The organism is Actinomadura sp. K4S16 (genome assembly GCF_008327685.1).
GTDB lineage: Bacteria > Actinomycetota > Actinomycetes > Streptosporangiales > Streptosporangiaceae > Spirillospora.
The window spans coordinates 286621-343844 of sequence record NZ_BDDE01000016.1; the positions used below are offsets into that span (position 1 = coordinate 286621).

The 57224-nt window shown below is 72.8% G+C and carries 49 protein-coding genes (2 of these 49 only partly in view); 19 read left to right on the forward strand and 30 right to left on the reverse strand.

Annotated elements, in window-relative coordinates; translation table 11 throughout:
- On the reverse strand, positions 1-24 hold the 5' portion of the coding sequence (locus tag K4S16_RS25200; RefSeq protein ID WP_149261494.1) for an MDR family MFS transporter. It extends 1557 nt beyond the left edge of the window; the window shows 24 of its 1581 coding nt (coding positions 1-24); it begins with the start codon at positions 22-24; its stop codon lies beyond the left edge, outside the window.
- A 107-nt stretch (positions 25-131) separates the two neighbouring features.
- On the opposite strand from K4S16_RS25200, the gene K4S16_RS25205 reads away from it, so the two are divergent.
- Positions 132-707, forward strand: a complete 576-nt coding sequence (locus tag K4S16_RS25205; RefSeq protein ID WP_149261495.1) for a TetR/AcrR family transcriptional regulator — start codon at positions 132-134, stop codon at positions 705-707.
- Positions 708-750: 43 nt separating this feature from the next.
- Here K4S16_RS25205 and K4S16_RS25210 read toward each other — a convergent pair whose 3' ends face one another.
- Positions 751-2148, reverse strand: a complete 1398-nt coding sequence (locus K4S16_RS25210) for a PP2C family protein-serine/threonine phosphatase (RefSeq protein WP_149261496.1) — start codon at positions 2146-2148, stop codon at positions 751-753.
- A 265-nt stretch (positions 2149-2413) separates the two neighbouring features.
- On the reverse strand, positions 2414-2935 hold the full coding sequence (locus K4S16_RS25215; protein WP_149261497.1) for a MarR family winged helix-turn-helix transcriptional regulator: 522 nt from the start codon (positions 2933-2935) through the stop codon (positions 2414-2416).
- Between the two features lie 382 nt (positions 2936-3317).
- Here K4S16_RS25215 and K4S16_RS25220 point away from each other — a divergent pair, with 382 nt between their 5' ends.
- Positions 3318-3770, forward strand: coding sequence for a hypothetical protein (locus tag K4S16_RS25220; RefSeq protein ID WP_149261498.1), 453 nt, complete (start codon positions 3318-3320; stop codon positions 3768-3770).
- Here the strand turns inward: K4S16_RS25220 and K4S16_RS46515 are convergent.
- Positions 3767-4357: a TetR/AcrR family transcriptional regulator gene (locus K4S16_RS46515; RefSeq protein ID WP_149261499.1), complete on the reverse strand. Its 591-nt coding sequence runs from the start codon at positions 4355-4357 to the stop codon at positions 3767-3769. The two genes, K4S16_RS25220 and K4S16_RS46515, sit on opposite strands and share 4 nt — an antisense overlap.
- Before the next feature lie 31 nt (positions 4358-4388).
- Entirely contained in the window at positions 4389-5552 is a 1164-nt protein-coding gene (locus K4S16_RS25230; RefSeq protein WP_149261500.1) for an acyl-CoA dehydrogenase family protein, read from the reverse strand.
- 98 nt (positions 5553-5650) lie between these two features.
- Between K4S16_RS25230 and K4S16_RS25235 the strand changes: the two genes are divergently transcribed.
- Positions 5651-6772 carry an enolase C-terminal domain-like protein gene (locus K4S16_RS25235; protein WP_149261501.1) on the forward strand — a complete coding sequence of 374 codons (1122 nt, stop codon included), beginning with the start codon at positions 5651-5653 and terminating at the stop codon, positions 6770-6772.
- On the opposite strand, the gene K4S16_RS25240 is transcribed toward K4S16_RS25235, so the two are convergent.
- The 7 genes from K4S16_RS25240 to K4S16_RS25270 all read right to left on the reverse strand — a co-directional run bounded on the left by K4S16_RS25240 (position 6726) and on the right by K4S16_RS25270 (position 13641).
- Entirely contained in the window at positions 6726-7682 is a 957-nt protein-coding gene (locus K4S16_RS25240) for a phytanoyl-CoA dioxygenase family protein (RefSeq protein WP_149261502.1), read from the reverse strand. The genes K4S16_RS25235 and K4S16_RS25240 overlap by 47 nt on opposite strands.
- Before the next feature lie 65 nt (positions 7683-7747).
- Positions 7748-9019, reverse strand: a complete 1272-nt coding sequence (locus K4S16_RS25245; protein WP_149261503.1) for a cytochrome P450 — start codon at positions 9017-9019, stop codon at positions 7748-7750.
- A complete protein-coding gene (locus K4S16_RS25250; protein WP_375708346.1) occupies positions 9016-9651 on the reverse strand; it encodes an ATP/GTP-binding protein in 636 nt (211 codons plus the stop codon). Before K4S16_RS25250 ends, K4S16_RS25245 begins: the two co-directional genes overlap by 4 nt.
- On the reverse strand, positions 9632-9994 hold the full coding sequence (locus K4S16_RS25255) for a DUF742 domain-containing protein (protein ID WP_149261504.1): 363 nt from the start codon (positions 9992-9994) through the stop codon (positions 9632-9634). Before K4S16_RS25255 ends, K4S16_RS25250 begins: the two co-directional genes overlap by 20 nt.
- On the reverse strand, positions 9991-10395 hold the full coding sequence (locus K4S16_RS25260) for a roadblock/LC7 domain-containing protein (RefSeq protein WP_149261505.1): 405 nt from the start codon (positions 10393-10395) through the stop codon (positions 9991-9993). The genes K4S16_RS25255 and K4S16_RS25260 overlap by 4 nt, the downstream gene beginning before the upstream one ends.
- 130 nt (positions 10396-10525) lie before the next feature.
- Entirely contained in the window at positions 10526-12151 is a 1626-nt protein-coding gene (locus tag K4S16_RS25265) for a sensor histidine kinase KdpD (protein ID WP_149261661.1), read from the reverse strand.
- A 269-nt stretch (positions 12152-12420) separates the two neighbouring features.
- On the reverse strand, positions 12421-13641 hold the full coding sequence (locus K4S16_RS25270) for a cytochrome P450 (protein ID WP_149261506.1): 1221 nt from the start codon (positions 13639-13641) through the stop codon (positions 12421-12423).
- Positions 13642-13995: 354 nt separating this feature from the next.
- Here K4S16_RS25270 and K4S16_RS25275 point away from each other — a divergent pair, with 354 nt between their 5' ends.
- From K4S16_RS25275 to K4S16_RS25300, 6 genes are all read left to right on the forward strand, one after another.
- Entirely contained in the window at positions 13996-14784 is a 789-nt protein-coding gene (locus tag K4S16_RS25275; RefSeq protein WP_149261507.1) for a DeoR/GlpR family DNA-binding transcription regulator, read from the forward strand.
- A gap of 225 nt (positions 14785-15009) precedes the next feature.
- The gene (locus tag K4S16_RS25280; RefSeq protein ID WP_200842096.1) at positions 15010-17679 is read left to right on the forward strand and encodes an alpha-L-rhamnosidase; all 2670 of its coding nucleotides are present in this window, start codon (positions 15010-15012) and stop codon (positions 17677-17679) included.
- A gap of 79 nt (positions 17680-17758) precedes the next feature.
- Positions 17759-19039 (forward strand): ABC transporter substrate-binding protein, encoded by a 1281-nt coding sequence (locus K4S16_RS25285; protein ID WP_149261509.1) that lies wholly within the window; start codon positions 17759-17761, stop codon positions 19037-19039.
- A 3-nt stretch (positions 19040-19042) separates the two neighbouring features.
- Positions 19043-20017, forward strand: coding sequence for a carbohydrate ABC transporter permease (locus tag K4S16_RS25290; RefSeq protein ID WP_149261510.1), 975 nt, complete (start codon positions 19043-19045; stop codon positions 20015-20017).
- Positions 20014-20841 (forward strand): carbohydrate ABC transporter permease, encoded by an 828-nt coding sequence (locus K4S16_RS25295; protein WP_149261511.1) that lies wholly within the window; start codon positions 20014-20016, stop codon positions 20839-20841. Before K4S16_RS25290 ends, K4S16_RS25295 begins: the two co-directional genes overlap by 4 nt.
- A gap of 136 nt (positions 20842-20977) precedes the next feature.
- Entirely contained in the window at positions 20978-24622 is a 3645-nt protein-coding gene (locus K4S16_RS25300; protein ID WP_235037070.1) for a glycosyl hydrolase, read from the forward strand.
- A 37-nt stretch (positions 24623-24659) separates the two neighbouring features.
- On the opposite strand, the gene K4S16_RS25305 is transcribed toward K4S16_RS25300, so the two are convergent.
- A complete protein-coding gene (locus tag K4S16_RS25305; protein WP_200842097.1) occupies positions 24660-26237 on the reverse strand; it encodes an alpha/beta hydrolase in 1578 nt (525 codons plus the stop codon).
- Between the two features lie 359 nt (positions 26238-26596).
- Between K4S16_RS25305 and K4S16_RS46725 the strand changes: the two genes are divergently transcribed.
- Positions 26597-29104, forward strand: coding sequence for a collagenase (locus K4S16_RS46725; protein WP_149261663.1), 2508 nt, complete (start codon positions 26597-26599; stop codon positions 29102-29104).
- 59 nt (positions 29105-29163) lie between these two features.
- Here the strand turns inward: K4S16_RS46725 and K4S16_RS25315 are convergent, their stop codons facing one another.
- The 5 genes from K4S16_RS25315 to K4S16_RS25335 are packed head-to-tail and all read right to left on the reverse strand — an operon-like array spanning position 29164 to position 34733.
- The gene (locus tag K4S16_RS25315) at positions 29164-30120 is read right to left on the reverse strand and encodes an ABC transporter ATP-binding protein (RefSeq protein WP_149261513.1); all 957 of its coding nucleotides are present in this window, start codon (positions 30118-30120) and stop codon (positions 29164-29166) included.
- A complete protein-coding gene (locus tag K4S16_RS25320; protein ID WP_149261514.1) occupies positions 30117-31085 on the reverse strand; it encodes an ABC transporter ATP-binding protein in 969 nt (322 codons plus the stop codon). The genes K4S16_RS25315 and K4S16_RS25320 overlap by 4 nt, the downstream gene beginning before the upstream one ends.
- A 50-nt stretch (positions 31086-31135) precedes the next feature.
- A complete protein-coding gene (locus tag K4S16_RS25325) occupies positions 31136-32125 on the reverse strand; it encodes an ABC transporter permease (RefSeq protein WP_149261515.1) in 990 nt (329 codons plus the stop codon).
- Positions 32122-33069, reverse strand: coding sequence for an ABC transporter permease (locus K4S16_RS25330; protein WP_149261516.1), 948 nt, complete (start codon positions 33067-33069; stop codon positions 32122-32124). Before K4S16_RS25330 ends, K4S16_RS25325 begins: the two co-directional genes overlap by 4 nt.
- The gene (locus tag K4S16_RS25335; protein ID WP_149261517.1) at positions 33069-34733 is read right to left on the reverse strand and encodes an ABC transporter substrate-binding protein; all 1665 of its coding nucleotides are present in this window, start codon (positions 34731-34733) and stop codon (positions 33069-33071) included. Before K4S16_RS25335 ends, K4S16_RS25330 begins: the two co-directional genes overlap by 1 nt.
- A 99-nt stretch (positions 34734-34832) precedes the next feature.
- Between K4S16_RS25335 and K4S16_RS25340 the strand changes: the two genes are divergently transcribed.
- Complete coding sequence (locus K4S16_RS25340) at positions 34833-36278, forward strand: aminopeptidase P family protein (protein WP_149261518.1); 1446 nt, start codon at positions 34833-34835, stop codon at positions 36276-36278.
- A gap of 79 nt (positions 36279-36357) precedes the next feature.
- On the opposite strand, the gene K4S16_RS25345 is transcribed toward K4S16_RS25340, so the two are convergent.
- The 3 genes from K4S16_RS25345 to K4S16_RS25355 form a co-directional block, all read right to left on the reverse strand.
- On the reverse strand, positions 36358-37629 hold the full coding sequence (locus K4S16_RS25345) for a S1 family peptidase (protein ID WP_149261519.1): 1272 nt from the start codon (positions 37627-37629) through the stop codon (positions 36358-36360).
- Between the two features lie 199 nt (positions 37630-37828).
- Positions 37829-38497 (reverse strand): GntR family transcriptional regulator, encoded by a 669-nt coding sequence (locus K4S16_RS25350; RefSeq protein WP_149261520.1) that lies wholly within the window; start codon positions 38495-38497, stop codon positions 37829-37831.
- A 91-nt stretch (positions 38498-38588) separates the two neighbouring features.
- Positions 38589-39545 (reverse strand): LysR family transcriptional regulator, encoded by a 957-nt coding sequence (locus tag K4S16_RS25355; protein WP_149261521.1) that lies wholly within the window; start codon positions 39543-39545, stop codon positions 38589-38591.
- 273 nt (positions 39546-39818) lie between these two features.
- Here K4S16_RS25355 and K4S16_RS25360 point away from each other — a divergent pair, with 273 nt between their 5' ends.
- Positions 39819-40361, forward strand: a complete 543-nt coding sequence (locus K4S16_RS25360) for an ATP-binding protein (RefSeq protein WP_160161023.1) — start codon at positions 39819-39821, stop codon at positions 40359-40361.
- 10 nt (positions 40362-40371) lie between these two features.
- On the opposite strand, the gene K4S16_RS25365 is transcribed toward K4S16_RS25360, so the two are convergent.
- From K4S16_RS25365 to gcvPA, 6 genes are all read right to left on the reverse strand, one after another.
- Positions 40372-41037 carry a GntR family transcriptional regulator gene (locus K4S16_RS25365; RefSeq protein ID WP_149261523.1) on the reverse strand — a complete coding sequence of 222 codons (666 nt, stop codon included), beginning with the start codon at positions 41035-41037 and terminating at the stop codon, positions 40372-40374.
- Positions 41038-41115: 78 nt separating this feature from the next.
- Positions 41116-41760 (reverse strand): GntR family transcriptional regulator, encoded by a 645-nt coding sequence (locus tag K4S16_RS25370; protein ID WP_149261524.1) that lies wholly within the window; start codon positions 41758-41760, stop codon positions 41116-41118.
- 34 nt (positions 41761-41794) lie between these two features.
- Positions 41795-42553: an SDR family NAD(P)-dependent oxidoreductase gene (locus K4S16_RS25375; RefSeq protein WP_149261525.1), complete on the reverse strand. Its 759-nt coding sequence runs from the start codon at positions 42551-42553 to the stop codon at positions 41795-41797.
- A 25-nt stretch (positions 42554-42578) separates the two neighbouring features.
- Positions 42579-43685, reverse strand: a complete 1107-nt coding sequence (locus tag K4S16_RS25380) for an ATP-NAD kinase family protein (protein WP_149261526.1) — start codon at positions 43683-43685, stop codon at positions 42579-42581.
- 10 nt (positions 43686-43695) lie between these two features.
- On the reverse strand, positions 43696-45276 hold the full coding sequence (gene gcvPB, locus K4S16_RS25385) for an aminomethyl-transferring glycine dehydrogenase subunit GcvPB (RefSeq protein ID WP_200842098.1): 1581 nt from the start codon (positions 45274-45276) through the stop codon (positions 43696-43698).
- Positions 45273-46637: an aminomethyl-transferring glycine dehydrogenase subunit GcvPA gene (gene gcvPA, locus K4S16_RS25390; protein ID WP_200842099.1), complete on the reverse strand. Its 1365-nt coding sequence runs from the start codon at positions 46635-46637 to the stop codon at positions 45273-45275. The genes gcvPB and gcvPA overlap by 4 nt, the downstream gene beginning before the upstream one ends.
- Before the next feature lie 98 nt (positions 46638-46735).
- Here gcvPA and K4S16_RS25395 point away from each other — a divergent pair, with 98 nt between their 5' ends.
- Genes K4S16_RS25395 through K4S16_RS25415 form a run of 5 tightly spaced genes read left to right on the forward strand, consistent with a single transcriptional unit; the run spans position 46736 to position 54026 of the window.
- Positions 46736-48085 (forward strand): ABC transporter substrate-binding protein, encoded by a 1350-nt coding sequence (locus K4S16_RS25395; protein ID WP_149261528.1) that lies wholly within the window; start codon positions 46736-46738, stop codon positions 48083-48085.
- Positions 48086-48089: 4 nt separating this feature from the next.
- The gene (locus K4S16_RS25400) at positions 48090-49034 is read left to right on the forward strand and encodes a carbohydrate ABC transporter permease (RefSeq protein WP_200842100.1); all 945 of its coding nucleotides are present in this window, start codon (positions 48090-48092) and stop codon (positions 49032-49034) included.
- Positions 49031-49876 carry a carbohydrate ABC transporter permease gene (locus tag K4S16_RS25405; RefSeq protein WP_200842101.1) on the forward strand — a complete coding sequence of 282 codons (846 nt, stop codon included), beginning with the start codon at positions 49031-49033 and terminating at the stop codon, positions 49874-49876. The genes K4S16_RS25400 and K4S16_RS25405 overlap by 4 nt, the downstream gene beginning before the upstream one ends.
- Positions 49873-51876, forward strand: a complete 2004-nt coding sequence (locus K4S16_RS25410; RefSeq protein ID WP_149261529.1) for a beta-galactosidase — start codon at positions 49873-49875, stop codon at positions 51874-51876. The genes K4S16_RS25405 and K4S16_RS25410 overlap by 4 nt, the downstream gene beginning before the upstream one ends.
- Positions 51877-51878: 2 nt before the next feature.
- Positions 51879-54026, forward strand: coding sequence for a trehalase family glycosidase (locus tag K4S16_RS25415; RefSeq protein ID WP_149261530.1), 2148 nt, complete (start codon positions 51879-51881; stop codon positions 54024-54026).
- Positions 54027-54084: 58 nt separating this feature from the next.
- Here the strand turns inward: K4S16_RS25415 and K4S16_RS25420 are convergent, their stop codons facing one another.
- Positions 54085-54939, reverse strand: coding sequence for an SAM-dependent methyltransferase (locus tag K4S16_RS25420; RefSeq protein WP_149261531.1), 855 nt, complete (start codon positions 54937-54939; stop codon positions 54085-54087).
- A 290-nt stretch (positions 54940-55229) separates the two neighbouring features.
- On the opposite strand from K4S16_RS25420, the gene K4S16_RS45180 reads away from it, so the two are divergent.
- Complete coding sequence (locus tag K4S16_RS45180) at positions 55230-55394, forward strand: hypothetical protein (protein WP_200842102.1); 165 nt, start codon at positions 55230-55232, stop codon at positions 55392-55394.
- Positions 55391-56119 carry a peptidoglycan-binding protein gene (locus K4S16_RS25425; protein ID WP_149261532.1) on the forward strand — a complete coding sequence of 243 codons (729 nt, stop codon included), beginning with the start codon at positions 55391-55393 and terminating at the stop codon, positions 56117-56119. The genes K4S16_RS45180 and K4S16_RS25425 overlap by 4 nt, the downstream gene beginning before the upstream one ends.
- A 70-nt stretch (positions 56120-56189) precedes the next feature.
- Here K4S16_RS25425 and K4S16_RS25430 read toward each other — a convergent pair whose 3' ends face one another.
- Together K4S16_RS25430 and K4S16_RS25435 are read right to left on the reverse strand one after the other, a co-directional pair.
- The gene (locus K4S16_RS25430; RefSeq protein WP_149261533.1) at positions 56190-56882 is read right to left on the reverse strand and encodes an alpha/beta hydrolase; all 693 of its coding nucleotides are present in this window, start codon (positions 56880-56882) and stop codon (positions 56190-56192) included.
- A gap of 89 nt (positions 56883-56971) precedes the next feature.
- On the reverse strand, positions 56972-57224 hold the 3' end of the coding sequence (locus tag K4S16_RS25435) for an FAD-binding protein (RefSeq protein WP_149261534.1). Its footprint extends 1235 nt past the window's final position; only the last 253 of its 1488 coding nucleotides appear in the window; its start codon lies off the right edge, out of view; the stop codon is at positions 56972-56974.

The following is a 57224-nucleotide window of genomic DNA, read 5'->3' on the forward strand; positions in this document are numbered from 1 at the left end:
GCTCTTCGTGAGTGATGTGCTCATCCCTGTCCCCGCTCCGTCCGACTTACCTGCCGCCCGGCTAGTTCGTACCTGCCGTACGGTAGACTCGGAACTAGCCGGTCGTCAAGTAAGTTGAGGGGGAGGACGCGATGACCCGCCGTCGAGGCGACACCCGCGCACGGATCCGCAGTGTCGCGCTGGAGCTGTTCGCCGAGCAGGGGTACGAGAAGACCTCGCTGCGCGAGATCGCCGAACGCCTCGATGTGACGAAGGCGGCGCTCTACTACCACTTCAAGACCAAAGAGGACATCGTCGGCAGCCTCTTCGAGGACTTCCGCGCCGAGGGCGAGGAACTCCTGGAGTGGGCGCGCGGGCAGCAGCCCACCCCGGCGTCGCGGCGGGAGTTCGTGCGCCGCTATGCCGAGATCATCGAGGGCCCCGGCAAGGAGATGATCCGCTTCATGCAGATGAACGAACCGGCCGTCCGAGAGCTGAAGGCCGCCTCGGACCTGCGCGAGCGCATGAAGTCGTACGCCGAGTTCATGGTCGACGAGAAGGCGGGCCTGCCCGACCAGATCCGCGCCCGCCTGGCCCTCCTCACGCTGCACATGACCCACTTCGCCATGCGCGACACCGCCTTCAGCGAGGACGAGTTGCACGCCGCCGCCCTCGAGGTGGCCCTCGGCCTCGTCCCCGACGACCGGCCGAGCCCGCCGGCCGAGTGACCGGAAGGCCGCCGGCCGGGAGCCGCCCGCGGGCGGCTCCCGCCTAGACCGCGGACTCGCCGTGCAGGGCCACGTGGGGCGGAACCGGGGAAGTGCCGCCGGACGGGCTGTGCCAGTCGAAGCACACCACGACGGCGTCGTCGGCGAGGTCGGCGCCCTCGTGGAACTCGATGAGCTCGTCGATGACGGTCAGCGGGACCTCGGCCGCGGGCTGCAGGCGGCTGCGCCGGGTGGCCTGCTCCAGCAGGTGCGTCCCGTACTCGCCGCCCTTGGCCTTCGCGCCGAAGACCCCGTCGCTGACGATCACCAGCCGGTCGCCGGGTTCGAGCCCGAACCGCTGGGGCCGGTACTCGGTGTCGGGGAACATGCCGAGCGGGAGCTGCTGCTCCAGCGGCACCCGCGTCACCTCGGAGCCGCGCATCAGCAGGAGCCGCGGGGAGCCCGCGTCGATGACGTGCACGGTCCCGTCGACGAGGTCGATCCGCATGACGAGGGTCTCGGTGAACTCCCGGCCGCCGTAGCGCACGTGCACCATGTCGTTCGCCAGGCTCGCCTGCTCGCCGAGGTCGGCGCCCGACCGCCGGGCGTTGCGCAGCGCGCCGACGGTCAGCGACGTCAGCAGCGCCGCCTTGATGCCGGTGCCCGCGCCGTTGGTGACGGTCAGCGCCAGGTGGTCGTGCTCGACGGACCAGTCGAAGTTGTCGCCGCCGATCGAGTAGGCCGGCTCCAGGTGCCCCGCGAGGCTGAACGAGGTGTCCGCGTGCGCGTGGCCGGGGAGGAGCTGCCACTGCAGTTCGGCGGCGAGCGTGAGGCGGTGCCGCCGCCTGGCCCGCTCGTACCGGTCGGTCCGGGTCCACGCGACCTTCAGCGCGCTGCCCAGCAGCTCGCCGATCTCGGCCAGCTCGGCCGTCTCGGCCGCGGTCCACGGGGCGGACGAGCCGACCTGCAGGACGCCGATCCGCTCGCCCCGCGCGCTGACCGGTATATAGGTCCCGGTTTCGCCGGACCCGTCGCCGTCCTCCGCGGGGGCCACCAGGACGCGGCCGGTGGCGAACGAGCGCCCGGCGGGGCTCTGCCGGATCCCGATCGGCTCGGTGGCCTCCTCGGGCGGCTCGACGGCCTCCTCGGCGGCCGCCACCGCGGCCCGCGCCTCGCCGGCCGGGGCCGCCGGGCCGCCGGGGCGCGGCGCGGCCAGCAGGGGCGCGACCGGCATCAGGGCGCGCGAGTGGTAGTCGGAGACCAGGAGCCGGGCGGTGGAGACGCGGGGGTACTCCCGCGAGAGCGTCGCGGCCAGCACCTCGGGCAGCGCGTACGCGGGAGCGGCGCGCAGCGCCCGTTCGACCCTGGCCGGGGGGCTGCCGTCCCCTTCGGCCGGGCGGCCCCGGCCACTCTCGGCCGGGCGGCCGTGCTCATCCCCGGCCGGGCGGCCGTGCGTGCTCATCGAGACCCCATCTCATACTGCCTGCCGACGCGCCGGACGCGGCCGCGTCCCGGTGCGGCCGGTCCGCGTACGGTGACCGGACCGCAGGAGCGGCCGTCCCCCTCGACCGGCCGTTCGACCGCGGGAACGCGGCTCTGTCATCGGGTCCGCCCCGTGTCGGACGCAGGACCGCACGGGAAGACTGCCAAAGAGTTTGCCGTATGGCAAATACTTGATATCGAGCTGCGGAAGAAGCAGGTACGAACTGGCCGGAACCGGGCGCCGGTCAGGCCGTCCGGGACCCGAGGACCCCACCGCCGCGCTCGCGCCGCTCGCCCGCCTGACCGAACTCCGTGAGCGCGTCGAGCAGCCGGGCCCGGGACGCGGGGGACATCTGCGCCAGCACGTCGCGCACCGCCGCGCGGCGCCGCCGGACCAGCTCGGCGTGCAGCCGCTCGCCCTGGTCGCTCAGCCGCAGCACGATCTCGCGCCGGTCGGTGCGGGCGGACTCCCGCACCAGCAGCCCGGCCGCCTCCAGCCTGTCGCACAGCCGGCTCGTGGACGAGGGGATCGCGCCGAGCTCCTCGGCGAGCCCGCCGAGGTTCAGCCGGCCGAACCGCGCGATCACCTCCACGGCGCGCAGCTGGATCGGCGAGATGGCGGGTTCGAGGCCCTGGTCCGCGCGGTTCCAGAGCAGCGTGGTCGCGCTCAGCACGCGCTCCACGGCGGCCGCGACGTCGTCCGGCACGGCGCCGGCCACGTCGCCCGCCTGCTCTTCGCCTGACGGCCGCGGTCGTCGCTGACTCACACCCCAGCCTTTCGCACGGAGTCCCCTTCGGCGGCCCTTCCCTCCGGCCCCCGGCGGCCCCGCCGCGCCGCCTCCGGTCGGGACCGGACGGTACGGTCGCGGGCCCTACCACGATAGGGGGTCGGACCGTCACGGCGCGACGCCCGTGCCCGCGCGCGGGCGGTGGCCCCCTCACCGGACCTGCCCCGCCGCCGGGAGCGTACGCGATACGGAGGCGTCGCGGCGGCGGACGGGGCGGCGCGACGACCGGCGCGCGTCCGAACCCGGCGGCCCCGCCGCGCGTACGACGTGAGGGGGGCCCGCGGGCCCGGGACGGCGAGAGCGTGGATGGACAGGGATCGTGAAGCCTGCGCGAGGTGACCGGAGTGGGTGACCGGAGTGGGTGACCGGAGTGGGTGACCGGGCGGCGAGCGCCGGACTGGTGTCGCGGCTCCTGGAGGCGCTGGAGGACGACTGCGCGGAGTGCGGGGGGACGGGGAGCACGCCGAACGAGCGGTGGCTCGCCTGGCACCGGCGGGCCGGCGAGCTGATCGCGGTCGCGCAGGCCGCCCGCCGCGCCCACGAGTGGCGTCCGGCTCCGGGCGCCCCGCCCGGGGCCCCGCCCGGGGCCGCGCCCGTCGCCGCGCCCGAACGGCCCGCCGCCGCCGAACCCGCCATCGTGACCGCCGTGGAACGCGCTATCGACGACCACATGAAGGCCCGCCCGTCCGAGCCGGAGAAGGAGCGCTGCGCCGCGTGCCGGGGGCTCGGCAGGGAGCTCACCCCGGCCGGGCGGCAGCTCGCCGAGATGCTCGCGCGGCACGGCTTCGTCCGGCGGGAGTGGGACGGAGGCTAGGGAGCGAGGAGGATCTCCAGCATGCGTTCCCCCGGGTCGGGTCCGGACTCGGGGACGAGGTAGCCGCCCGCCCAGACGCGCAGCATCAGCTGCGCCCGAAGACGTGCCTCCTGCTCATCGAACCCGAGGCCTTCCAGGCAGGCGACGATGTGCCCGAGCAGGGCCCGGTCGGCGTGCCGCACCGCCTCCTCCGCCGCCGGCTCGTGCTGCGCCCACAGCCGCATCGCCCGGTCGATCGGCGCGACCTCGCGGCCGAGCGCCTGGATGCGGCGCAGCCGCTCGCGCGGGTCGGCGGTGCTGCCGAGCGCGAGCCCCAGCATCTCGTCGGTCCGCTCGTGCGCCCACCGGTCCAGCAGCGCCCGCATCAGCTCGGGGCGGTCCCGGAAGTGCCAGTAGAAGCTGCCCTTGGTGACGCCGAGCCGGGCCGCCAGCGTGGTGATCGCCACGCCGCGCTCGCCCGCGCGGGCCAGCTCCCCGTAGGCCGCCTCGATCCAGTCGCGGCGCGCCACCCTGGGCCGGGCCGCCCTCTCGCCGCCCGTCCCCTCGACGCCCGCTCCTGTGCCGGCCGTTCCCGTGCCGCCCCTCATCCGATCCCCTGCCTCCGCCGCCGGGCCGCCGTCACACCAGGGTCACCGGGCCGGGGTCCAGTCCCAGCTCGATCCTGCCGTAGAGGGCGTACGCCGCGTCCGGTTCGAACACCACGTGCCCGGAGATCGTATTGACGTCCCGCTGCGCCCGCTGGAACGGGGAGTCGCTGAACTGCGCGCTCGCCCCGGCGGCCGAGCACAGGTCGTTGACGACCCGCCGGGCGGTCCCGGCGACGTGCGCCGCCACGAGCCGGGCCCTGGCGCGGCGCCGCATATCGCAGTCCCCGTCCGCCACGGCGCGGACGACGCCGCGCAGCGCGTCCTCCAGCAGCAGCCGGGCGGCGGCCAGGTCCGCGGTCGCCGCCGCGAGCCGGACCTGCGCGCCCGCCGTATCGCGCTGCCGCTCGCCGGAGTAGGCCATCACCCGGCCCCGCGTCCGCTCGGCGAACCGCGCCAGCACCCCCTCGGCCACGCCGAGGACGGGCGCCGCGCCGGTCAGCGCGAAGACGGGCACGAGCGGCGTCCGGTAGAGCGGCCCGGGGTGGACGAGGGAGCCGGGCGAGCGCCCCTCCGCCAGGTCGGCGAGCGGCACCGACCGGTGCGCCGGGACGAAGACGTCCGGCACCTCGATGTCGTTGCTGCCGGTGCCCCGCATCCCGCTGGTGTGCCAGACGTCGTGCACCGCCACCTCCTCGCGCGGCAGCAGGAACAGCCGCGGCTCGATCGCGTCGCCATCGGTGACCAGCGCCATGACCATCACGTGCCCGGCGTGCATCACCCCGCTGCCCCACGACCAGCGCCCGGTGACCCGGTGCCCGCCGTCCGCCGGCGCCGCCGTCCCGCCCGGCGACAGGACGCAGGGGATAAGCGCGTACGGCCGGTCGGCCCAGACCTCGGCCTGCGCCTGCTCGGGGAACAGCGCGACCATCCAGTTGTGCAGCGTGTAGATGACCGAAAGCCAGCCCGTGGAGGCGCATCCGGCGCCCGCCTCGCGGCACGCCGCCGCCATCGCCTCGAACCCGAGCTCGGCGCCGCCGAACCGCTTCGGCACCAGCATGTCGAACAGCCCGGTCCCGGCCAGGTCGGCGATGGTCTCGTCGGGCAGCCGGCGCGCGTCCTCGGCGGCCCGCGCGCGTTCGGCGAGCGTCGGCGCGAGGGCCCGCACGCGGTGCGTGATCTCATCTCCATACTCCATGGTACGGAACCATACTCCTAAGTATGGTGCGGTGCCGAGGCCCTCTCCGGTTTAGGTCCGGCCCCAGGGTTAGGTAGACGCCGACGAAGGGAGGAGCGATGCGTCCGCGCGGCGAGGTGGAGGTTGACGATGTCGGAGTGCACGCCTTCGAGGCGCCCACCGACGGGCCCGGCGGCAGCGAGGAGGACGGCACGCTCCGCTGGGATTCGACGACCCTCGTCCTCGTCGAGGTGAGCGCCGGCGGGCAGACCGGGATCGGCTACACCTACGGGGACGTGTCGGTCGCCGCGTTCGTGGAGTCCAAGCTGGCGTCCGCGGTGCGAGGCGCCGACGCGCTCGCCCCGCCTGCGGCCTGGGAGCGGATGTTCGCCGGGATCCGCAACGCCGGACGCCCCGGGGTCGGGGCGATGGCGGTGTCCGCCGTCGACGTCGCGCTTTGGGACCTCAAGGCGAAGCTGCTCGGGCTTCCGCTGTTCAAGGCGCTACCGGCCTTCCACGACCGGGTGCCCGTCTACGGCAGCGGCGGCTTCACGAACTACCCCCTGGACCGCCTCGCGGACCAGCTCTCCGGCTGGGTCGGGCAGGGCATACCGCGGGTCAAGCTGAAGGTGTCGCGGCGGCCGGAGGAGGACCCGCGGCGGCTCGCGGCCGTCCGGGACGCGATCGGGGACGCCGAACTGTACGCCGACGCCAACGGGGCCCTGACGCGCAAGGACGCCCTGTACTGGGCGCGGCGGTTCGCCGAGGAGTGGGACGTCCGGTGGTTCGAGGAGCCGGTGAGCTCCGACGACGTCGTGGGCCTGCGCCTCGTCCGCGACGAGGGGCCGGGGCGGCTGGAGGTCGCCGCGGGGGAGTACGGGTTCGTCCTGAAGGACTTCGCCGACCTTCTGGACGGCCCCGCCGTGGACTGCCTCCAGGCCGACGTCACCCGGTGCGGCGGCATCACGGGCCTGCTCCAGGTCGCGGGGCTGTCCGCCGCGCGGCAGATCGACCTGTCCGCCCACTGCGCCCCGGCGGTCTCGGCGCACGCGTTCTGCGCGGTCGACCGCCTGCGCCACCTGGAGTACTTCCACGACCACGTCCGCGTCGAGGGGCTGCTCTTCGACGGAACGCTCACCCCGGAGGACGGCGCCCTCGTCCCCGCTTCCGACCGTCCCGGCCTGGGCCTGGACGTCAAGTGGAGCGACGCGGAGCCCTACCGCACGCACGGCCGCCGCTGAACCCGCCCCGCCACGGCGCCAGGTCGAGCTCCGGGTACCGGAGCGCCGTCCCGGCCAATGTCTCGGGCGTCCAGTAAGGATGGCCGGGCGGCGGGAACCCGAAGGCCTGGAGCTGCCGCGGATCGGCGCGGTGGACGAAGTCGACCCACGCCCGTTCGTAGCCGCGCATGGCCCATCCCATCCGCTGCCCCCAACCGACGCCGGACGGCCGGAACCCCAGATGCATGCTGTACCGGACGCCGCGCGGCGCGGTCAGCCCGGTGCCGCGATGGAAGGTCCCCGCCTCGAACGCGATGACCGTTCCGGCGGGCCCGGCACCCGACACCTCGGCCTCGTAGAGGTCCGGCCCGCCACCGGCGTCGAGGAAGCGCCCGGAGCCCGCCCGCCCAGGCCGCAGGAACCAGTTGGGCACCGAAGGCAGCGCCGCGGTGTGCCTGCGGGAGACCAGATGCGGCGGCCCGAGCTCCTCGGGCACGTCGCTGAGGAAGACGAACATCTCCAACTGCCGAAACTCGGCCGCTGTGCTCGGCACCAGGAGCGTGTGGTTGAGGTAGTCGCGATGCAGGTCCTGGTCGTAGTCGCAGGCGCCGGTGTACTTCGCCCAGGCCTCCGCCGTGTAGACGTGGAAGTCGCCGCCGCCAAGAAGCGCCTCGGCCAGATCGAGGACGCGGTGGTGGACGGCCAGGAGGCTGATCGCGGTGCTCGCGAAGGGGAAGGCGTCGATCCCCGCGAACTCGTCGCCGACGAAACGCTCCGCTCGCGGGTCGGTGCGGTCGTGGAAGCCCGCGGCCGTCGGGAACAGCAGGGGTAACTCGTCCACCGCCGCGCTCAGCTCGTCTCCCTGGAGAAACGCCGGGAGGATGACGAAGCCGTCGGTCTGCCAGGCCCGCGCGGCGTCCTTGAGGTCCATCGGCTCAGGATTCATCGAGTCGCGAGAGCCGGGCAAACCGTTTTCGCCGGCTGGAAGGCGGCGTGTCAGAGGGGGCGGTGGGGGGTCAGGGCCGGGGTGAAGCGGACGGGGAGGGCGGCCAGGCGGCGGACCCAGAAGGACGGGAGCCACATGAGCTCGTCCGGCTTCACCGCGAGCTCCATGTCGGGCAGCCGGTCGAGCAGCGCCTCGACCGCCGTCCTGGCGACGACCTCGGCGAGTTCCGGGGCGGGGTAGGGGCATCCGTGGTCGCCGTGGCCGAACGACAGGTGGGCGCGGTTGCCCGCGCCGGCGCCGTGAGCGGGCGGCGCGACCTGGGGGTCGGCGTTCGCCGCGGCCCAGCCCAGGATCAGCATGTCGCCCGGACGGATCTTGCGTCCGGCCAGCTCGCAGGAGCGCACGGCGAAGCGGCCGATGTTGTTCTGGGACGGCGTGTCCTCCCACAGCACCTGGTTGAGGGCCTGTGAGACGCTGCCGCGGCCGCCCTGGAGCGTCACGGCGAACTGCTCGTCCACCAGCATCAGCCGCAGCGTGTTGCCGATCCAGTGGCCGGTCGGCAGGTGCCCCGCGCTGATCATCGGGATCAGGTCGCTGACCAGCTCGTCGTCGGTGTAGCCGGCGGGGTGGCGCAGCAGGCGGGACGTGACGTCCGCGCCGGGGCGCGCCCTGCGGGTCTCGGCCAGCCGCCGCATGGTCTCCTGGAGCCGCCCGTAGGCCGCGACGGCGTTCTCGTCGGAGCCCGCGACGTCCTGGATGTCGCGGATCATGTCCGGCACCTCGGCGTCGGGGACGCCGAACAGCCCGACCATGACCAGCGGCGGGAGCCGGTCGGCGTACTGGGCGCCGAGGTCGGCCTCGCCGTCCCCGGCGAACTCGTCGATCAGGTGGTCGGCGACGCGCTCGCAGATGCCCGCGAGCTCGGTGCGGTCGACGGCGTCCAGCGCGTCGCTGATCGCCGCGCTGCGCCGGTGGTGCTCCTCGCCCTCGGCGAGCATCACCGAGGGGTTCCAGCCGACGAACGGCAGCAGCGACCAGTTCTCGGGGACCATGTCCCAGGCGTTCCAGCGGCGGGTGTCGCGGGCGAACAGGGCGGGGTTGCCGGTGACGTGGTTGACCTCCCGGTACCCGATGACGTACCAGGCGGGGATGTCGCCTTCGAGCAGGACGGGCACGACCGGGCCGTGCTCGCGCCGCATCCTTGCGAAGAAGTCCTTCGGCCGCTGGTCGAACTCCTCCCCGTACAGGCGGACGGCTTTCTCGTCGGCGGGCGGCCGGGCGGCCCCGCCTGCCTGCTCGCTCTGCTCGGTCTCGTCGGTCACTGCGCGGCCTCCTGGAGCGCGGCGGGGTCGTGGAGGGTGGTGAGGTGCCGGACGAGCGTGACCAGCACGCTCTTGCAGGAGTCGCGGCTCCGGGCGTCGCAGTCGACCAGCGGAACGTCCGCGGAAAGCGACAGCGCGTCGCGCACCAGGTCCAGCGGGGGGCGCGGCTCGGGGCCGTCGAACCGGTTGACCGCCACCACGAACGGCATCTTGTGGTGCTCCAGCCGGTCGAGCGGGTAGAAGGAGTCCTCCAGGCGGCGCGTGTCCACCAGCACGACGGCGCCCAGGCTGCCGGCGAACAGCTGGTCCCAGATGAACCAGAACCGCTGCTGGCCCGGGGCGCCGAACAGGTAGAGCACGCGGTGGGCGTCCAGGGAGATCCGGCCGAAGTCGAAGGCGACCGTGGTGGTGCGCTTGTCGGCGACGCGGCTCGGGTCGTCGATGCCGACGCCGGCCTTCGTCATGATCTCCTCGGTGCTCAGCGGGCGGATCTCGGAGATCGAGCCGACCATGGTGGTCTTCCCGACGCCGAACCCGCCCACGATCACGATCTTCAGCGCGTCCCGGACGCTGCGCCGCAACGGCACGCCGCCCGCGGGGTCCGGTGCGCGGTCAGAGGGCTTTGAGTCCAACGAGCACCTCCTTCAGGGTCTCCAGGTCGGCGAGTCGCGTCGTCGCGGTGGCCGACGTCGGGTGGCGGACGGTGAGGTGGCCGGCGTCGCGCAGGTCGAGCACCAGGATCTTCACGACGCTGACCGGCAGCCGCAGATGGGAGGACAGCTCGACCACCGCCACCGGCTGGCGGCGGCACAGCCGCAGGATCGCGACGTGCTCGGACTGCATGCCCGGCGCCGGGTCGTTCTCGGCGACGACCAGCGTGACCAGGTCGAGGGCCGCGTCGTCGACCCGGCTGCGGCCGCCGGTCACGGTGTAGAGCCGGTCGGGGTCGTCGAGGTCCAGGGGGCGCGGTTTCATCTCGACGCGGACGTGCGCGGAGCCGCGGTCAGGTAGCCGCCGATCTGCTCCACCAGCTCGTTCATGCTGTGCCCGACCAGGCCGACGTCGGCGTCCTCGCGGGCCACGACGGCCAGGTGCGCGCCCTCCCCGGCCGGGATGATCAGCAGCAGCCCGCCGGCGAACTCCACCATCGACTGGCCGGCGCCGACGCCCCGGCCGAACTCGTGGGAGGCGGTCATGGACAGGCTCTGGATGCCCGAGGCGATGGCCGCGAGCTGGTCGGCCCTGTCGTCGTCCAGGCCGGGGGTGTGGCAGATCCTCAGCCCGTCCCGGGACAGCACCAGGACGTGCTGGACGCCGGGGGCACGCTCCGCGAGGGACGTCAGGAGCCAGTCGAGTCGGTGCTCATCGGTGCTCATCGAGATCACGGGGCGGCGTCCGCCGCAGGCGCGCGCCCCTGCCTCCTATCTGTCGATCCTGCGGTCCGGACGAGCGCCGGGACCGGTCGGCCCGGCGGCCGTCCGGGGACGGGCCGCCGAACCATGAGCCCTACTGGTCGGGGTCTTCGGTGGACGTGGTCTCGCTCCGCCCGCCGCCGGACCCGGCGCCGCCGGGCATCCGGTGGCTCCCCGACGTCGACGCGCGGAACGCGGCGAACCGGGCACCCGGGTCGCGGGGCACCGGAGGTGGCGCCTCCGGCTGCTCGACCGTCCCGGCGAGGGTGGCGCCGCGTCGGCGTTTCGGCAGGTAGGACGCTCCTTCGGAGGCGTCCGCGCCGGATGCCGCCGGTGCGGCGGACAGGGCCGGCACGGGTTCGCGGGCGGGCCCGCCGGCGGTCCTCGGCGTGCCGCCGATGGACTCCGCCAGGGTGCCCGCCGCGGTTCCGCCGGGGGAGTGGGTGACGAGCTGCCGCGGGATCAGCATGACCACGCCGACGCCGCCGCGCGAGGACGGCCGGAAGCTCACCCGCAGGCCGTGCTTGCCCGCCAGCCGCCCGACCACCGCGAGGCCCAGCCGCGTGCCGGGCAGCGAGGTCAGGTCGGCGGTCTCGGAGACCAGCCGCTCGGCGCGCTCCCGCTCGCGCTGGCGCATCCCGAGCCCGCTGTCCTCGACGGTGATGACGACCCCGGCGTCCTCCTCCTCGGCGTAGACGTGCACGGCCGAGCCGTGCGGGGAGAAGTTGGCGGCGTTGTCCATCAGCTCGGCCAGCGCGTGCATGACGCCCTCGGCGGCGAACCCGGCGATGGCGGCGGTGCTGGTCGAGTGGTACTGGACGCGCTGGTAGGAGGCGATCCGCCCCATGGCGCCGCGGATGACGCTCTCCAGCTTGATGGGCTTGGTCCAGCGCCGCCCCGAGCGCCCGCCGCTGAGCAGCGCGATGCTGTCGGCCAGGCGCCCCATCTGGGAGACGTGGTGGTCGAGATCGAGCAGGTCGCCGAAGACCTCGTCCTCGCTGTAGCGGTCCTCCAGTTCCCGGAGCCCGGCGAGCATGCGGGTCGTCTGCGCCTGGATCCGCGCCGCCGCGCTGGCGGAGGCCGCCATGGCCGCCGCCCGGGTGCGCTCCCCGCCGGCCACGTCGTCGGCGACCGAGCGGAGGAGCCGGTCGAGCGCCGGGTGCGCGGGCGCCGGGAACTCGGCCAGCACGGACGCGGCCGAGGCGCGGTCGCTCCGGATCCGCTCGACCAGGACCGGCAGCGTCGAGTCGGCCAGCCGGACGACCTCGTCCTCCAGGGCGGCCAGCTCGGTCCCGGCGCGGGCCGCGCGCCGCTCGCTCTCCGCCACGCCCTCGGCCACCATGCGCACCAGGCGGCCCAGCAGGTGGTTCGGGACGGTCTGGAGCTCGGCGAGGGTCTCGTCCGGCGAGGCTCCGGCGTGCAGCCGCCCGATCAGTGCCGGGAGCGGTCCGTCGACCAGCTCCTGGAGCCTGCGCTCCAGGACGCCGCTCTCGGCCTCCACCCGGGCCAGCCGCTCGCGGGCGGCCCGCGCGCACTCGGCGTGGTAGGCGGCGACCCCGGCGGCGAGGCTCACCAGGAGCGCTCCCGCGCCGCCGCCCATCCCGACGACGGCGCGCGACTTCTCGTCCACCGCCAGGAGTGCGCCCAGCCATGCGCCGCCGGTGACGATGGCTGCGATCAACCAGACCCAGAACGCGCGTTCCAGCGGGGCGCGCTCCATGCGGGCTCGATTCGCTTCTGTTGCCATCCTCGTGTCCTCGTGAGCGTCGGTGACTGGCGCGCAGGACTCCTCGACCCGTCGCACGGCGGCCATATCGGTATAAGGCGTGATAAGGATGCATCAAATCGCCCCGGCGCACAGGGGATCGCCAAAACCCGATGATCTTTGATGGCGGCGCGGCAGGTGAGCGCGTTGCGGCGGATTCTCGACCGGCCGCGCCCGCGGGCTTCCGGTCCGGCGGGGCGGGCCGCCGGACCGGGGGCGGGGCGTCAGGGCCGGACGGGGCCGAGCGCGACCGGCAGGCTGAGGGGCCCGACCGTGAAGAACGAGGGCGAGTAGGGGATGTCGTCCGGGTCGATGGTGAGGGTGAGCTCCGGCAGCCGCCGGTACAGCGAGGCGAGCGCCAGCCGGCCTTCCAGGCGCGCCAGGGACGCGCCGATGCAGTAGCGGGGGCCGTGGCCGAAGCCGAGCCGCGCGCCGCGCTCCCGGGTGATGTCGAACCGGTCCGCGCTCTCGCCGTGCTCTGCCGGGTCGAGGCCGCTCGCCTGGTAGACCACGCCGACCGCCCGCCCCTCGGGGATGCGGACCCCGGCGACGGTCACCTCCCGCGCGGTGAAACGGAAGCTGGTCATCATCACCGAGTGCCGGTAGCGCAGGGTCTCCTCGACCACGTCGTCCCACCGGTCCTCGGCCCTGGCCAGTTCGAGCTGGTCGGGGTGCTGGGACAACGCCACGATGGCGTGGCCGAGCAGGTGGACGGTGGTCTCGTGGCCGGCGACGAGCATCAGCCACAGCACGCCGACCAGCTCGTGGGTGGTGAGCCGGTCGCCCTCGTCGCTGGCCTGGACCAGCCCGGTGGTGAGGTCGTTCCCGGGCTCCGCGCGCTTCTTCTCCACCAGCCCGTGCAGGTAGGCCTGGAGGGCGTTCTGCGTCGCGAACGCCTCCTCGGGCGGGGTGGTGTGGGCGAGCAGCGCCGCGGTCCACTCGCGCACCCGGGGCCGGTCCTCGGCGGGGACGCCGAACAGCTCGCAGATCACCCACATCGGCAGCGCCTCGGTGAACGCGGGGACCAGGTCGACGCCGTCGCCCGCGGCCACGACGTCGTCGAGGAGGCCCTCCACGATCTGCCGGACGCGCGGCTCCAGCGCCTGCACACGCGCGGGCGTGAACGCCTTGCCGACCAGCCCGCGCAGCCGCCGGTGGTCGTCGCCGTCCTTGGTGGACAGGTGGCCGCCCTGGACGATCGCGCGCAGCGGCCAGTCCTCGGGGATCGATCCGTCGTGCAGGGCGGGCCAGTGCCGCGGATCCCGCAGGAAGGTCCTGTTGTCGCCGGCGAGGATCTCCCGGACGGCATTGTGGGTCAATGCCAGGTAGGCGGGGACGCCGCCGGGGAACTCCACTTCGACCACCGGAGCGATCTCCCGCAGCCGTATGCAGGTGGCGAGCGGCGTTTCGTCCGCGGCGGGGAAGGAGGGCAGGGTCGTCGTCATTCCGTCCCATTCGAAGAGAGGCAAGTGACAGATGGCTTATCAATATCCCTTCTGATCATCACTCGGCAAGACAATCGGAAATTAGGCCATAAGCTGCTTCGTATGGTATTTGCGGTATTCGCAGGTGTTCTTGTGGGCGCTGCGCCGCATGGGACCCGCGGGACGGCCGCCGGAGGGTGCTGACCGGAGGAGGCCCGGCCGCGAAAAGGCCGCTCACGGTGCGGCGATCCGACGAGGCGGGTCAACCCGACTGACCCTCGTGTTAACAAACCATCGGAACGTGTTACCTTGTGTGGCGCCCGGCCTCCGCCGACAGCCCCCCGTCGCGCGCGCCGGCCAGCGGGAGGTTCCGGCATGGGCAGGCAGAGCGCGGACGCGCGCGGACCTGAGCGGCGCCGCCAGGACATCGCCGACATCGTCCTGTCCGCGGGCTCGGTCTCCGCCGCGGGGCTCGCCGAGCGCTTCGGCGTCAGCCTCATGACGATCCACCGCGACCTCGACGAACTGGAGCGGCAGGGCGTCGTCCGCAAGCACCGCGGCGGGGTGACCGCGCAGCCGTCCGGGGTGTTCGAGAGCAACGTCGCCTACCGGATGAAGTCGATGCGGCCCGCCAAGGACGCCATCGCCGCGCGGGCCGCCGAGATGGTCGAGCCGGGCATGGCGGTCATGCTCGACGACTCCACCACGGCCCTGGCGCTGGCGCGCCGGCTGGCCGGGGCGGCCCCGCTGACGGTCGTCACCAACTTCCTACAGGCCATCAACCTGCTGTCCGGTGAGCGCGACATCCGGCTGATGGCGCTCGGCGGCGACTACGACCCGCTGCACGACTCGTTCCTCGGGGTCTCGTGCGTGGACGCGATCGAGGCGCTCAACGTCGACCTGTGCTTCGTGTCGACGTCCGCGGTCTCCGGCGGGTTCGCCTACCACCAGGAGCAGCGCATCGTCTCGGTGAAGCGCGCCATGCTCAGCGCGGCCGCCCGCAGCGTGCTGCTGATCGACCACTCGAAGCTCAGCCGGGTGGCGCTCCACCGGGTCGCGCCGCTGTCGGCGTTCGACCGCGTCATCGTCGACGACGGCGCCGACGCGGACGCGCTGCGCGGGCTCGACGAGCACAAGGTTGCCTACGAGCTGGCGGCGACCTGACCGGCGCCCGCCGGTGACGGGCGCCGCGGGGCGCCCGCGGGCCTGCCGCCGCATGCGCACATCGCCCGCATCGGCGGTGCCGAAACGGGCGGATCCAGGACCTTGACACCCTGATCAGGGCCCTTCTACTCTCAAGCTCACATTTTTCACCGTTATCTTCACAGTCCACCTTGTTGGGATTGCGATCGGAGTGGGCGAGTGGCGGGTTCCCCGAGCCGAGGCCCGGTGCCGTACGGCCTTCGCTGCGAGCACCGGGCGGAGCCGCTCGGGATCGACGAGCCCGAGCCGCTGCTGTCATGGCGGCTGTCCTCCGGACGGCGCGGGGACGCGCCCGGCGGGTTCCGGGTACGGGTCCGCGCCGAGGACGGCGCCCAGGTCTGGGACTCGGGCCCCGTGGACGATCCGTCCGCCGTCTCCGTCCGCTACGGAGGCCCCGCGCTGCGGCCCCGCACCCGCTACCGCTGGACGGTCGAGGTCACCGGCACGGACGGCGCCACCGCGCGGGAGGAGTCCTGGTTCGAGACCGGGATGCTGAGCCCGTCCGCATGGTCCGCCGCCTGGATCACGCACGACCCGTCCGTCCAGGACGTGGTGGACGCGCCGGAGGAGGGCGAGGTCGCCCTCGCCGACCACGGCCTCCAGCCGGCCGTCCGGCTGCGCAGGGCGTTCGAGGCCCCCGCCGCACCGGTCGCCGCGCGGCTCTACGTCACCGCCCGCGGCCTGTACGAGATCCGCGTCAACGGGACGCGGGTCGGGGACGCCGAACTCGCTCCCGGCTGGACGGACTACCGCGACCGCATCGACTACCAGGCGTACGACGTCACCGGCCTCGTCCGGACCGGCGCGAACATGCTGGCCGCCACGATCGCGGACGGCTGGTGGAGCGGGTTCGTCGGCTTCGACGAGCGCCGCTCGGGCGCGCATTACGGAACGTTCCCGCAACTGCTGGCCGAGCTCCACCTCGTGCACGCCGACGGCTCCGCCGACGTCGTCGCGACCTGCGGCGACTGGCAGAGCGCGCGGTCGCCCGTCCGGTACGCCGACCTGCTGATGGGGGAGTGCCACGACCTGCGCCGCGAGACCCCCGGCTGGGACCTGCCGGACGCAGGCCACGACGGCGAGGGATGGCGGACGGCGTGGGTCGCCGCCACCGACCGGAGCCGGCTCACGGCGTCTGTCGCGCCGCCGGTCCGCGCCGTCCGCGAACTGCCGGCGCGGACGGTCACCCCGCTCGCGGGCGGGGGGTTCCTGGTCGACTTCGGGCAGAACTTCGCCGGCCGCGTCCGGCTCACCGCGCGCGGCCTGGCCCCCGGCGACCGGGTCGTCATCAGGCACGGCGAGGCCCTGGACGAGGCGGGCGCGCTCTACACCGCCAACCTGCGCACCGCCGACGCGACGGACGTGCTGATCGCGGGCGGGGACGCCGAGACCGTCTTCGAACCGCGCTTCACCTACCACGGGTTCCGGTACGCGGAGGTGACCGGCCTGAGCGCGCTCGACGCGGGCGACATCACCGGCGTGGTGCTGCACAGCGACACGCCCTGGGCGGGGGAGTTCACCTGCTCCGACCCCGACGTCGACCGCCTCCACGAGGCGATCTCCTGGGGGCAGCGCTCCAACTTCGTCGGCGTCCCGACCGACTGCCCGCAGCGCGACGAGCGGCTCGGCTGGCTGGCCGACGCGCAGGTCTTCCTGCCGACCGCCTGCCTCAACGCCGACGTGGCCGCCTTCTTCGACGGCTGGCTGCGCGAGGTGCGGGGCGCGCAGTCGCCGGACGGGGCGTTCGGCAACGTGGCGCCGAGGCTCGCGGGGGTGTCCGACGAGGGTGCGCCCGGCTGGGGAGACGCGGGCGTCCTCGTTCCCTGGCATCTCTACCGCGTCTACGGGGACGAGCGCTTCCTGGAGCGCAACCTCGACGCCATGTGCGCGTGGGTCGACCACGTCCACCGGCACAACCCCGACCTCGTGTGGAGCAACCGCACGGGTCCGCACTTCGCCGACTGGCTCGCGCCCACACCCACGCCGCGCGACGTCCTCGCCACCGCCTACTTCGCCCGCAGCGCCGCGCTGACGGCGCGCGCCGCCGAGGTCGTCGGCTCGGAGGAGGCCGCGGCGCGGTACGGCGCGCTCGCCGCCCACGTCCGCAAGACGTTCACCGAGCGGTTCGTGTCGGCGGACGGGCGGGTCCACGGCGACACCCAGACCGCCTACCTGCTGGCCCTCGCGTTCGAGCTCCTCCCGGACGACCTGGTCCCGGGCGCGGTGCGGCGCCTCGCCGAGCTGGTCGAGGAGGCCGGGCCCGGACTCACCACCGGGTTCCTCGGCGTGGGGCTGATCGCGCCGGTCCTCGACGCGCACGGCCGCGCTGACCTCGCGCACGCGCTGCTGCGCCGCACCGACCCGCCGTCCTGGCTGTACCCGCTGCGGCACGGCGCGACCACCGTGTGGGAGCGCTGGGACGGCTACACCCCCGAGCGCGGGTTCCAGGCCGCGGCGATGAACTCCTTCAACCACTACGCGCTCGGCTCGGTCGGCGAGTGGCTGTACCGGGGCGTCGCCGGCCTCGACCAGGCGCCCGGCTCGACCGGCTACCGCGAGCTGCTGATCCGGCCGAGGCCCGGCGCCCTCAGCGGGGCGAGCGCGCGGTACGAGTCGGTGCGCGGGCTCGTCTCCACCGGCTGGACCCGCCGCGACGGCGTGTTCGAGCTGCGGGTGGCGGTACCGCCGGGGGCGACCGCCACCGTCCACATCCCCACCGACGACCCGGCCGGCGTGCGGGAGGGCGGGACACCGGTGGCGGACGCCCCCGGAGTGTCGGTCGCCGGGACGGGGCCGCGGGAGCTGCGCTGCCGGATCGGCTCCGGGGACTACCGCTTCACGGCGGCCCTTCAATGACGTCCGTTCCCGCGCGGGACGGCCGCGGCCGGGACCGCCACCACCCCGGCGGTCCGCGCCGCGAACGCTAGGAGGAAAGATGACATCGTCGTTCGAGAGGGCGGCCCTCAGCCGCCGCGGATTCCTGCGGCTGTCCGGCGGCGCCGCCGCCGCGGCCGCGCTGCCGCTGGGCCTCGCCGCCTGCGGAGGGTCGTCGGGCGGCTCGGGAACCCTGCGCCTGGTGGGCGTCGCCGACCAGCAGAAGGCGCTCGACCTGCTCACCAAGGCCTACACCAAGGCCAAGTTCAGCACGTCGTTCGCGCCGACCGACCAGGTGCAGACCTCGGTGCGCACCCAGCTCGGCGCGGGCAACGCCCCCGACCTGCACGTGGTCTACCCGGGCAACGGCAGCGCCATGAGCATGGCGCAGATCGCGCAGGCGGGGCTGCTCGCCGACCTGAGCGACCAGGCGTGGACGAAGAAGATCCCGGCGAGCCTGAAGCCGGCGTTCCAGAAGGACGGCAAGACCTTCATCTACTCGGCCGGGTCGAGCGTCATCGGCGCGATCTACAACAAGAAGGCCTTCGCCAAGGCCGGAGTGGAGCCGCCGAAGACCTGGAGCGAGTTCCTCGACGTCTGCGAGAAGCTCAAGAAGAAGGGCACGGTCCCGATCGCGCTCGGCGCGCAGACCCCCTGGATCACGCAGCTGATCACCTACGCGCTGGTGCCGTCCACCGTGTACGCCAAGAACCCGCAGTTCGACGCCCAGATGCAGGCGGGCACGGCGTCCTTCGCCAAGTCCGGCTGGGTGGACGCGCTGAACATGTACCTGGACCTGCAGAAGCGCGGGTACTTCAACGACAACCCCAACGGCACCACCTTCGAGCAGGCGACGTCCATGGTCGCGACCGGCAAGGCCGCCATGGCGATCCAGGTCTCGGCCGTCCTGCCCGACTTCCGCAAGGCCGCACCGGACGCCGCCGACCTGTCGATGTTCCCGGTGCCCGCGGCGGACGACCCGGCGCAGGTGCGGATCCCCGCGGGGGTCGTCGTCGGGCTCGGCGTCAGCGCCCGCAGCAAGAACAAGGACGCCGCCGAGAAGTTCATCGAGTTCCTCGGCGAGCAGCAGAACATCAACCGCTGGGCCGAGGCCGTCGCGTGCGTCCCGCTCGTCCGCGACTCCTCCTCCAAGATCGACCCGGTGCTGGAGCCGTTCCTGCCGTACCTGGACGGCGACAAGGCCGACCCGTTCATGGACCAGGCGTGGCCGAACGCCGAGGTGCAGCCCGCCCACTTCGCGCTGGTCCAAGAGTTGCTCGCGGGCAAGACCACGGTCGCCGCGGGGCTGGCCAAGCTGGACGAGACCTACCGGAAGAAGTAGCCCGTGTCCCCGACCGCACGTCCGGCACCGGCCGCCTCGGCGGCCGGTGCCGCGGGCCCTCCCGAGCGCGGGGCCCGCCGCCCGGCGCCGTCCCGCCGCCGCAGGCGAGGCGGCTTCCTGACCCCGCCGTGGTGGTTCGCGGCGCCCGCCCTGCTGGTGTACGCGCTGATCGTCCTCTACCCGAGCGCGAGCGGGATCGTGTACGCCTTCACCGACTGGAACGGCATCGGCGACCGGTCGTTCGTCGGCGTCGACAACTTCGAGCGCCTGCTGCGGGACGACGCCGCGCGCGGCTCCCTGGTCAACACGCTGCTGCTGACGGTCGCGATCGTGTTCGTCCAGAACGGCATCGGACTGCTGCTCGCCCTGGGCGTGCACGCGCGCATCAAGTCGCGCACCGTGCTGCGGGTCGTCTTCTTCGCGCCCGCCGTCGTCAGCCCCGTGATGGTGGCGTTCCTGTGGAAGTACGTCTACAACCCGGCGCCGGACGCGGGGCTCAACGGCATCCTCGGCGCGGTGGGCCTCGGCTCGCTGCGCCAGGACTGGCTCGGCGACCCCTCGCTGGCGCTGTGGTCGGTGGCGGGCATGGTGATCTGGCAGTTCGCCGGCTACTCCATGGTCATCTTCCTGGCCGGGCTGGAGGGGGTGCCCGCGGAGCTGCACGAGGCCGCGATGATCGACGGCGCGGGACGGTTCCAGCGGTTCCGCAGCGTGACCTGGCCGCTGCTCGCCCCCGCCGTCACGATCAACGTGATGCTGTCCACGATCGGCGGGCTCAAGCTGTTCGACCAGGTCTACGCGGCCACGAGCGGCGGGCCCGGGCACGCCAGCGAGACGCTCTCGACCGTCCTGTACAAGCAGGCGTTCGTCTTCGGCAACTACGGCTACAGCACCGCGATCGCGCTGGTGCTGGCGCTGTTCGTCGCCGCGGTCTCGCTGATCCAGATCCGTTACCTGCGCGGCCGGGAGGTGGCATGAGCCTGCGCTACGGAGTGCGCACGTTCGCCCTGGAGATCGTGATGATCGCGGTCGCGGTGGCGTTCCTGTTCCCGGTGTACGCGCTCATCACGCTGTCGATGAAGGACAAGCAGCAGATCGCGTCGGCGCCGCTGTCGCCGCCGACGTCGCCGACGTTCGGCAACTACTCCGACGCATGGTCGCGGGCGTCGCTGGGGTCGGCGCTGCTGAACAGCACCGTGATCACGGTGGCGAGCCTGGTGGCGCTCATCGCGATCGGGGCGTTCGCCGCCTACTTCCTCGCCCGCTGCGCCTCGCGGCTCGGCTACACGCTGTACGTGCTGTTCCTGCTCGGCATCGTGCTGCCGTTCCAGCTCGGGATGATCCCGCTGTTCAAGCTCGCCGACTCGGCGGGCCTGCTCGGCACCTACCAGGGAATGATCATCTTCTACACCGGCATCCAGCTGCCGTTCACGATCTTCCTGTACACCGGGTTCATCCGGGCGCTGCCGGGCGACTACGCCAACGCTGCGCTGATCGACGGCGCGGGCCACCTCCAGGCCTTCACCCGGGTCGTGTTCCCGCTGCTGCGGCCGATCACCGGCACGGTGCTGATCCTCAACGCCGTGTTCATCTGGAACGACTTCTTCACCCCGCTGCTGTACCTGGGCGGCTCGGCGCGCGAGACGGTCCCGGTCCGGATCTTCGCGTTCGTCGGCCAGTACGTCTCGGACTACGGCCTGGTCTTCGCCGGCCTGGTCCTCGCCGCCCTCCCGATCCTCGCGATCTTCCTGGTCCTGCAGCGGTATGTGATCAAGGGGTTCGCGAGTGGCCTCAAGGGATGAGCGGAGCGAACCGGGGGGTGTGGGGGGTCGTCCCCCCACAGGGAGCAGGGATGAGCGGAGCGAACCGGGGGGTGTGGGGGGTCGTCCCCCCACAGGAAGCAGGGGTGATCTGGGGGTTTCGGGGCGGTTGCGGGCGGTGCTGGATGCTCCGCCGCGGGCGTTCTCGCCTGCGCCGATCTGGTGGTGGAGCGGGGAGCGGCTCGATCGGCGGCGGTTGCGCGAGCAGCTCGAACGGTTCGTGGACGGCGGCGTCCACAACCTGGTCGTGCTGAACCTGGCGCCGTCCGGCCCGATGTTCGGCGCGGACGCCGACGATCCGGCGTTCTTCTCCTCCGCGTGGTGGGACCTGCTGGACGGCGTCTGCGACGACGCCGCCGAACTGGGCGTCTCGCTCTGGTTCTACGACCAGCTCGGCTTCTCCGGCGCCGATCTGCAAGCGCGCCTGGTGCGCGACGTCCCGGGGTATGCGGGACGGTGGCTCCGCCCGGACGGGACGACGGAGGTGCGCGGCTTCGACTACCTGTCCGGCGAGGCGTGCGCGGAACTCCTCGACCGCGTGCACGGCGAGTTCGCGCGGCGGCTGGGGCACCGGCTCGGCAATGTGATCGTCGGGTCGTTCCAGGACGAGCTGCCGTCGCTGCCGACCTGGTCGGAGGCGTTCGCCGGCGAGTTCGAGCGGCGCCGCGGCTACGACCTGGCACCGCACCTCGGGACGCTGTGGGGGAGCGGGGACGGGGACGCCTTCCGGATCCGCCGCGACTACCACCTCACCCGCGCCGAACTGGCCGAGGAGGCGTTCTTCCGGCCGCTGGCCGAATGGCACGAGCGGTTCGGCCTGCTGCACGGCTGCGACCAGCAGGATCCGGCGCGGGCGGGGCATCCCGTGGACGGGGTCAGGCTGTACGCCGACTACGCGCGCACGCACCGCTGGTTCGGCGCCCCGGGCTCCGACCACCACGGCGACGCCCGCATCCACTCCTCGCTCGCGCACCTGTACGGCCGGGACCGCACCTGGATCGAGGCCTTCCACTCCAGCGGCTGGGGCGGGACGCTGGAGGAGACGTTCGACTGGCTGCTGCCGTGGCTGCGGTCCGGGGCGACCCTCTACAATCCGCACGCCGTCTACTACACGACCAAGGCGGGCTGGTGGGAGTGGGCACCGCCGTCCACCGACTGGCGCCAGCCCTACTGGCGGCACCACCGCGTCTTCGCCGACGCGGTCACGAGATTGTGCTCCGCCCTCTCGCTGGGACGGCACGTGTGCGAGGTGGCGGTGCTGTTCCCGACCGCGACCGCGCAGGCCGGGACGCGGCTCGACGGCGTGGAACCGGACGCGGCCCGCGCCCAGGACGTCTACCGGGACCTGGTCGGCGACATGGCCTGGTTCCGGATGGTGCCCGGCACGCTCGACCGGCTGGGGATCGACGCCGACGTCGTGGACGACGACTCAGTGCAGCGTGCGACGGTCGCGAAGGGGCGGCTGGAGGTCGCCGACGAGTCGTACGGGCTCGTCGTTCTCCCGTCCTGCACCGTGCTCGAAGGGGAGACGGCGGGGAGGCTGACCGCGTTCGCCGAGCACGGCGGCCGTGTCGTCGCGGTCGGCACGCCGCCCCGCCGCGGGGTCGGGGACCTGAACGCCGATGAGGCGGTGGCGCGGCTCCGCGCCGTGCTGGAGATCGTGCCCGACACCGGCGCTCTCGGCCAGGCCCTCGCCGGGGTGGGCCGGGTGGACGCGCCGGTCCCCGCGCTCGTCCGGGAGGTCGACGGGACCACGGTGGTGTTCCTGACGGCCGCGCCGTCGATGGCCAGCCGCGTTTCGGTGGGACGGCCCGACGAGCGCGGAGCCGACCTCGGCTGGCTCGACGTGACCTACGACTTCGACCCCGACCGGTACCTGCGGGACATGCGGGTGCGGGTCCGCGGCGTGACCGGCCCGGCGTTCGTCGCGAGCCCGTTCGGGGGCCCGCCGCGCCCGCTGGAGACGCGCGCGGTGGACGGGACGTCCGTCGAGGTGGTCGTCCCGTTCGACGACGGGCCCGCCGCGCTGCTCCTCTTCCCCGGCGGCGAGGAAGCCGCAGCCGAAGAACTGGCCGCCGCGCCCGAGGAGACCGTCCTCGATCTCGGCACGTCCTGGGCGATGGACCTGGTCCCCACCCTCGACAACACCTGGGGCGACTTCGCCCGGCCCGCCGGAGACGACGTCCCGCTGGAGTGCTGGACCATGAGCCACCGGACGGACGAGGAGACGGAGTGGTCCGACGCGCACGCCACGTTCGGCCCCCACGGCGTGTGGAGCAGGGAGGGGGAGGAGGAATGGCGGCCCTTCGTGTACTCCGACTCCCGGGGCATCCGCAAGGACACCTTGCACCGCGCATACCTCGGGCCGAAGGGGCACGTTCCTGAAGAGTTCCTCGACTTCGGCGAGGTCAAGGCCGGGGACGCGGTCGTGCTCCGGACCCGCCTGACCGTGCCCGGCGAAGGCGGCTTCGTGGCCGTGGGCGCGGCCGCCGCAAAGACGCTGCGGATCGACGGCGCCACCGCCCCGCTTGACGACCAGGGCTGCCTGGCCATTGCCGAGACCCACGTTCCCGCAGGTGAACATGACGTCGAGGTCCGGCTCGTCCCCGACGAGGACGTGCGGCTGCGCGCCCACCTCGCCGTGGTCGCCGACCGCGACCGCTACCGGCGGCCGGAGTGGATCACCACGGCGGGCCCGGCGCGGCCCGGTGCTGAGATCACGCTCAGCGTCCCCCTCCCGGTGTCCGCCGCCGGAGCGGTGCTCCAGGTCGCCTCGGCGGCGTCCTGCCGCGTCCTCGTCGACGGCGAGGAGATCGGACGGCAAGGAGGGTTCGACCCGTACGCCGAGCAGGAGGTCCCGCGCGTCGGCCGCTACCGCGTGACGGGCGGTGAACTGGCCCTCGTCCTCACCGAGGGCGGCCCGTCCCCCGCGGTCCTCGTGGACGGACCGGTCGTGTCCGGCACCGGCTGGACCGCCGCGCGCGACGGAGTCCCCGTGCCTGTCGCGGCGCGGCGCGCACAGTACGGCGACCCCGCGTCCCTGCATCTGCGCCGGCGTCCCCACCCGCTCCCCGCCGCGACGTGGCTGGAGGACGATCCGGAAACGGACGCCGTGCTCCCGGCAACGCTCGCCATGCCTGACGCAGCGCTCCAGACGGAAAGGCTGCGTTTCACCGTCCCGCCCGGCGCGACACGCATGCACGTCGACGTTCGCGGTGAACTTCTGGAGGCGACCCTGGACGGGGAGCCCCTGCAACCGGCCCCGGAGATGCCGCTGCCGAGCCCGGGAGCGACACCAAGCCGGACGGCGGAGCTGCGCATCCGAACGCTCCCAGGCCATCAAGCGGGCGCGGCACTCGCGGGTCCGGTGCGTTTCACGGCGGGACCGGGCACGATCGAGCTGGGCGACTGGGAGGACGCGGGACTCGCCGGGTACAGCGGCGCCGTCCGCTACCGGCGCACGCTCCGCCTCCCGGCGCCCCCGGCCGCGACGCTCGACCTCGGCCGGGTGCGCGGCACCGCCGAAGTCACCGTCAACGGCACCCCCGCCGGAGTGCGCATCTGCGCCCCGTACCGCTTCGACGTCGGTGCGGCCCTGCGCGAGGGCGACAACGAGATCGACATCCTCGTCTGCGGAACCCTGGCGCCCTACCTTGACGAGGTGAGCCCGACCCACTTCGTCTTCCCGGGCCAGCGGGCCTCCGGCCTCTACGGCCCGGTCCGCCTTCTGCTGGAGGTACCGGCCGCCCGCGGCACCGACTGAGCGGGACGGTCGTGCCGCGCGGCGGCCGGTACCCGCGTCACCTCACGAACTGGCGCGGTAGGGCGTTCGCCTGCGCGCGCGTGGCCGCTGCCGGGGCCGGGGCGACCCAGACCGGCTCCGGGTCAGGGTTCTTCGCGCAGGTGCGGTCGACCAGGCCGCGGTCGGCCGGCACCGTGCCATCGCGGAGATAGTCGACCAGGAGGTCGTCCAGGCACTTGTTGCCCGAGAACGTGATGGCGTGGCTGCCGCCGCCCTTCTCCACGACCAGGCGTGCGCTCGGCAGGGCCCGCGCCATGGCGACACCGCCCTCGTACGGGGTCGCCGGGTCGTCCGTCGCCTGGAACAGCAGCATGGGCGGCAGGCCCTTGCCGGTGATCCTGGTGCGGTGCCCCGCCTTGACGGGCCAGGTCAGGCAGCCCGCGTTGAACCACATGTTGTTGTACGTGTAGAAGGGCGCCTTCTCGTTGACCTTCGCCTGGTCCTTCCGCCAGTACCGGAAGTCGCGCGGCCACTTGCTGTCGCTGCACATCACGGCGTTGTAGATGTCGAAGGAGTCGTCCGCCGGGTCGGGCGCCGCGTAGCGCTCGTACGCGGTGACGAGGGGGGCGGTGTCACCAGAGTTGGTGTACGCGGAGAGCACCGTCGCGAGGCGGGGCCACCGCAGGACGTCGTAGCCGCCCGCGACCTGGGTGTCGTCGAACTCGTCGGGCCCGATCCGGCCGACGGGGTGCTCGCGCAGCCGGGTGCGCATCGCGTACCACTTGGCCTCGACCTCGTCGGGATCGGTGCCGAGGTGGTAGACGCCGTCGGCCTTGGCGACCCAATGGGTGAACGCCTTGAACCGCTTCTCGTGCTGGAGGTCCTGGAGGACGTTGTGGTCGTACCAGGAGACGGACGGCCCGACGATGCTGTCCAGGACGAACCGGCGGACGTGCCGCGGGTACAGCTGGGCGTACGTCGAGCCGAGCGTGGTGCCGTACGACCAGCCGAAGAAGTTGATCTTCTCGGCGCCGAGCGCGCGGCGGATCGACTCCATGTCCCGGACGTGGTCCACCGTCGACAGGTGCGGCAGCAGCGCGGAGTGCTTCTCGGTGCACTTCGCGACGTAGCCGGCGGCCTTCTCCAGCCACGCCCCCGTGGTGCCCTGGCTGACCTGGAAGTCGGGCCGCGGGCCGTCGAAGTAGTGCGGGTCGCAGGACATGCGCGGCTCGCTGTGCTGTGATCCGCGCAGGTCGAAGCCGATCCAGTCGTAGGCGGCGGCGACGTCGGGCGGCAGCTTGGCGGGGATCCAGCTCGCCATCCACAGCCCGCTGATGCCCGGCCCGCCCGGGTTGAGCAGGATCGGCCCCTGCCGCTCGCCCGGGGGAGCGGTGGCCGGCAGCCGGTTCAGCGCGATCTTGACGGTGCGCCCGTCCGGGCGGTCGTGGTCGAGCGGCACCTCGAGCATCGCGCACTGCAGCGCCGGGTTCGCGGCGTCGCCGCAGGACTTCCAGTCGAGGCGCGGCGGGTCCCCGGCCGCGGTCGCCGGCGGCGGCCCGGCCAGCGCCGTCGCCGCCAGCACGCCGCCGCACGCGGCGAGCGCCGCGCCCGCGCGTCTCTTGCTCGGTCGTCTCACAGACACCTCCAGAGGATCAGTGACATTGCAGTGTACAATTTCACCTTTCTTTCGTCATTGTCCGGAAACGGCAGCAGGAGCGCCTCGCGGCCGAAGAAGGCGCGCCACCTCGGAGAAGTCCCTTTCGGCGGCGCCGTTCAGAGCCGCCCGGGAGATCCATAACGCAGATCGATGGTGCGGTGTATGACCACGGCTCGTTTCCGCCCCACACACTGCGGTCGCACGCTTTCCCGACCCTCCGGGAGTTGGACCCCGGAGCCCTGCGATCCCGTCCGGTACCCCCTACCGGACGCCCGCCCCCTGGAGGAAAAACCCCCGTGAGAAACAGACGCAGATCGACCCGGTGCCTGCTGGCGTCAATGGCGGTCGCCCTCGGTACGACGTTCCTCGTCTCGCCCGCGAGCGCCGCCCCGACGGCTCCCCCGAAGCCCCCGCCCGCCAGCACGCGCCCGGACGGCGGCGGCGAGCGCCACGTCCAGAAGGCCCCGCTCCCGGCCAAGGACCGGCCGCCGCTCTCCGCGGACAAGAACGAGCTGAAGAGCAGCCCCGACCAGCCGAAGAAGCCGGCGGAGCACAAGCGCCCGTCCATGAAGGCCGCCCCGAAGGCGACCGCCAAGGCCGCCGCCGCGGCGTGCAGTGCGAGCGATTTCACGAGCCGTTCCGGAAGCGCGCTCGTCCAGCAGATCAAGTCGTCCACGACCGACTGCATCAACTCGCTGTTCAGCCTCACCGGCAGTGACGCGTACTACGCGTTCCGCGAGTCGCAAATGGTGAGCGTCGCCTATGGACTGCGCGACAACGCGGTCTACTACCCCGGTGACAACAGCACCGGAACGGCACAACTCGTCCTTTACCTTCGCGCCGGCTACTACGTCCACTGGTACAACCAGTCGACCGTGGGGACCTACGGCCCCTCGCTGAAGACGGCGATCCAGTCGGGCCTGGACGCCTACTTCGGCAACTCCAAGTCCTCGACCGTCAGCGACGCCAACGGCGAGGTCCTCGCCGAGGCGGTCACGCTGATCGACAGCGCCGAGGAGAACGCCCGCTACATCTACGTGGTCAAGCGGCTGCTGAACGGCTACAACAGCTCCTACGACGCGTCCTGGTGGATGCTCAACGCGGTGAACAACGTCTACACGGTGCTGTTCCGCGGCCACCAGGTCCCGGAGTTCGTCTCCGCCGTCCAGTCGGACCAGAGCGTGCTCGACACGCTCAACTCCTTCGCCGCGAACCACCTGTCCCTGCTCGGCACCGACCGCAGCTACCTGGCGTCCAACGCGGGACGCGAACTCGGCCGCTTCCTCCAGCACAGCACGCTCCAGACCAAGGTGCGGCCCCAGGCCAAGGGGCTGCTCGGGCAGAGCGCCATGACCGGGAAGACCGCGCCGCTGTGGGTCGGCGTCGCGGAGATGACCGACAGCTACGACAAGGCGAACTGCTCCTACTACGACACCTGCGACCTCTCGCAGCGGCTCGCCCAGAACGTCCTGACCATCAACTACACCTGCAGCTCCAGCATCAAGATCCGAGCGCAGGACATGACCGCCGCCCAGCTGTCGGACAGCTGCGCCAGCCTCCAGAACCAGGACGCCTACTTCCACGGCCTGGTGAAGGACGGGAACAGGCCCGTCGCCAACGACAACAACACCACGATCGAGGTCTGCGTCTTCGACTCGAGCACCGACTACCAGACCTACGCCGGCGCGATGTTCGGCATCGACACCAACAACGGCGGCATGTACCTGGAGGGCGACCCCGCCGCCGCGGGCAACCAGCCGCGGTTCATCGCCTACGAGGCCGAATGGGTGCGGCCGGCGTTCCAGATCTGGAACCTCAACCACGAGTACACGCACTACCTCGACGGCCGCTTCGACATGTACGGCGACTTCAACGCCGGTGTCACCACGCCCACCATCTGGTGGATCGAGGGGTTCGCCGAGTACGTCTCCTACTCCTACCGCAAGGAGGTGTACGACGCGGCGATCACCGAGGCCGGGCGGAACACCTACGCGCTCAGCACGCTGTTCGACACCACCTACAGCCATGACACGACCCGCATCTACCGCTGGGGCTACCTGGCGGTGCGGTACATGTTCGAGAAGCACCCGGCCGACGTCTCGACCGTCCTCGGCTACTACCGGACCGGCAACTGGAACGCCGCCCGGACGTTCCTGACCAGCACGATCGGCACCCGCTACGACGGCGACTGGTGGACGTGGCTCGCCGCGTGCGCGTCCGGCGCCTGCGCGGGCGGCGGCGGAGGCGGCGGCAACCAGGCGCCGACCGCGGCGTTCTCCGCCTCGGCGAACGGCCTGGCGGTCTCCTTCACCGACCAGTCCACCGACTCCGACGGCACCATCGCCTCCCGGCGCTGGGACTTCGGCGACGGCGCCACCTCGACCTCGGCCAACCCGTCCCACACCTACGGCGCGGACGGCACCTACACCGTCTCCCTCACCGTCACCGACGACAAGGGCGCCACGGGCACCGCGACCAAGCAGCTGGCGGTGTCGGCCGGGGGCGGCGGCGGGACGACCGAGTGCACCGGGACCGACACCCGCCAGCTCGGCCAGAACTGCCAGCGCAGCAACCTGTCGGCCACCCAGGGAAACCTGGCCTACCTGTACCTCTACGTGCCGGCCGGCACGCAGTCGATCAAGATCACCTCGTCCGGCGGCACCGGAGACGCCGACCTCTACTACAACCCCACCGGCTGGGCCACGTCGACGTCCTACACCCAGCGTTCCGCCAACACCGGCAACGGCGAGACCCTGACCATCACCAACCCGCCCGCGGGCTACAACTACATCAGCCTCTACGCCAAGCAGGCCTTCAGCGGAGTGACGGTGAAGTCCGAGTACTGATCTGACACCCCCGCGACACGACCGCCGGGGCCGGACCGAAAGGTCCGGCCCCGGTTTCGTCACGCCACGAGCGGGCCGGTCTCCGGGTAGTGGCAGGCGACCTGGCGGCCCTCGACCATCGTGAGGGACGGCAGGTCGGTCCGGCACCGCTCCCGCGCCTTGAAGCAGCGGGGGTGGAACGGGCAGCCCGGCGGGAGCGAGGACGGGCTCGGCGGGTCGCCGCGGAGCACGATGCGCTCCCTCGCCCGCTCGGCCACGGGGTCGGGGAGCGGGACCGCCGACAGCAGGGCCCTCGTGTAGGGGTGCGCGGGCGAGCCGTAGACCACGTCCCGCGCTCCCGTCTCCACGACGCGGCCGAGGTACATCACGGCGATCCGGTCGCACACGTGCCGGACCACCGCCAGGTCGTGGGCGATGAACACGTACGCCATGCCGAGCCGGCGCTGGAGGCCGGCCAGCAGGTTGACGATCTGGGCCTGGATCGACACGTCCAGCGCCGACACCGGCTCGTCCGCGACGACGAGCCGGGGACCGGTGACCAGGGCGCGGGCGATCCCGATCCGCTGGGCCTGCCCGCCGGAGAACTCATGCGGGTACCGGTCGATGTGCTCGGCGCCGAGCCCGACGTACTCCAGCATCTCCTGGACGCGGGGCCGCGGGTCCCGCTCGCCCTGCACGCGCAGCGGCTCGGCCACGATGGAGCCGACCGTGTGCCGCGGGTTCAGCGAGGCGAACGGGTCCTGGAAGACGATCTGCAGGTCGCGGCGGAGCGGTCGCATCGCGCGCTGGGACAGCCGCGTGATGTCCGCGCCGTCGAACACGATCCGCCCGGCCGTGGGGTCCAGGAGCCGGACGAGCATCCGCCCGGTCGTGGACTTGCCGCAGCCGGACTCGCCGACCAGGCCGAGCGTCTCCCCGGCCCGCACCTCCAGGTCCAGGCCGTTCACCGCCCGCACCGTGCCGCGCCGCGTCTGGAACGTCCTGGCCAGCCCTTCCAGCCGGAGCAGCGCCGTCATCCCGTGGTCCTCTTCTCGGTGGTGAACAGGTGGCAGGCCACCGGATGGGGCGTGCCGAGGAACTCCGGACGGGTGGTCTCGCACACGGCGACGCGTTCGGCGCACCGCGGATGGAACGGGCACCCCGCCGGCGGAGACAGCGGAGACGGCGGGGTGCCCGGGATCGGGGCCAGCTCGCCGGGCGGGCCGGTGAGCCGGGGGAGGGAGCCGATGAGGCCGCGGGTGTAGGGATGCCGGGGAACGGCGAACAGCGCGTCGGCGGACGCCCGCTCGACGGCCCGTCCCGCGTACATGACCAGGACGTCGTCGGCGACCCGCGCGACCACCCCGAGGTCATGCGTGATCATCAGGACCGCCAGCCCGCGCTCGCGCTGGATCCGCGCGATCAGCTCCAGGATCTGCGCCTGCACGGTCACGTCCAGGGCGGTGGTCGGCTCGTCGGCGATCAGCAGGTCCGGCTCGCAGGCCAGCGCCATGGCGATCATCACGCGCTGGCGCATCCCGCCGGAGAACCGGTGCGGGTGGTCGCCCGCCCGCTCGCGGGGATCGGGGATGCCGACGTCGGCGAGCAGCCGGACGGCGTCCTCGCGCGCGGCGCGGCGGGACGCGCCGAAGTGCAGCCGCCGCGCCTCGGCGATCTGCTCGCCCACGCGGTACTGCGGATGCAGCGACGACAGCGGGTCCTGGAAGATCATCGCGACCCTCCGGCCGCGCAGCGCGCGCACCCGCTCGCGTCCCGCTCCGACGACCTCGGTACCGGCGAGCCGGATCGACCCCGTCACCCGCGCGCCGTCCAGCAGGCCCATGACCGCCAGGCTGGTCACGGACTTGCCCGACCCCGACTCGCCGACGATGCCGAGGGTGCGCCCCGCCTCCAGGGTGAACGACAGCCCGTCCACCGCGCGGATCGTCCCCTTGGCGGTGGGAAACTCGACCGCAAGATCCCGCACGCTCAGCAAGTTCATGCGTGCTCCTTGTGGGGGGCGACCCCCCACACCCCCCGGGTTCGCTTCGCTCATGCGTATCTCACCTGCGGGTCGATCGCCGCGTACAGCAGATCCACGACGAGGTTGGCGAACGTGATGAAGAACGCGGCGAGCAGCGCGACGCCCATCACGACCGGCTGGTCGGACTTGTCGATCGAGTCGATGGTGAGCCGCCCGATGCCCGGCAGCCCGAACACGCTCTCGGTGATCACGGCCCCGCCGAGCAGCGCGCCGAGGTCCATCCCGAAGACGGTGAGGACGGGGGTGAGCCCGGCGCGCAGCCCGTGCTTGCCGACGACCGTCCGCTCGGGCAGGCCCTTGGCGCGTGCCGTCCGGATGTAGGGCTCCGCCATCGTCTCCACCATCGACGCCCGGGACAGCCGCGCGTACATCGCCGCGTACAGGAGCGCGAGCGCGACCCACGGCAGGACGAGGTTCTTCGCCCAGGTGACGGGGTCCTCCGCGAACGGCGCGTAGCTGGAGTAGGGGAGCAGCCCGCCGATCTGGACGACCAGGACGGTCAGCGCCATCGCCGTGAAGTAGATCGGCAGGGACGCGGAGGTGAGCGTGCCCACCATCAGCGTCCGGTCGAGCAGCGAGTCCTTGCGCAGCGCCGAGACGACGCCGACGGTCACGCCGCCGGCGAGCCACAGGACCGCCGCGCCGATCCCGATCGAGACCGTGGTCGGCAGCCGCCGCATCATCAGGTCCCAGACCGGCATGTTGTTCTGGTAGGAGAACCCGAGGCACGGGAAGTGGCACTGGACGGCCTGCGGCCCGGTGCCGTAGCTCCGGCCCGCGAAGATGCCGCCGAGGTAGTCGGCGAACTGCCGCCACAGGGGCCGGTCCAGCCCCATCTGGTGGTGGAGCATCGCGAGCCGCTCCGGCGTGCACGACTTGCCGCACGCCTGCAGCGCCGGATCGGCGGGGAGCACGTAGAAGATCGTGAAGGTCACCGCGCAGATGACGAGCAGCACCCCGGCGACCCCGGCCAGGCGCACCGCGACGTACCGGATCACCGGCCCGCCCCCTTCGGGTCGAGGGCGTCGCGGAAGGCGTCGCCGAGCAGCGTGAACGCCAGTACGGTCAGCAGCAGGCAGACGCCGGGGACCACGAAGAACGTCGGGTCCACCTGGTACCAGTCGATCGCCTTGGCCATCATCTGCCCCCACGACGCGTTCGGCGGCCGGACGCCGATCCCGAGGAACGACAGCGCCGCCTCGGTGCCGATGTTGACCGGGATGGTGAGCGTCGCGTACACCAGGACCGGCGCCAGCAGGTTGGGCATGACCTCGCGGAAGACGATCCGGTGGCGCGGCATGCCGGTGGCGCGCGCGGCCTCCACGAACTCCCGGTGGCGCAGCGAGAGCGCCTGCCCCCGGACGATGCGCCCGATGTAGGGCCAGCCGAAGAAGCCCATGACGAACACCAGCTCCAGCGTCCGGTTCCCCTCGGGCAGCACCGACACCAGAGCGATCATGAAGATGAGCTGCGGGAACGACAGCACCAGGTCCATGACGCGGCTGATCGCCGCGTCGATCCGGCCGCCGGCGAAGCCCGCGGTGAGCCCGAGGGCGGTCCCGGCCGCGGTGGCGACGCAGGTCGCCGCGACGGAGATCAGCAGCGAGATCCGGGCGCCGTAGACCATGCGGCTGAACACGTCCCTGCCGGTGCCGGGCTCGACGCCGAGCCAGAAGTCGCCGTCGATCCCGCCGAACGCCCCCTTGGGCGCCCCGGCGAGCGCCTTGTCGATCTTCTCCGGGTGGAACTCGTTCGGGCCGTGCCCGTTGAGGGCGGTGAGCAGCGGGGCGGCGAGCGCGAGCAGCACGAACAGCGCGACGATCGCCAGTCCGGCGAGGGCGGCAGGGTCGCGGCGGAGCCGCCCGCCGGCCAGCGCCCACGGCGACCGGCCGGCGGGCGCCGGCACGCCGCCCGCCGCCTCGATGAGGGGCGGGGCGGCCACTACATCACCCCGATGGTGGCGAAGTCGAACTCGCCTTCCCAGATGGCGTGGCCGAACGTGCCGGTGACCTTGGAGCCGCGCAGCAGCGGCAGCTTGTCGTGGATCAGCGGGACCATCGGCGACAGCCCCATCAGCTCCCGGTCGAGCGCCGTCCACGCGCCCGGGTCGGTCCCCTTCACGGCCGCGCCGATCTTCTCGTTGACGGCCTCGTCGTTCAGCTGCGAGACGACGGTGTTGCCCTTGGGCGCGATGTTGCGCCCGTCGAAGATCGGCGGGATGAACGAGGCCGCGGACGGGTAGTCGGCGCACCACCCGTAGAAGACGAGTTCGTCCTCCTTCGCCGTGTCGCCGATGGTGTCGTAGTAGACGCTCTTGGCGACGGAGTTGATCTGGACCTTCACCCCGACGCGGGCGAGCGACTGCTGGACCGCCTCGGCCTCGGCCTTGCCCAGTTCGCTGCTGGTGGTCGTCAGGTCGATCGAGAACCCGGAGCCCTTGCCGGCCGCCGCGAGCATCTGCTTGGCCTTCACCGGGTCTCCGGTCGGCGGCGCCTGGTAGACGTCCTGGGCCCGCCCGCCGGTCATGGCAGGGGGAAGGTAGGAGCCGGCCAGTTCGCCGACGCCGCTGCCGCCGTGCGCGGTGCGGTAGGCCTCCTTGTCGACCGCGTACTGCATCGCCTGCCGCACCTTGGGGTCGTCGAACGGCGGCTTGGAGGTGTTCATCGCCAGGAACCGGGTGCACAGGCTGGTCGCGCTGACGAACCGCTTCTTCACGTCCGGGCGGGTGAGGATGCGGGGCATGCTCGCCGCGGCGACCGAGTACAGCGTGACGGCCCGCTGGTCCTTGCCCTGGTCGGCGATGAGCCGCTGGTCGATGGTGGCCTGGGCGAGGCCCTCCTCCACCACGATCCTGTCCGGGTTGGCCTGGCGGACGCCGTCGGTGGCCCTGTCCCAGTGCGTGTTCCTGACGAGGATCAGCCGCTGGCCGCGGTCGTAGGACTCGACCTTGTAGGGACCGGAGGAGAAGGGGCGCTTGTCGAAGTTGACGCCGGTGTCCTTGGCCTTGGGGACGGGGGCGAAGGTCGGCAGCGTGGTGACCTTCGGCCAGTCCATCGACGGTTCCTTCAGCCGGAACACGATCGTCCGCGCGTCCGGCGTCGCGATGGAGTCGAGGCCGCCCTTGTCCTTGTACGGCCCCTTGTAGGCGTCGCCGCCCTTCAGCATCGTCCGGGCGTACCCGGGGCCTTCCGGCAGGTCGGGCGCGAACGAGCGCTCGACCCCGTACTTGACGTCGGCGCTGGTGATGGGCGTCCCGTCCTCGAACTTCAGGCCCGGCTTGAGGCGGAAGGTCCACGTCCTGCCGTTGTCGGAGGTGGTGCCGGTGTCGGCCGCGAGGTCCGGGACGACCTTCGTGCCCTCCTGGCCCTCCTTCGCGGCGTAGGTGGTGAGCGTCCGGTAGAGGAGCCGCGTGCCGAAGTCCATCGCGAACATGACGTAGTTGCGCTGCGGGTCGAGATGGGCGAAGTCCTGCGTGTAGAGGACGGTGAGGGTGCCCCCGGACCTGGCGGCGGAGGAGTCGTCGCCCGAGCCGCAGGCGGACGCGCCGCCTGCGGCGGCCGCGAGGGAGAGGGAGAGGGCGAGGCAGGTCCTGGCCGGACGTTTCATGGCGTCTCCGTGCATCGTCGGGCGGAGTGCCATATAAAATAGTACAGTGCAATTGCACTACAAGCCCCGTTATCGAATCTCCACCTCCAGGACTTTCACATGGACGACCCTGCAGCCGGCCGTTTCGCGACGGGCAGCCACGACCTGCCCGTCTCCGAGACCCTCGCCTCCTTCATGACCCGTGACTGGGCCCCGAGCGGGAAACCGCTCCCGGTGCGCCAGTCCGTGGCGCCGTACGCGGAGAAGCGCCGCGCGGCGCTGTCGGCCCTCTTCCCCGGCGAGCGGCTCGTCCTGCCCGCCGGTCCGCCGAAGGTGCGCAGCAACGACTGCGACTACCGCTACCGCCCGCACACCGCCTACGCCCATCTCACCGGGGACACCGCCAAGGACACCGGCACCGGCGCCGTCCTGGTGATGGAGCCGACGGGAAGCGGGCACGACGCCGTCCTCTACCACCGGCCCCGGTCCCCACGCGACGACGCCGGCTTCTTCCGCGACCGCCGGCACGGGGAGTTCTGGGTCGGCCCCCGCGCCGCCCTCGCCGAGACCGAGGAGAAGCTCGGGCTCGCCTGCACGCCGCTGGACGACCTGGCCAGCGCCCTCCGCGGCGCGGTTCCGACCCGGGTGATCCGCGGCGTGGACCCCGAGGTCGACCGGGCCGTCCCGGCGCGCGCCCCCGAGGCCGACGCCGAACTGGCCGCCTGCGCAGCCGAGCTCCGGCTGGTCAAGGACGACTGGGAGATCGCCCAGCTCCAGGCCGCCGTCGACCACACGGTGGACGGCTTCACCGCGGTCGCCGCCGGGCTGAAGCGCGTCACCGGGATGCCGCGCGGCGAGCGGTGGGTGGAGGGCACCTTCGAGCGCGTCGCGCGCATCAAGGGCAACGGCGTCGGATACGAGACCATCGCCGCGGCCGGCGCGCACGGGTGCGTCCTGCACTGGACGCGCAACGACGGCACGCTGCGCCTCGGCGAGATGCTCCTGCTCGACGCCGGGGTGGAGACCGACACCCTCTACACGGCCGACATCACCCGCACCCTCCCGATGAGCGGGTGGTTCACCCCGCGGCAGCGGCAGGTCTACGACCTCGTCTACCACGCGCAGGAGGCGGGTCTGGCGGCCGTCCGCCCGGGCGCGAGCTTCCGCGACTTCCACATGGCCGCGATGCGCGTCATCGCCGAGGGGCTCCAGGACTGGGGCGTGCTGCGCAGCGCGGAGGACGCGCTCGATCCCGAGTCGGGCATCTACCGCCGCTACACCCTCTGCAGCAGCGGGCACATGCTCGGCATGGACGTCCACGACTGCGCGGCGGCGCGGGCGTCCCAGTACCTCGACGGGGAACTGCGCCCCGGGCACGTCCTGACCGTGGAGCCGGGCCTCTACCTTCAGCCCGACGACCTGACGCTGCCCCCGGAACTGCGCGGCATCGGCGTCCGCATCGAGGACGACATCCTCGTCACCGAGACCGGCGCCCGCCTGATGTCCTCCGCCCTGCCGCGCCACCCCGAGGAGATCGAGAGCTGGATGCAGTCCCTCAACGACTGACAGGCCGGCGCGCGTGTGGGGCGGTGCCGTGCCCGGATCTCCGGGCACGGCACCGCCCCTGTGCGCAGCGCCGACGAGGTCAGCCGCTGAGCAGTGACACCCCCAGGCCGGACAGGGCCCGGCCGATGGGCTCGTGGATCATTCCGCATCCCGAGTTCGGTCCGCCGCTCAGGATGCCGTGGGCGTAGTTGCCGTCGAAGACGCCGCTGCCGCTGTCACCGGGGCCGTCGCACGCGGTGCTCCAGGTCATGCCGGACAGCGTCCGGTCCGGGTAGGAGACGGTGGCGTCGACCTCGGTGATCGTCCCGCAGGTGTAGCCGGTGGTCGAGCCCTGCTTGCAGACGTATCCGCCGACGTAGTCGCTCTCGCTTCCGTAGATGGACGTCTGGGGGAGCACCCAGCCCCTGGGCTGCCACCAGCCCGGATCGTCGACCGACACGGCCGCGTAGTCGCCGTACCAGCCGAAGGTGTAGTCGGCGGCGCCGCCGACGTTCTGGTAGCCGTAGCTGTAGGTGGACACGTCCCACCAGTAGCCGATCTCGGCGCAGTGGCCCGCGGTCAGCATGTAGTACCGGCTGCCCGAGTACGTCATGAACGCGCTGGTGCAGCGCGCCCCGCCGGTGAAGATGGCGAGGCCGGACCGCAGCGGCGGGTCGCAGGCGTAGTCGTCCTGGCAGTACCGGGGCACCGACTTGTGGGCGTAGGTAGACACCCGCACGGCGCCGCCGAACGTCCGCCGCGCCCAGCCGACGACCTCGCGCTGGGCCGGGGTGAGCGGAGCGCCCTTGAGGCTGCTCAGCTTGACCACGTTCCCGGACGTGACGATGCCGGTCTGCAGGCCGTTCTTCGCGCCCTTGTTGGCCTCGGAGACCCGCTTGGCGAGCGAGGCCGACACCTGCTGGAGATGCCCGAAGCCGTACCGGACCTTCTTCGTCCTGGTGGCGCTCAGTCCGGCGGTCTTCGCCTTCGACCGCACCTTGGCCGACGCACTGGCACCGGTCACGCCGACGGTGAGTTCGCCGCCGTGCGCCTGGTCGATCCAGGCGCCGCCGTACGCCGCGCCGAGATCCTTGCCGAGCCGCGCGGCCAGCTTGAACTGCGCGGGCTGCCGGTCGGCCCGGCGGCGCGCCTCGGCCGCCGGGACGCCCTGGTCCTTGGCGATCTGCTTGACGAGTGTCTCCTTGGCCTCCTGCTGGATCTGGGTCTGGGACCTGCGGTCGGGGGAGGGGGCGGGGGGCGCGCCACGGCCACCGGGGGCGTCGGCGCGGGCCGGCGCGGTCAGTGAGGCCGCGGTCAGAGCGGCGGCCACGGCGACGGCCGCGGCGGCCCTTCTGCGCTTCGGGCGGACCATACGGGGGTTCCTCCTTCGCGGACGGGGGTGCCGCGGCGTCCGGCCGCGGCGTCCGCTAATGCAATGTGAAATTGCACTGTAAAATGTGAAACGTCACTTGCCAAGAGTGATCGCTCCGGCGAAGGCCCAGCTCGGACGGGTTACGGCCGGATCCGGCCAAGCGCCCCCGTGGAGGGGGGACGGTGGACGGGGGACGCGGTCAGCGGTGGTCGCCCCGCACGTGGTCGAGGTGGCGCGTCATGAGCTCCCGCGCCTCCTCGGCGTCGCCGGCGACCAGCGCGTCCAGCAGGGCGAGGTGCTCCTCCGCCGACGCCACCAGGGTCTCCGTCGAGGCCGGACGGATGAGGCCGTGCATCTGCGAGCGGCCGCGCAGGTCGAGGATCGTCTGGACCAGCGTCCGGTTGCCGGTGAGTTCGAGCAGTCCCGAGTGGAACCGGTGGTCGGCGTCGAGGAAGCCGATCGGGTCGCCTTCCCGCGCGGCCGCGAGGGCCTCCTCGGCGAGGGCGCGCAGCCGCGGGCGGGCCGCCTCGGGAACGGCGCCGGCCAGCCGGGCGACGGCGGGGACCTCGACCAGTTCCCTGATCTCGGTGAGTTCGGCGAGGTCGCGGGCGGACGGCCGCACGACGCGGAAGCCCCGGTTGCGCACGGCCTCGAACAGGCCGTCCCGGACCAGGTCGATCATGGCTTCGCGGACCGGAGTGGGGGAGATCCCGAACTCGTCCGCCAGGGCGGGGGCGGAGTACACGACGCCCGAGCGCAGCGTGCCCGTCGCCAGCGCCTTGCGCAGCGCCTCGGCCACCTGACCGCGCAGACTGCTCTGGCCGCCGAGGTCCGGCAGCCCGACCATGGCATCGGCCACCGGATCCATACGCCCTCCTCACCCACGATCAGAATACCGCCACGTAGACGGCCCGGAGCCCGGCGTCCCGCCCCGGCTCGGCATGATCACATCCGCGGGCTCAGACCAGCGGGTGGACCTGGGGATGGGCGTGCCACCAGGCGCCGAAGGCCGGGTGGGCGTCGGTGTGCTCCACGTAGGCGGCCGCCAGCCCCCGGTAGAGGGCCGCGGCCTCCTCCTCGCCCAGGCGGTCGCGGCGCCAGGCCACGATGAGCCTGCCGACCTGCGGCTCCCCGGCGAGGGGCCGCACGACCGTGCCGGGCTGCGGCGGCCAGGACGGGTCCACCAGCCGGACGCCGTGCCCCGCCGCGACCAGCGGGCACGCCGACCCGCTCGGCGCCTCGTAGCGCACGATCGGCTCGAAGCCGGCGGCGCGGCACGAGGCCCGCAGGGACGACAGCGAGCCGTCGTCGGCGCCCGGCGGGGCCACCCACGACTCGTCGCGCAGGTCGAACAGGTCGATCTCGTCCCTGTCGGCGAGCGGGTGGTTCGCGGACAGGGTGACGAAGATCGGGTAGCGCGGCACCAGGGTGCGGGTGACCACCGGCGCCGCCAGCGGGATGTCGAACCCCTCCATGAGCCCGAGCAGCGCCGCGTCGAGATGGCCGCGGGCGAGGGCGTCGCCCAGCAGGGCGGAGGAGGGCTCGATGCGCAGCGAGATCTCGCGGTCGGGCAGCGCCTCGCCGACCCGCGCGACGATGCTCCCCACGCAGGCGAGATGGACGCACCCGAGGCCGAGGGCCTCCTGCGGGCCGCGCGGTCCGCGCAGGTCGCCGAACAGGGTGTCCATCTCCGACAGGATCGTCCGCGCCCGGCTGATGACCTGGCTCCCGAGCGGGGTCGGCTCCAGGCCGGACCGGCTGCGGGTGAACAGCGCCCCGCCGACGATCTCCTCGACCCGGCGGAGCTGGTTCGACATCGCCGGCTGGGACATCCCCATCCGGGCCGCCGCCCGGGTGACGCTCCCGGTCTCCGCCATCGCGCACACCATGCGAAGGTGACTGATGTCGAGATCCATAGCTGGAAATTATGCATCAGCCGATGACGTCCGACTCGGACCGGCCGCAATAATTCCCGTACTCCTCCACAAAGGTAGGCGATCCGGTATCAGCGGCCCCTCACCCTCGGTCTTCTGGGCCGTGATCGCGCGGATGGAAGAAGGGAGACCCCGTCTCGTCGGCCTCCAGGAGAGCCCTTCTCACCCCTTTGCCTCTCCTGGGGGCCGAACGCGCCCCCGGGAAATTCTCGTGGAAAGCGATCGCTTATGCCGGAACAGTCGCAGACAGCGGAGATGGCGGGTGCGGAACCGGCCGCCGGCGCCTTCCGGGCATGGCCTCTGCCGCCCAGTCCCAAGGCGGCGGCGGTCGCGCGCTCCATCGCCCGGTCGGTGCTCGGTGAACTGGGCCTGCCCTCGGCCGCCGTCCGCGACGCCCAGACGGTCATCTCCGAGCTCGCCACCAACGCCGTCGTGCACGGCGACCGGGAGCGCGCCGAGGTGTGGGCGCATCTCGCCCGCCGTCCCTCCCTGCGGCTCACCTTCGAGGTGTTCGACGCCGGACCCTGGCGCGGTCCGGGCGCCACCGGACCGGCGGACACCGACGCCCTGCTCGGTGGCGGGCCCTCGGACGCCTGCGGCGGCCGCGGCCTGCTGCTCGTGAACGCGCTCACCGGAGAGGCGGGTGGACGCTGGGGCGTCCGCCCCGCCCGAGCCCGGCTCGGTCCGAGCCCGGTCTCCGGCAAGGCGGTCTATTTCACCCTTCCGCTGCCGGAGGGGTCGGCGGCCCTTCTGTCACCGCCGCCGCCCGGGCCGGTGCCGTCGTGGGACCTGTGCTGAGCGGGCGCCGTCACCGGCCCTCGGGCCGGTCGGCCCAGATCCCGCGGACGTGCCGCAGGTGGTGGCGCATGAGCGCCTCGGTGGCCCGCGCGTCGCCGCTCGCCACCGCCTCGATCAGCTCCTCGTGCTCGCGCGCGGACGGTTCGAGCTCGCCCCGCTCCGCCAGCGTCGGCACGCCGTAGAGCCGCGACTTGTAGCGCAGCTCGCTCACCAGCCGGACGAGCTGGGCGTTGCCGCCGAGCCCGAGCAGGGCGAGGTGGAAGCGGTGGTCGGCGTCGATGTAGGCGAGCACGTCCCGCTTCTCGGCCGCCGCGACGATCTCCTCGGCGAGCGGCCGCAGCGCGCGGACCTCCGCGGCCCGGCCGGCCCGCGCGACCCGCACGACGGCGGGGATCTCGATCAGCGCCCGGACGTCGGTGATCTCGTCCAGCTCGTGGTCGGACAGCTCGCTGACCCGGAAGCCCTTGTTGCGGACGACCTCGACCAGCCCCTCCCGGGCCAGGTCGATCATGGCCTCCCGGACGGGGGTCGGCGACACCCCGAACCGCTCGGCGATGGCCGGGGCCGAGTAGACGACGCCGGAGCGCATCTCACCGCTGACGATCGCCGCGCGCAGCGCGTGGGCGATCTGGACCCGGACGCTCTTCCGCGGGCCGAGCGAGGGCAGGTTCAGCATCGGGTTCGCGACCCCCGGGCCTCGGTGACGGGTGGGCAGGGAGCAGAAGACTGCAGGTGAAATATGGTATTGCATTCGTCATCGCTCGGTGAGGCGGGCGAGGATCCGGTCCTTGCCGCTCTGCCAGTTGGCCTTCAGGGCCTCGACGGCCCCCTCGACGTCCGAGGCGACCAGGCGCTCGGCGATCCGCTCGTGCTCCTCGGCCGAGCGCTCCAGCACCTCCCAGTCGCCCACCACGACGCGCTCGTAGCGGTGCATGGTGAGCTTGAGGGAGGTGATGAGGTCCATCAGGCGCTCGTTCGGGCAGCCCGAGAGCAGAAGGTCGTGCCAGGCGTCGTCGTAGCGCTCTATCACCGCGTGCTCCGCCTCGGGGACGGAGAACGCGCGGGCCTCCTCCAGCAGCCGGGGGGCGACGGTGCGCAGGAACTCGGGGTCGGTCAGCTCCAGCGCCAGCGACTCCAGCGCGGCGACGATCGTGGTGAGGTCGTCGAACTCCTTGGGGCTCATCGGCGCGAACCGGAACCCCTTGCCGCGCTCGCTCACGATGATGCCCTCGCGCTCCAGCCCGATCAGCGCCTCGCGGAGCGGGGTGCGGCTGACGCCGAGGTCGGCGGCCAGCACCATCTCGTTGATCGCCTGTTCGGGGGCGAACTCGCCCTTGCCCAGCCGGTCGAGGATCTCGTCCTTGATCTGTTCGCGCAGGGGGCGGCGGTCGATCGGCATGCTGTCGTCTTCCTCTCCTGGGGTGACCGGACGGTCAGGCCGTGCCCGCGCCGTCGACCGGGATGACCGCTCCGCTGACGAACGAGGCATGGTCGCCCGCGAGGAACGCCACCATCGCCGCGATGTCGGCGGGCCTGCCGATCCGGCCGAGGGGGCGGTCCGCCGCGTCGGCGTAGAACGCCTCCGCCGGCTCGCCGAGCTGGCGGGCCTCCTCGGCGAGCATGCCGGTGTCGGTGTCGCCGGGGCACACGCAGTTGACCCGGATGTTCTGCGGCCCGTGGTCGATCGCCATGGCCCGGGTCATGTTCACCACGGCCCCCTTGGAGGCGCAGTAGGACACCGCCCGCGCTCCCCCCTGAATGCCCCAGCCGGAGCCGGTGTTGATGATACTGCCGCCCCCGGCGGCGGCCATCAACGGTATCGCTGCCCGGCTCATCAACATGATCGATCTGACGTTGACGGCCATCACGAGGTCCCAGTCGTCTTCTGCGATCTCCAGGACGGTGGAGCGGCGGATGATGCCCGCGTTGTTGAACAGGACGTCCACCCCGCCGTAGGCGTCCCGCGCGGCGGCGACGATCCGCTCGCAGTCGGCCGCGGCGGAGACGTCCCCGCGCACGAACGCGGCGCGGCCGCCCGCGGCCCCGATCGCGGACGCCGCCTCCGCCCCCGCCGGGTCGACGTCGGCCAGGACGACCGCGGCGCCGAGCCCGGCCATCAGCTCGGCGGCGGCCCGGCCGATGCCGCCCGCGGCCCCGGTGACCACGGCGGTCTTGCCTTCGAGTGAGTTCACGTTCGCGCTGCCTTTCCTCGGGCGGTCATCGGACGGGGTACATGGCGAACCGGCCGTGGCCGGTGAGCACGGGCAGGTGGCCGCGCAGGTCGGCGTCGAGGTCCTCGTCGCCGGTGTCGACCATCAGGGGCCGGCCGCCGAGCGAGGCGAGCTTGGCGTCGGTCGCCACCACCGCGAGCCGGTCGCGGCCGGCCGCGCGCAGCACGGCGGGTGAGATCTGCTGGTTGCCCCTGCCGAACAGGAAACCCTGCCCGCCGATCGGAGTCACGGCTATCCACGCCGGGGCGGTCTCCACCAGCGCCTCCAGTTCGGCGGCGGAGACGTCCGCCGCGACGACGGTCCCGCCGGCCCCCAGCACGTTGACGCCCATCAGGGGGACGTCGGCGCCGAGGGCGGCCGCCACGGCGCGCATGGTCGTGCCGGGCCCGAGCACCAGCAGATCGGACGGCCCGGCGCGTTCCGCGAGGCCCGCGGCGATGCCGGACACCGACGACGGGTCGGCGACCGTGCCGCCCACCTTCCGCTGCTGGATGCGCACCGGTATGTCGGGCACCCGCAGGTGTCCGTACAGGCGCGCGGAGACCCGGCCGTCCCGGACGGCGTCCTCGTCCAGGTCCATCACCTCGGCGTCCCGGATCCGCACGCCGCCCGCGGCCATCAGGGCGGCCGCCTCCCCGGCGGCGCGAGGGGTGGCCCCGAACACCGCCGAGTGCATCTTCACGCCGGTGGGCACGCCGAGCACGGGGACCGCGGAGCCGACCGCGTCCAGCACGTCGCGCGCCGTCCCGTCGCCGCCCGCGAACAGCAGCAGGTCGACGTGCGGCGCGAGCGCCGCCGCGGCGCGCACGGTGTCGGCCGCCGCGGTCGGCTCGCCGGGCTCGTACCGGACGTCGGGGACCAGCCCGGCGCCCGCGACGGCGTCCTCTCCCATGGGCCCGCCCGCGGTCGGCACCGTGAACGGGCCGCCGAGCCGGGAGCGCAGTTCCGCCAGCGCGACCTCGGCGCGGCGCGACGCGCGCGGCGTCGCGCCGAGCGCGCGGGCCTTCTCCTGGACGTCGGCGCCGTCGCTGCCCTTGAGCCCGACCCGGCCGCCGAGCCCGGCGACCGGGTTCACCACCAGCCCGACCCTCATCGCGGCGCCCTCATTCCCCGAGGACCTTCCGGCGGTAGGCGCGCCAGGTGACCGCCCAGGTGGCCGGGTCGTCCAGGACGTCCTCGCGGGCGCGGTGCACGGTGGAGCGGTGCGGCGCGGTCCGGACGGTCTCCGGGTCCTCGTAGGCCTCCCGGGCGACCTCGGCGAGGATGGCGGCGTACTCGTCGAGGTCGGCCCTGGAGTAGGACTCGGTCGGCTCCAGCGTCATCGGCTCGGGGACGATGTACGGGTGGTGGCTCGTCCAGTAGTGGGTGCCGAAGTCGGCCGCGCGGAGGCCGATGTCCCCGCTGTGCACGCCGGTCTCCTCGGCGAGCCGCTCCCAGCTGTAGCGGACCTGCTCGATCCGCGGCCGTCCCGGCGCGTACGGCACCGACGCCCCGCGGATCTGGAGCACCTTCGCCATCAGGTAGTTGTTGTTGAGGACGGCCGTCTCCGCGGCCTCGCGCAGCCCCTCCCCGCCCAGTGACATGATCCAGGCGTAGGCGCGGACCAGGTTCGGCACGACGCCGTAGAACGGCCGGATCTTCCCGATCGACTCGGGCCGGTCGTCGTCCAGGCGGTAGCGGGTGCCGTCGAACTCGACGGTCGGCGTCGGCAGGTAGGGGGCGAGCTCCGCGGTCACGCCGCAGGCGCCCGCGGCGGGCCCGCCGCAGGCGTGCGGCGTGGAGAACGTCTTGTGCAGGTTGAAGTGGCACAGGTCGAACCCGGTGTCGCGGGCGCGGGTGATCCCGAGGATGCCGTTGGCGTTGGCCTGGTCGTAGGCGCACAGACCGCCGGCCTCGTGCACGATCCGGACGAACTCCTCGATCCGCGGGTTGAACAGCCCGGTGTCCTCGGGGTTGGTGATGAGCAGGGCCGCGGTGCGGGGGCCGACGGCCCGCCTGAGCGCCTCGATGTCGGGGTAGCCGTCGGCGTCCGGGTACAGGGTGATGACCTTGAACCCGGCCGTCTTCGCGCAGGCCGCGTTGGAGGGGTGCGAGAAGATCGTGGTGATGACCTCGTCGCGGGTCTCGGCCTCCCCGCGCGCCGCGAAGTAGGCGCGGATCATCGCGACGTTGGTGTAGATCGCGGCGGAGCCGGCGCCCGGCTGGAGCGTGAACCGGTCCATGCCGGAGATCTCGCGCAGCAGCCCCTCCAGCCGGTACATGATCTCCAGGACGCCCTGCACGGTCCGCTCGTCCTGCAGCGGGTGGAGCCCGGCCACCTTCGGGTCGCGGACGAACCGGTCGTTGACCTTGGGGCTGTACTTCATGGTGCAGGTGCCCTGGCCGACGTCGACGTTGAGGTCGGCGCCGAGGTTCTCCTGCGACAGCCGCAGGTAGTGCCGGAGCACCTGGGGCTGCGACAGCTCCGGCAGCGCGGGCGGCGCGGCGCGGCGCAGCCCGTCCGGGAGGACGACGTCCGCGGGCACCCCCGGCGCGGGCGGCAGCACGCCGCGCTCACCCGGGGAGCCCAGCTCGAACAGCAGCGGCTCGTCCCAGCGGGCCTGGTGGAACCGGCGCAGCGGGGGCTTCGGCCCGATCTTCGCGTCGGCGGGGGCGAGGGGGGAGGGGGTCGGGCCCGTCTTCACTTGGCGATCTCCTGGAGGGTCTCGGCCAGCCGGTCGATGTCGTCCTTGGTGTGGATCTCGGTGACGCAGTACAGCGCGTCGGTCCCGGACAGGACCCTGCCGCCGAAGATCCCGTGGTCCAGCAGCGCGTCGCCGACCTCGGCGGCGGAGCGCGAACCGGTGAAGCGGAGGGTGAAGTCGGCGAAGTGGGGCGCGTCCGCGTAGGGGGCCTCGACGCCGGGCACCTGGGCGAGCCGGTCCAGCGCGTACCGGGTGTTCGCCAGGATCGTCTCCGCGACCTCGCGCATGCCCTGCGGGCCCATCAGCGCCAGGAAGACCCCGGCGGCGATGCCGTTCAGTGCGGCGGCGGTGCCCACCCACTCCTTGCCCTCCTCGCGGACGGCGAAGGAGGTGCGCTCGTAGGCCACGTCCCCGAAGCCGTATTCGCCCTCGACACTGGTGGGCGCCAGGCCGAACAGCCGGGAGGGGAACTCGCCCACGTAGAGCTCCTCGTCCCGCGTCGCGATGAAGCCGCCGTTCATCCCGCCGTAGCTCATGGGCAGCCCGAGCGGCTGGACGTCGCCGCAGACGATGTCGGCGCCGTACTCCGCCGGCGGGGTCACCACCCCCAGGGAGATGGGGTTGCAGCCGACGACGTACTGGGCCCCGGCCTCGTGCGCGATCTCGGCCAGCGACGGCAGCGCCGGATCCAGGATCCCGGACGCCGAGGGCGCCTCCGCGAACACCGCCGCGACGTCCCCGGCCGCGAGCTCCGCCCGCACGGCGGCCGGGTCGGCCAGCCCGGTCGCGGGGTCCACCGGCACGAGCACCACCTCGTGGACGGGACGCACATAGTCCTGGATCTTGGACAGCTTGTCCGGGTCCACGGCCGTCACCAGCAGCAGCCGCCGGGCGCCGGTGATCCGCCCCGCCATGCGCAGCGCGGTGGCGGCGGCCTGGTGGCCGTCGTACACCGGCACGCTCACGACGTCCATCTCCAGCAGCTCGCCCATCAGCGACTGGTACTCCCAGAGCGCCTGGAAGCGGCCGTGGTCCTCGTACGGCTCGCCCGCGTACGCGGTGAGGAACTCGCTCCGGTTGACCACCTCGTCGACCACCGCGGGCACGTGGTGGTGGTAGCACCCGGCGCCGAGGAAGCTCAGCGACTCCTGGGCGCTGGTGTTGCGCCGCAGCAGCCCGCCGACGTGCCGGACCAGCTCGGCCTCGGAGCGCAGCGGCGGCGGCAGGTCCAGCGGGCGGTCCAGCCGGATGCGGCCGGGCACGTCCGCGTAGAAGTCCTCGACGCTCTGCGCCCCGATCGCCGCCAGCATCGCCCGCCGCACCGCCGGCGCCGAGTTCGGGATGTAGGGGTGCGCGTTCATCTCGCTCTCCTTCACATTCCTTGCCTCACCCTCTTGACGAAAACACATGATGCAGTGTGCTGTATACAGAATTATCCCGAATCTCCTGGGGAGGCAAGATGGCGACCAACCCCGAACGGTCGATCATCGGACGCCGGACCGTCCTGACCGCCGGAGTCGCCGGAGCCGTCTCGGCGCTGCTCGGCGCGAGCGGCTGCGCCACCGGAGGCGGCGCGAAGAAGGCCGGGCCCGCGCTCAGCGCGGGCGCACAGGCCAAGATCGAAGGGAAGGTCAGCGTCTGGTCGTGGGACGTCGCGGCGAAGGCGCTGAAGCGGCTCGCCCCCGCCTTCGAGCAGCGCCATCCCGGGACCAGCGTCGACGTCGTCGACATCGGCTACGACAACGCCTACGACAAGATCACCGTGGGGCTGAAGTCGGGGAAGGGCCTGCCCGACGTCCTCACCATCGAGGGCACGCGGCTGCCCGGCTACATCGGCGCCTTCCCGGGCGGGCTGTACGACCTGACGCCCCTCGCCGGCGCCCGCGAGGCCGAGTTCGCCCGCGCGGCGTGGAAGGACGTCACCGACGGCCACGGCAAGGTCTTCGCCCTGCCCTGGGACGGCGGGCCCTGCGCCCTCTACTACCGCACCGACATGTTCGAGAAGGCCGGCGTCGACCCGGCGGGCATCGCGACCTGGGACGACTACGTCCGCGCCGGCGAGCAGATCAAGGCCAGGACCGGCAAGAAGCTCCTCGTCATGGACCCGCAGGAGGACAGCATGTTCCCGATGCTGCTCCAGCAGCAGGGGCAGGGGTACATCCGCGACGGGAAGGTCGCCGTGGCGGACCGAGAGGCCGTCCGCGCCGCGACACTGCTCAAGACGCTCGCCGACAAGGACCTCATCGCCTTCGAGAAGGGCTGGGACGGCCTCGTCTCCGCGACCAAGGCGGGCAAGGTCGCCACCACCCCCTACGCGGTTTGGTGGTCGGGCACTCTCACCGACGAGATGCCCGAGCTGAAGGGCAAGTTCGGGGTCGTGCCGCTGCCCGCGTTCGACCAGGGCGGGGTGCGGACGTCCAACGACGGCGGGTCGACGCTCGCGGTCAGCGGCCGCAGCGCGAACGCGCGGGCGGCGTGGGCGTTCATCGAGTTCGCCCTCGCCGACACCGCCAACCAGGTGTCCATGCTGAAGAACGAGGGCCTGTTCCCCGCCTACCTGCCCGCGCTGAAGGACCCGTTCGTCACCGCGCCGCAGCCCTACTACGGGGACCGGCCCGTCTTCGCGACGTTCGCCGACCTCGCGAACAAGGTCCCGCCGATCGAGATCACCAAGGACGCCCCCAAGGCGCGGGACGTCGTCCTCCGCACCGTCTCCGGAATCGTGCTGCACGGGGACGACCCGGCGAAGGCCCTGGGCTCGGCGGCCAAGCAGATCGCCGCCGCGACCGGCCGGCCGATCGCCGGGTGACGCCGTGGCCGCCGACGTGACGAAACGGAAGGCCGGAGCCGCCTCGGCGGACCGGCCGGACGCGCCGCCGCCCCGGTGGCGGGAGCGGTGGCGCCGCCGGACCACGCCGTGGGTCTTCGCGGGCCCGGCGGCGGCGCTGCTGGCGTTCTTCTTCGCCTATCCGCTGCTGGCCGGCCTCTACCAGAGCTTCACCGCCGACCGCGACGGCGTGACGACCTGGGTAGGGCTCGCGCAGTACCGCCGCATGGCGGCGGACCCGGTCTTCTGGGCGGCGCTGCGCAACACCGGCCTGATCCTGCTCGTCCAGGTCCCGGTCATGATCGGGCTGGCGCTGCTGCTGGCGTTCGGGCTGAACCAGTCCTGGCTGCGGCTCCGCTCGGGCTTCCGCATCGCCTACTTCCTGCCCGCCGTCACGATGCTGGTCGCCTACTCGGTGGTGTTCCGCGTCCTGCTCAAGACCGACGGCGGCCTGGTGAACCAGCTGCTCGACGCGGTGGGCCTGCCCGCCGTCGACTGGCTGAACGGCCCCGGCTGGGCGCGGCTGGCGCTGATCGGCTCGATCACCTGGCGGTGGACGGGCTACAACGCGGTCATCCTGCTCGCCGGGCTCCAGGCGATCGGCCGGGAGCAGTACGAGGCGGCCGCCATCGACGGCGCCGGAGCCGTCACCACCTTCGTCCGGGTGGTCATGCCGCAGCTGCGCCCCGTCATCCTGTTCTGCTCGGTGACCTCGACGATCGGAACGCTCCAGCTCTTCGACGAGAACTACGTGCTGACCGGCGGCGGACCCGGCAACGCCACCACCACGCCCGTCCTCTACCTGTACAAGGTCGGCTTCGAGCAGCTCGACTTCGGCTACGCGGCCGCCATCTCCTGGGTCGTCGTCGCGGTCATCGGGCTGATCTCCTACGCCCAGTTCCGCTTCTTCGGGAAGGAGGCGTCCCGGTGAGCCCCGCCGCCCGAGGAAAGGGCCGTCCCAGGGCGGGCCGGGTGCTCGCCTCGCTGCTGCTCCTGGCCGGCGCGGTCGTCAGCGCGGCGCCGTTCTACTGGATGGTGGTCGCCTCCACCCGCGACGACTCCGAGCTGTTCGCGTCCCCGCCGCCGTTCCTGCCTGGCGGGCGCTTCCTGCGCAACCTGGTGGAACTGGAGCACAGCATCGGCTTCGGCCGGGTCATGCTCAACAGCGCGGGCGTCGCCGTCGTCTACACGGTTCTCAGCTCGCTGGTCTCCGCCATGTGCGGGTACGCGCTGGCCAAGTACCGGTTCCGGGGACGGCGGCTGCTGCTCGGCGCGGTGCTGGCGACCATGATGATCCCGTTCCAGGTCCTGCTCGTCCCGCTGTTCCAGATGATGGCGAGCCTCGGATGGGTCGACACCTACCAGGCGGTGATCCTGCCGTTCCTGGCCAACTCGTTCGGCATCTTCCTGATGCGCCAGGCGTTCCTCGGCTTCCCGGACGAGCTGATCGAGTCGGCCCGCATCGACGGCGCGGGCGACCTGCACATCTTCTACCGGGTCGTCCTGCCGGTGGTCAGGCCCCAGTTCGGCGCGCTTGTCATCTTCACCTTCATGACGCAGTGGAACGCCTTCCTGTGGCCGCTGCTGATGCTGAACACCGAGGACAAGTACACCGCGCCGGTCGCGCTGTACACGCTCATCGGCCAGAGCCACGTCGACTACACGGGCCTGATCCTCGGCTCCTTCCTGGCGACGCTCCCGCTGATGGCCATCTTCTTCCTGTTCCAGAAGCAGTTCGTTTCCGGGCTCCTAGGAGGGGCGGTTAAAGGATGATTCGGGTGCGGGGGCTGCTTTATGGCGGGGACTACAACCCCGAGCAGTGGTCCGAGGAGGTCTGGGCGGAGGACGTCCGGCTGATGAACAAGGCCGGGGTCAACCTGGTCACGGTCGGCGTGTTCTCGTGGGCGCGGCTGCAACCCGGCCCGGACGAATGGGACTTCGGGTGGCTCGACCGGCTGCTGGACCTGCTCGCCGCGCACGGCGTGGCCGCCGATCTCGCCACCGCCACCGCGTCGCCGCCCGCGTGGCTGGTGCGCGCCCATCCGGAGGTCCTGCCCGTCACGGCGGACGGGGTGCGGCTGGAGTTCGGTTCCCGCCAGCACTACTGCCCCTCCTCGCCCGTCTACCGGGAGTCGGCGGCGCGGCTGGCCCGGATGATCGCTCGGCGGTACCGCGACCACCCGGCGGTCGTGCTTTGGCACGTCCACAACGAGTACGGCGACCACGTGACCGAATGCTTCTGCGCGGCGTCCGCGGCCGACTTCCGGTCCTGGCTACGGGAGAGGTACGGCGGCGTCGCGGAGCTGAACCGCGCCTGGGCGACCGACTTCTGGTCGCAGCGCTACGGCCGGTGGGAGGAGATCGAGCCGCCGCGCACCGCGCCCGGACCGGTGAACCCGACACAGCTGCTCGACTGGCGCCGGTTCTGCTCCGACGCCCTGCTCGGCTGCTACCTGGCGGAGAAGGCCGTCCTGGACGAGGACGGCGGGGGCCTCCCGGTGACGACGAACTTCATGTCGATGTTCAAGCCGCTGGACTACTGGAAGTGGGCGGCGCACGAGGACGTCGTGTCCGACGACGCCTATCCCGACCCGGCCGACCCGGCGGCGCACGTGAACGCCGCGATGAACTTCGACCTGATGCGCTCGCTGAAGGGCGGGCGGCCGTGGCTGCTCATGGAGCAGGCGCCGTCGGCGGTGAGCTGGCGCCCGGTCAACGTGCCGAAGCCGCCCGCGCTGGGCAGGCTGTGGTCCTTCCAGGCGGTGGCGCGCGGCGCGGACGGCGTCCTGCACTTCCAGTGGCGGGCGTCGCGCGCCGGGGCCGAGAAGTTCCACAGCGCGCTCCTGCCGCATCGCGGCACGGGCTCGCCGCAATGGGACCGGACCGTGCGCCTCGGCCGCGACCTCGCGCGGCTCGCCGAGATCGCCGGTACCCGAACCACGGCCGATGTCGCGATCGTCCTGGACTGGGAGTCCTGGTGGGCCCTGGAACTGGACGACCACCCCTCGTCCCGGCTCCGGCTCAAGGACCTGACGCTGTCCTGGTACGGGGCCGCGTACCTGCGCAACGTGACCGTCGACTTCGTCCCCCGGGGCGCTGATCTGGCGCCGTACCGGGTCGTGCTGCTGCCCAACCTCTACATGGTGAGCGACACGACGGCCGCCTGGCTCGGCTCGTACGTCGCGGGCGGCGGCCGGCTGGTCTGCGGCTTCTTCAGCGGCATCGTCGACGACCACGACCATGTGCACCTGGGCGGCTACCCGGCACCGCTCCGGGACGTGCTCGGAGTCGTCGTCGACGAGTTCTGGCCCGTGCCGGACGGCGCGTCCGTCGATGTGGCGTTCGGCGACCGCACGCTCCCGGCGACGCTCTGGAGCGAGTGGCTGGAGACGGCCGGGGCGGACACCGCGGCCGTCTACGGCCCCGGTGCGCTCGCCGGGCGCCCGGCCGTCACCCGCAACGCGCACGGCACGGGCCGGGCCTGGTACGTGAGCTGCCATCTGGACGACGGCATCGCCCACGTCCTGGACGAGGCGTTCGCCGACGCCGGCGTCCGGCCGGTGCTCGACGTCCCGGCCGGGGTCGAGGCGATCCGCCGCGACGGGCCCGGTGCGTCCTACCTCTTCCTGCTCAACCATCGCGACGCCGAGACGGACGTGCCCGTCCCGGACGGCGTCGACCTCCTGTCCGGTGCCGCCGTGCGGGACGCGCTGCGGCTGCCCCCGCTCGGGGCGGCGGTGCTCAGGACGGCCCACCCCCACCCCGAGAGGTGATCATGCAACGATCGCGCAACGTCCTGGCCGGGCTGACGCTCGGCTCCGCCCTCATCACCACCGCCGTGCCGGCGTCCGCCGCGGAGACCACGGGCCCGGAAGGCTACGCCGACGTGCTCGACATGCACGGCGTCCCGGCCAACGCCCTGCCCGCGGAGGTCAACGAGGTCAACGTGTTCAGCGACCGCGGCGCCTGGCACGCCTACGCCCTGCCAGGGCCAGGCGACAAGGACGCGTACGGCGGATTCTCCGGGCCGCTCTACATCGCCCAGGAGTACCCGTGGTGGCTGAGCAAGGCCTTCAGCCGCATCAGCCTGCGCGTGGACGGCCGGGACCTCGACCTCGGCGCCGCCGGCGCGCCCCGGCTCACCGCGCTGCCCGGGATGCTGCGCCAGGTCTACGACCTCCCCGGCCTGCGGCTCACCCTCGAACTGCGCTTCGCCTCCGGGCACAGCGCGCTCGTCCGGGCGTCCGTCGCCAACACCGGGTCCGGCACCCGGACGGTGGAGGTCGGCTGGAGCGGATCGCTCCTGCGCCCGGACGACGAGCCGATGAAGAGCGCGCCGTCCCTGGGCGCCACGCCGCGCGGAGTCGAGGTCGGCTTCGCCCGCGTCCGCGAGCAGTGGGACTACCTCACCGACGGCACCGAGCGGTTCGAGGTGACCCACGCCGAGCCGGTCCGCACCACCGTCACCGGCGACTCCTACCGCACCGGCCTGGTGCGGCCGCTCACCCTCGCGCCGCGCGGCTCGTCCACGCTGACCTGGGCCGAGACCTACACCTTCACCGCCGCCGAACGCGAGCGGGAGGCCCGGTTCGTCCGCGACCTGCTGCGCCGCCCCGGTAAGGCGATCGGCGACACCGACGCCCGCTGGCGCCGGTACGTCGCGGACGTCACCGACGGCGTGCCCGCCGGGCGGCGGCGCCTCGCGGTCAAGGCGCTCGAAACCCTCGTCACCAACTGGCGCGGCCCGGCCGGGAGGCTCGAACACGGCGGCGTCACGCCGTCGATCTCCTACAAGTGGTTCACCGGCGGCTTCTGGGCCTGGGACACCTGGAAGCAGGCGGTCGGCGTGGCCCGTTTCGACCCGGCGCTCGCCGAGTCGCAGATCAGGTCGATGTTCGACCACCAGGTCACCGCGGCCTCGCGGACCCGGCCGCAGGACGCCGGCATGATCCCCGACTGCCTCTTCTACAACGACCCGGCCCGCGGGGGCGGCAACTGGAACGAGCGCAACACCAAGCCCCCGCTGGCCGCGTGGGCGGTCTGGGAGACGTACCGGCGAAGCGGCGACGTCCGGTTCCTGCGCGAGATGTACCCGAAGCTCCTCGCCTACCACGACTGGTGGTACCGCAACCGGGACCACGACCACGACGGCCTCGCCGAGTACGGCGCGACCGTCGACCCGGCCAACGACACGCCGGAGGCCCGGCGGCAGGCAGCCGCGTGGGAAAGCGGCATGGACAACGCCCCGCGCTTCGACGCCGCGCTCGGCACCACCGCCGTGGAGAACCGGGACGCCGCCGGACGGGTCGTCGGCTACTCGCTGAACCAGGAGTCCGTCGACCTCAACTCCTACCTCGCCGCCGAGAAGGGGTACCTCGCGGCGATCGCGCGGCGGTTCGGCGACCGGGCGGCGTCCCGGCGCCTGACCGCGCAGGCGCGGACGCTGACCGCCGCGATCCGGACGGCGATGTACGACCCGGCGACCGGCTTCTTCTACGACACCGACCTCGCGTCGGGCCGGCGCCTCACCGACCGGGGCCGCGGCATCGAGGGCGCGATCCCGCTGTGGGCGGGCGTCGCGACGGGCCCGCAGGCCGCCGCCGTCCGCGGCAGGCTCATCGATCCGGACGAGTTCGCCACCCCGATGCCGTTCGCGACGGTGTCGAAGAGCTCGCCGTACTTCGCCCCGGAGAAGTACTGGCGCGGCCCCGTCTGGCTCGACCAGGCCTACTTCTCCCTGAAGGGCCTGGAGAGGTACGGCTACCGCGCCGACGCGTCCGCTCTGGCCGACCGCCTGCGCGGCTCGGCGTCGGGCCTGCTCGGAGACGGACCGATCATGGAGAACTACAACCCGCTGACGGGCGCCCCGCTGAACTCGACCAACTTCAGCTGGTCCGCCGCCCTGCTGCTGGCCCTGGACTGAGACGACCGGGCCCGGCCACCCGCGCGGGTGGCCGGGCCCGGTCGTTCTCCGCCGGCGTTCAGGGCTTGCGGAGGACGCCGCCGTACTCGCAGAAGTCGCGTCCCATCTTGGAGGCCCCGACGAAAGGGGTGAGCTCCTCCGGGACGGGGGGCAGGGGCGGCTGGTCGGGGTCGGGCCGCCACTGCATCAGGTTGACCAGGCCGGGCTCGACCGGCTCCAGGCCGTCGCTCAGGAGCGCGTCGACCTCGTCGCGGTTGCGGTTCTGCCACGGGATGCCGGCCGCGCTCATCCGGGCGTCCAGGTCAGCGGCGCGGTCGGGGTCGGAGCACACGATCTGGGAGAACGCGAGGTGGCTGCCGGGCACCGCCCGGTCCATGACCGTGCGGATGATCCCGCGCGGGTCGTCGGCGTCGGTCAGGTGGTGGCCGACCGACAGGAACAGCACCGCCAGCGGCTCGTCGAAGTCGATCAGGCGCTCGACCTCGGGCTCGGCCAGGATGGCCTGCGTATCGCGGAAGTCGGCGGTGATGACGACGGTGGACCCGTCGCCGCCCAGCAGGGCGCGGGCGTGCGCGAGCACGATGGGGTCGTGGTCGACGTAGACGACGCGGGCGTCCGGCGCGAACCGCTGGGCGACCTGGTGCACGTTGTTGTCGGTCGGCAGCCCGCACCCCATGTCCAGGAACTGCCGGATCCCGGCCTCGGCCGCCAGGTAGCGCACCGCCCGGTACAGGAACAGCCGGTTCTGCCGGGTGATGTCGATCGACTCGGGGAAGGCCGGCGCGGTCTTCAACGCGAAGTCGCGGTCGACCTGGTAGTTGTCCTTGCCGCCCAGCGCCCACCCGTACACCCGGGCGGACGCCGGGACGTCGTCGCGGATCTGGACGATCGATTCGTGCTCGTTGCCTGCCACCCTGCGCTCCCGCTCTCCCAGAGGTAGTCCGCTCACCGTAGCCGGACGCCGGGCCGCCGAAGGCACGCTTGCGATCTTTGGCCGCCGCCCCGTCCGCGCGGGCCGGCGCCGGGCCGTGGACGAGCGCAAGAACTGCTGGTCAGGCCACAGGTCTGTCCCTGATCGGCTGGATGGGAACGGCCCCGCCCAGCCGCAGACTCGAGGTAGCGGACGGTGCCGGGAGCGTCACCGCCGCCGCGCCCGGCGGCCCAGCGAAGCCGGATGCACGCGAACGAACCAGGAGGACCCCCATGAACCAGGAGATAGAGCACATGGACGAGGTGGACGTCCACCCCGCCGTCCACGCCCCCACCGAGCCCGACGAGCGGGAGGTCCTCGAAAGGCTCTACGGCCCGCCGGACCGCGACGGGTTCTTCCGCGGCCCGCCGGTCGGCGAGGAGGGGAAGGAGCGATGACCGCGGTGAAGATGGTCGCCGAGGCCCGCAGCACGATCGGCATGTCCGGGCGGCCGAACCCCATCACCCGGGAGTACGCCTCAAGGCACGGCGACGAGTACCTCCGCGCGGGCTGGTGCGACATGGCCGTCACCTACTGGGCGCGGCACAGCGGGAACGCCAAGGCCGTCCTGCCGGCGGGGGACCGCGCCTACACCGTGTGGCACGCGCGGGACTTCCAGAGGATCGGGCGCTGGCACAGCGGGACGGTCGAGAACGTGAACGCCGCGAAGCCCGGCGACATCGTGTTCTTCGACTGGGGCGGCACCGACGACATATCGGCGATCGACCATGTCGGCCTGGTCGAGTTCTCGCTCGGCGGCGGGCGGCTGCAAGCGATCGAGGGCAACACCGACGACGCCGTGAAGCGCCGCATCCGCGGCGCCGCCGACATCGCCGGCTACGGCCGGCCCGCCTACGACGACGACTGGACGGAGAAGATGGTGAGGAACCTCCCGATGCTGGCCAGAGGTGACACCGGCGAGGACGTGGAGACGGTGCAGGGGCTGCTGCTGGCGCGCAGCCACCCCGAGGTCTCCATCAGCGGCACGTTCGACGCCACGACCGAGGCGGCCGTGAAGGCGGTGCAGCGGTGGGGCCGCGTCGACGACGACGGGATCGTCGGCCCGCTGACCTGGCCCGTCCTGCTGCGCGTGTCCGACCCCCTGGAACCAGGGGCCAGATGAGCCGCCGCGAACGACCGGCCGCCCCGTGACCGGACCGGGGTTCAGCGCGGCCCCGGCGACCGTGCCGTGATCACGGGGAGGCGCTCGCCCGGGGGGCGCCGTGGAGGCCCTGCTCGGCGGCGTAGGCCTCAAGGCGGTCGGCTAGTTCGCGGGGTCGGCTCAGCGCGGGTGTGTGCCCGCCGTCGATCTCGTCGGGGGTGACGCCCAGGCGCTCGCGGGCGACGCGGCGCAGGTAGCCGGCGGGGAACAGGCGGTCGTCGCGGCAGATCAGCACCCGCGTGGGGACGTCGGGCCAGGCCCGCAGCGGCGACGGTTCCCCCATGCGGGCCTCGGACTGGGCCCGCGACCGCCGCATCGCCTCCTCCGCGAGCTCCGCCGGGACGTCCTGGTAGAACACGGCGACGGTGCCGTCGTGGCTCTCCCGCTCCTCCTGGCCGTATCGCGTGTTGGCCCAGTAGTCGCCGGGCGGCTCTCCGGGCGCCGGGATCATGGGCGCGACCAGGACGAGCAGCCGAACCGCCGCCCGGCCGCAGACGAGCGGGGCCGTGAAGCCGCCGAACGACTGCGCGACCAGGACCAGATCGGTCCGGTCGCCGACCGCTTCGACCACGGTGTCGGCGTACTCGACCAGGCCGGCCGAGTCGTCGTCGCAGGGGAGGTCCGGCGAGACGGCCTCGTGCCCGCGCGCACGCAGTTCGGCTTCGACCAGATGCCAGTACCAGCCGACATCGCCGGCGCCGTGGACCAGGACAAAGGTGGCCACCCTGCCTCCCGCTGCTCGGATGCCGAGAGGTTAGGCGACGGCGCCGACATTCTCGGCCGCCTCCGGCAGCGGAGCGACCCGTCTCGCCTTCATCGCGCTGTGCCGCGCCCCCGTGCGGCGGCGGCGAGCCCGGCCCTGCGTCCGAAGAACGACCCCTCGCCGAGCTGGGTGCCCGAACAGTAACCGGCGCCGTCCTGCGCGATGTTGGACGCGCAGGCTCCGGCCGCGTAGAGCCCGCCGATGACCGACCCGTCCCCCCGCCGCACCTCGCCGTCCACCGTCGTGGCCATGCCGCCGAGCGTGAAGCCGGCGTAGAGGGCGGTGCCGAGGGTGAGGTCGTAG

Excerpts from the sequence above, each read along its gene's own strand:
- K4S16_RS25335 (WP_149261517.1), bottom strand. The coding sequence starts at position 34,733 with ATGAAACGTCCGGCCAGGACCTGCCTCGCCCTCTCCCTCTCCCTCGCG.
- K4S16_RS25265 (WP_149261661.1), bottom strand. The coding sequence starts at position 12,151 with ATGGAGCGCGCCCCGCTGGAACGCGCGTTCTGGGTCTGGTTGATCGCA.
- K4S16_RS25415 (WP_149261530.1), top strand. The coding sequence starts at position 51,879 with ATGCAACGATCGCGCAACGTCCTGGCCGGGCTGACGCTCGGCTCCGCC.
- K4S16_RS25240 (WP_149261502.1), bottom strand. The coding sequence starts at position 7,682 with ATGGACCTCAAGGACGCCGCGCGGGCCTGGCAGACCGACGGCTTCGTC.
- K4S16_RS25355 (WP_149261521.1), bottom strand. The coding sequence starts at position 39,545 with ATGGATCTCGACATCAGTCACCTTCGCATGGTGTGCGCGATGGCGGAG.
- K4S16_RS25395 (WP_149261528.1), top strand. The coding sequence starts at position 46,736 with ATGGCGACCAACCCCGAACGGTCGATCATCGGACGCCGGACCGTCCTG.
- K4S16_RS25315 (WP_149261513.1), bottom strand. The coding sequence starts at position 30,120 with ATGACGGCGCTGCTCCGGCTGGAAGGGCTGGCCAGGACGTTCCAGACG.
- K4S16_RS25345 (WP_149261519.1), bottom strand. The coding sequence starts at position 37,629 with ATGGTCCGCCCGAAGCGCAGAAGGGCCGCCGCGGCCGTCGCCGTGGCC.
- K4S16_RS25370 (WP_149261524.1), bottom strand. The coding sequence starts at position 41,760 with ATGCCGATCGACCGCCGCCCCCTGCGCGAACAGATCAAGGACGAGATC.
- K4S16_RS25410 (WP_149261529.1), top strand. The coding sequence starts at position 49,873 with ATGATTCGGGTGCGGGGGCTGCTTTATGGCGGGGACTACAACCCCGAG.
- K4S16_RS25425 (WP_149261532.1), top strand. The coding sequence starts at position 55,391 with ATGACCGCGGTGAAGATGGTCGCCGAGGCCCGCAGCACGATCGGCATG.
- K4S16_RS45180 (WP_200842102.1), top strand. The coding sequence starts at position 55,230 with ATGAACCAGGAGATAGAGCACATGGACGAGGTGGACGTCCACCCCGCC.
- K4S16_RS46725 (WP_149261663.1), top strand. The coding sequence starts at position 26,597 with ATGGCGGTCGCCCTCGGTACGACGTTCCTCGTCTCGCCCGCGAGCGCC.
- K4S16_RS25275 (WP_149261507.1), top strand. The coding sequence starts at position 13,996 with ATGGGCAGGCAGAGCGCGGACGCGCGCGGACCTGAGCGGCGCCGCCAG.
- K4S16_RS46515 (WP_149261499.1), bottom strand. The coding sequence starts at position 4,357 with ATGAGGGGCGGCACGGGAACGGCCGGCACAGGAGCGGGCGTCGAGGGG.
- K4S16_RS25205 (WP_149261495.1), top strand. The coding sequence starts at position 132 with ATGACCCGCCGTCGAGGCGACACCCGCGCACGGATCCGCAGTGTCGCG.
- K4S16_RS25235 (WP_149261501.1), top strand. The coding sequence starts at position 5,651 with ATGCGTCCGCGCGGCGAGGTGGAGGTTGACGATGTCGGAGTGCACGCC.
- K4S16_RS25285 (WP_149261509.1), top strand. The coding sequence starts at position 17,759 with ATGACATCGTCGTTCGAGAGGGCGGCCCTCAGCCGCCGCGGATTCCTG.
- K4S16_RS25320 (WP_149261514.1), bottom strand. The coding sequence starts at position 31,085 with ATGAACTTGCTGAGCGTGCGGGATCTTGCGGTCGAGTTTCCCACCGCC.
- K4S16_RS25350 (WP_149261520.1), bottom strand. The coding sequence starts at position 38,497 with ATGGATCCGGTGGCCGATGCCATGGTCGGGCTGCCGGACCTCGGCGGC.
- K4S16_RS25360 (WP_160161023.1), top strand. The coding sequence starts at position 39,819 with ATGGCGGGTGCGGAACCGGCCGCCGGCGCCTTCCGGGCATGGCCTCTG.
- K4S16_RS25270 (WP_149261506.1), bottom strand. The coding sequence starts at position 13,641 with ATGACGACGACCCTGCCCTCCTTCCCCGCCGCGGACGAAACGCCGCTC.
- K4S16_RS25365 (WP_149261523.1), bottom strand. The coding sequence starts at position 41,037 with ATGCTGAACCTGCCCTCGCTCGGCCCGCGGAAGAGCGTCCGGGTCCAG.
- K4S16_RS25340 (WP_149261518.1), top strand. The coding sequence starts at position 34,833 with ATGGACGACCCTGCAGCCGGCCGTTTCGCGACGGGCAGCCACGACCTG.
- K4S16_RS25260 (WP_149261505.1), bottom strand. The coding sequence starts at position 10,395 with ATGAGCACCGATGAGCACCGACTCGACTGGCTCCTGACGTCCCTCGCG.
- K4S16_RS25255 (WP_149261504.1), bottom strand. The coding sequence starts at position 9,994 with ATGAAACCGCGCCCCCTGGACCTCGACGACCCCGACCGGCTCTACACC.
- K4S16_RS25380 (WP_149261526.1), bottom strand. The coding sequence starts at position 43,685 with ATGAGGGTCGGGCTGGTGGTGAACCCGGTCGCCGGGCTCGGCGGCCGG.
- K4S16_RS25210 (WP_149261496.1), bottom strand. The coding sequence starts at position 2,148 with ATGAGCACGCACGGCCGCCCGGCCGGGGATGAGCACGGCCGCCCGGCC.
- K4S16_RS25230 (WP_149261500.1), bottom strand. The coding sequence starts at position 5,552 with ATGGAGTATGGAGATGAGATCACGCACCGCGTGCGGGCCCTCGCGCCG.
- K4S16_RS25295 (WP_149261511.1), top strand. The coding sequence starts at position 20,014 with ATGAGCCTGCGCTACGGAGTGCGCACGTTCGCCCTGGAGATCGTGATG.
- gcvPA (WP_200842099.1), bottom strand. The coding sequence starts at position 46,637 with ATGAACGCGCACCCCTACATCCCGAACTCGGCGCCGGCGGTGCGGCGG.